Source organism: Micromonospora sp. DT63 (assembly GCF_049841615.1).
In the GTDB taxonomy this organism is placed as follows: Bacteria; Actinomycetota; Actinomycetes; order Mycobacteriales; family Micromonosporaceae; genus Micromonospora.
In genome coordinates this window covers 1015550-1073220 of record NZ_JBNCKQ010000001.1, presented here as the reverse complement: position 1 = coordinate 1073220, position 57671 = coordinate 1015550, and the positions used below count along the sequence as shown (strand labels likewise).

The 57671-nt window shown below is 69.7% G+C and carries 41 protein-coding genes and 1 tRNA gene (2 of these 42 running past the window's edge); 19 read left to right on the top strand and 23 right to left on the bottom strand.

Going from position 1 to position 57671, the window contains the following annotated elements; genetic code table 11:
* Positions 1–132, top strand: partial view of a hypothetical protein gene (locus tag ACLQ27_RS04950; RefSeq protein WP_357492483.1) — the final stretch only. Its footprint begins 345 nt before the window's first position; only the last 132 of its 477 coding nucleotides appear in the window; the start codon falls outside the window, past its left edge; its stop codon occupies positions 130–132.
* Positions 129–563, top strand: a complete 435-nt coding sequence (locus tag ACLQ27_RS04945) for a hypothetical protein (RefSeq protein WP_425865768.1) — start codon at positions 129–131, stop codon at positions 561–563. The genes ACLQ27_RS04950 and ACLQ27_RS04945 overlap by 4 nt, the downstream gene beginning before the upstream one ends.
* On the opposite strand, the gene ACLQ27_RS04940 is transcribed toward ACLQ27_RS04945, so the two are convergent.
* Complete coding sequence (locus ACLQ27_RS04940; protein ID WP_357492479.1) at positions 544–3555, bottom strand: N-6 DNA methylase; 3012 nt, start codon at positions 3553–3555, stop codon at positions 544–546. The two genes, ACLQ27_RS04945 and ACLQ27_RS04940, sit on opposite strands and share 20 nt — an antisense overlap.
* A gap of 310 nt (positions 3556–3865) precedes the next feature.
* On the opposite strand from ACLQ27_RS04940, the gene ACLQ27_RS04935 reads away from it, so the two are divergent.
* On the top strand, positions 3866–6007 hold the full coding sequence (locus tag ACLQ27_RS04935; RefSeq protein ID WP_357492477.1) for a UvrD-helicase domain-containing protein: 2142 nt from the start codon (positions 3866–3868) through the stop codon (positions 6005–6007).
* Between the two features lie 128 nt (positions 6008–6135).
* Here the strand turns inward: ACLQ27_RS04935 and ACLQ27_RS04930 are convergent, their stop codons facing one another.
* On the bottom strand, positions 6136–6930 hold the full coding sequence (locus ACLQ27_RS04930) for a winged helix-turn-helix domain-containing protein (RefSeq protein ID WP_357492475.1): 795 nt from the start codon (positions 6928–6930) through the stop codon (positions 6136–6138).
* Positions 6931–7128: 198 nt separating this feature from the next.
* Here ACLQ27_RS04930 and ACLQ27_RS04925 point away from each other — a divergent pair, with 198 nt between their 5' ends.
* Positions 7129–7977: a hypothetical protein gene (locus tag ACLQ27_RS04925; protein WP_357492473.1), complete on the top strand. Its 849-nt coding sequence runs from the start codon at positions 7129–7131 to the stop codon at positions 7975–7977.
* Positions 7978–8366: 389 nt separating this feature from the next.
* Here the strand turns inward: ACLQ27_RS04925 and ACLQ27_RS04920 are convergent, their stop codons facing one another.
* Positions 8367–8882: a DUF429 domain-containing protein gene (locus ACLQ27_RS04920; RefSeq protein WP_425865767.1), complete on the bottom strand. Its 516-nt coding sequence runs from the start codon at positions 8880–8882 to the stop codon at positions 8367–8369.
* 161 nt (positions 8883–9043) lie between these two features.
* Here ACLQ27_RS04920 and ACLQ27_RS04915 point away from each other — a divergent pair, with 161 nt between their 5' ends.
* Genes ACLQ27_RS04915 through ACLQ27_RS04900 form a run of 4 tightly spaced genes read left to right on the top strand, consistent with a single transcriptional unit; the run spans position 9044 to position 16140 of the window.
* Positions 9044–10330, top strand: a complete 1287-nt coding sequence (locus tag ACLQ27_RS04915) for a hypothetical protein (RefSeq protein WP_357492469.1) — start codon at positions 9044–9046, stop codon at positions 10328–10330.
* Positions 10327–12318 carry a hypothetical protein gene (locus ACLQ27_RS04910; RefSeq protein WP_357492467.1) on the top strand — a complete coding sequence of 664 codons (1992 nt, stop codon included), beginning with the start codon at positions 10327–10329 and terminating at the stop codon, positions 12316–12318. The genes ACLQ27_RS04915 and ACLQ27_RS04910 overlap by 4 nt, the downstream gene beginning before the upstream one ends.
* The gene (locus ACLQ27_RS04905; RefSeq protein ID WP_425865766.1) at positions 12315–15776 is read left to right on the top strand and encodes a DEAD/DEAH box helicase family protein; all 3462 of its coding nucleotides are present in this window, start codon (positions 12315–12317) and stop codon (positions 15774–15776) included. Before ACLQ27_RS04910 ends, ACLQ27_RS04905 begins: the two co-directional genes overlap by 4 nt.
* Positions 15766–16140, top strand: a complete 375-nt coding sequence (locus ACLQ27_RS04900; RefSeq protein ID WP_425865765.1) for a hypothetical protein — start codon at positions 15766–15768, stop codon at positions 16138–16140. Before ACLQ27_RS04905 ends, ACLQ27_RS04900 begins: the two co-directional genes overlap by 11 nt.
* Before the next feature lie 149 nt (positions 16141–16289).
* Here ACLQ27_RS04900 and ACLQ27_RS04895 read toward each other — a convergent pair whose 3' ends face one another.
* The 5 genes from ACLQ27_RS04895 to ACLQ27_RS04875 form a co-directional block, all read right to left on the bottom strand.
* A complete protein-coding gene (locus ACLQ27_RS04895; protein WP_357492461.1) occupies positions 16290–16637 on the bottom strand; it encodes a hypothetical protein in 348 nt (115 codons plus the stop codon).
* A 134-nt stretch (positions 16638–16771) separates the two neighbouring features.
* Positions 16772–17164: a hypothetical protein gene (locus ACLQ27_RS04890; protein WP_425865764.1), complete on the bottom strand. Its 393-nt coding sequence runs from the start codon at positions 17162–17164 to the stop codon at positions 16772–16774.
* The gene (locus ACLQ27_RS04885; protein WP_425865763.1) at positions 17161–18474 is read right to left on the bottom strand and encodes a WXG100 family type VII secretion target; all 1314 of its coding nucleotides are present in this window, start codon (positions 18472–18474) and stop codon (positions 17161–17163) included. Before ACLQ27_RS04885 ends, ACLQ27_RS04890 begins: the two co-directional genes overlap by 4 nt.
* Positions 18471–18791, bottom strand: coding sequence for a type VII secretion target (locus ACLQ27_RS04880; RefSeq protein WP_425865762.1), 321 nt, complete (start codon positions 18789–18791; stop codon positions 18471–18473). Before ACLQ27_RS04880 ends, ACLQ27_RS04885 begins: the two co-directional genes overlap by 4 nt.
* Positions 18778–19176 carry a YbaB/EbfC family DNA-binding protein gene (locus ACLQ27_RS04875; protein ID WP_425865761.1) on the bottom strand — a complete coding sequence of 133 codons (399 nt, stop codon included), beginning with the start codon at positions 19174–19176 and terminating at the stop codon, positions 18778–18780. Before ACLQ27_RS04875 ends, ACLQ27_RS04880 begins: the two co-directional genes overlap by 14 nt.
* Before the next feature lie 169 nt (positions 19177–19345).
* Here ACLQ27_RS04875 and nhaA point away from each other — a divergent pair, with 169 nt between their 5' ends.
* The 3 genes from nhaA to ACLQ27_RS04860 all read left to right on the top strand — a co-directional run bounded on the left by nhaA (position 19346) and on the right by ACLQ27_RS04860 (position 27283).
* Positions 19346–21271 (top strand): Na+/H+ antiporter NhaA, encoded by a 1926-nt coding sequence (nhaA, locus tag ACLQ27_RS04870; RefSeq protein WP_425865760.1) that lies wholly within the window; start codon positions 19346–19348, stop codon positions 21269–21271.
* A 119-nt stretch (positions 21272–21390) separates the two neighbouring features.
* Entirely contained in the window at positions 21391–25422 is a 4032-nt protein-coding gene (locus tag ACLQ27_RS04865) for a discoidin domain-containing protein (protein WP_425865759.1), read from the top strand.
* Between the two features lie 70 nt (positions 25423–25492).
* The gene (locus ACLQ27_RS04860) at positions 25493–27283 is read left to right on the top strand and encodes a gamma-glutamyltransferase family protein (protein ID WP_425865758.1); all 1791 of its coding nucleotides are present in this window, start codon (positions 25493–25495) and stop codon (positions 27281–27283) included.
* Between the two features lie 3 nt (positions 27284–27286).
* On the opposite strand, the gene ACLQ27_RS04855 is transcribed toward ACLQ27_RS04860, so the two are convergent.
* From ACLQ27_RS04855 to ACLQ27_RS04840, 4 genes are read right to left on the bottom strand one after another with little or no spacing between them, the layout of a single operon-like run.
* The gene (locus ACLQ27_RS04855; protein ID WP_234582806.1) at positions 27287–27913 is read right to left on the bottom strand and encodes a response regulator transcription factor; all 627 of its coding nucleotides are present in this window, start codon (positions 27911–27913) and stop codon (positions 27287–27289) included.
* Complete coding sequence (locus tag ACLQ27_RS04850; protein WP_425865757.1) at positions 27910–29163, bottom strand: sensor histidine kinase; 1254 nt, start codon at positions 29161–29163, stop codon at positions 27910–27912. Before ACLQ27_RS04850 ends, ACLQ27_RS04855 begins: the two co-directional genes overlap by 4 nt.
* A 5-nt stretch (positions 29164–29168) precedes the next feature.
* On the bottom strand, positions 29169–29621 hold the full coding sequence (locus ACLQ27_RS04845; RefSeq protein ID WP_234582807.1) for an ABA4-like family protein: 453 nt from the start codon (positions 29619–29621) through the stop codon (positions 29169–29171).
* A complete protein-coding gene (locus ACLQ27_RS04840; RefSeq protein WP_357492441.1) occupies positions 29618–30544 on the bottom strand; it encodes a hypothetical protein in 927 nt (308 codons plus the stop codon). Before ACLQ27_RS04840 ends, ACLQ27_RS04845 begins: the two co-directional genes overlap by 4 nt.
* A 164-nt stretch (positions 30545–30708) precedes the next feature.
* Between ACLQ27_RS04840 and ACLQ27_RS04835 the strand changes: the two genes are divergently transcribed.
* On the top strand, positions 30709–31461 hold the full coding sequence (locus ACLQ27_RS04835) for a glyoxalase (protein ID WP_425865756.1): 753 nt from the start codon (positions 30709–30711) through the stop codon (positions 31459–31461).
* Positions 31462–31490: 29 nt separating this feature from the next.
* Positions 31491–31910, top strand: coding sequence for an ASCH domain-containing protein (locus ACLQ27_RS04830; protein ID WP_425865755.1), 420 nt, complete (start codon positions 31491–31493; stop codon positions 31908–31910).
* A 36-nt stretch (positions 31911–31946) separates the two neighbouring features.
* Here ACLQ27_RS04830 and ACLQ27_RS04825 read toward each other — a convergent pair whose 3' ends face one another.
* From ACLQ27_RS04825 to ACLQ27_RS04810, 4 genes are all read right to left on the bottom strand, one after another.
* The gene (locus tag ACLQ27_RS04825) at positions 31947–36338 is read right to left on the bottom strand and encodes a beta strand repeat-containing protein (RefSeq protein WP_425865754.1); all 4392 of its coding nucleotides are present in this window, start codon (positions 36336–36338) and stop codon (positions 31947–31949) included.
* A 343-nt stretch (positions 36339–36681) separates the two neighbouring features.
* Positions 36682–38211: a TROVE domain-containing protein gene (locus ACLQ27_RS04820; protein ID WP_425865753.1), complete on the bottom strand. Its 1530-nt coding sequence runs from the start codon at positions 38209–38211 to the stop codon at positions 36682–36684.
* A 551-nt stretch (positions 38212–38762) separates the two neighbouring features.
* Positions 38763–38855, bottom strand: a tRNA-OTHER gene (locus ACLQ27_RS04815).
* A 75-nt stretch (positions 38856–38930) separates the two neighbouring features.
* Positions 38931–39329, bottom strand: coding sequence for an NUDIX hydrolase (locus tag ACLQ27_RS04810; protein WP_357492431.1), 399 nt, complete (start codon positions 39327–39329; stop codon positions 38931–38933).
* 116 nt (positions 39330–39445) lie between these two features.
* On the opposite strand from ACLQ27_RS04810, the gene ACLQ27_RS04805 reads away from it, so the two are divergent.
* From ACLQ27_RS04805 to nrfD, 4 genes are all read left to right on the top strand, one after another.
* A complete protein-coding gene (locus ACLQ27_RS04805; RefSeq protein ID WP_357492429.1) occupies positions 39446–40243 on the top strand; it encodes a PrsW family intramembrane metalloprotease in 798 nt (265 codons plus the stop codon).
* A gap of 147 nt (positions 40244–40390) precedes the next feature.
* Positions 40391–43666: a formate dehydrogenase gene (gene fdh / locus ACLQ27_RS04800; protein WP_357492427.1), complete on the top strand. Its 3276-nt coding sequence runs from the start codon at positions 40391–40393 to the stop codon at positions 43664–43666.
* Positions 43667–43669: 3 nt separating this feature from the next.
* Positions 43670–44713 carry a 4Fe-4S dicluster domain-containing protein gene (locus ACLQ27_RS04795; protein WP_357492426.1) on the top strand — a complete coding sequence of 348 codons (1044 nt, stop codon included), beginning with the start codon at positions 43670–43672 and terminating at the stop codon, positions 44711–44713.
* Complete coding sequence (nrfD, locus tag ACLQ27_RS04790) at positions 44710–45720, top strand: NrfD/PsrC family molybdoenzyme membrane anchor subunit (RefSeq protein WP_425865752.1); 1011 nt, start codon at positions 44710–44712, stop codon at positions 45718–45720. Before ACLQ27_RS04795 ends, nrfD begins: the two co-directional genes overlap by 4 nt.
* 14 nt (positions 45721–45734) lie before the next feature.
* Here the strand turns inward: nrfD and ACLQ27_RS04785 are convergent, their stop codons facing one another.
* The 6 genes from ACLQ27_RS04785 to ACLQ27_RS04760 form a co-directional block, all read right to left on the bottom strand.
* The gene (locus tag ACLQ27_RS04785; protein ID WP_425865751.1) at positions 45735–47291 is read right to left on the bottom strand and encodes an OFA family MFS transporter; all 1557 of its coding nucleotides are present in this window, start codon (positions 47289–47291) and stop codon (positions 45735–45737) included.
* A 230-nt stretch (positions 47292–47521) separates the two neighbouring features.
* A complete protein-coding gene (locus ACLQ27_RS04780) occupies positions 47522–48349 on the bottom strand; it encodes an alpha/beta fold hydrolase (RefSeq protein ID WP_357492420.1) in 828 nt (275 codons plus the stop codon).
* On the bottom strand, positions 48346–49218 hold the full coding sequence (locus tag ACLQ27_RS04775) for an SDR family oxidoreductase (RefSeq protein WP_357574063.1): 873 nt from the start codon (positions 49216–49218) through the stop codon (positions 48346–48348). Before ACLQ27_RS04775 ends, ACLQ27_RS04780 begins: the two co-directional genes overlap by 4 nt.
* Positions 49208–50701 (bottom strand): flavin-containing monooxygenase, encoded by a 1494-nt coding sequence (locus ACLQ27_RS04770; RefSeq protein ID WP_425865750.1) that lies wholly within the window; start codon positions 50699–50701, stop codon positions 49208–49210. The genes ACLQ27_RS04775 and ACLQ27_RS04770 overlap by 11 nt, the downstream gene beginning before the upstream one ends.
* Positions 50701–51000 carry a DUF4873 domain-containing protein gene (locus ACLQ27_RS04765; protein WP_357574061.1) on the bottom strand — a complete coding sequence of 100 codons (300 nt, stop codon included), beginning with the start codon at positions 50998–51000 and terminating at the stop codon, positions 50701–50703. Before ACLQ27_RS04765 ends, ACLQ27_RS04770 begins: the two co-directional genes overlap by 1 nt.
* Positions 50997–51725, bottom strand: coding sequence for a TetR/AcrR family transcriptional regulator (locus tag ACLQ27_RS04760; protein ID WP_357492412.1), 729 nt, complete (start codon positions 51723–51725; stop codon positions 50997–50999). The genes ACLQ27_RS04765 and ACLQ27_RS04760 overlap by 4 nt, the downstream gene beginning before the upstream one ends.
* Before the next feature lie 48 nt (positions 51726–51773).
* Between ACLQ27_RS04760 and ACLQ27_RS04755 the strand changes: the two genes are divergently transcribed.
* On the top strand, positions 51774–52664 hold the full coding sequence (locus ACLQ27_RS04755; protein ID WP_234588841.1) for an AurF N-oxygenase family protein: 891 nt from the start codon (positions 51774–51776) through the stop codon (positions 52662–52664).
* 84 nt (positions 52665–52748) lie between these two features.
* Here the strand turns inward: ACLQ27_RS04755 and ACLQ27_RS04750 are convergent, their stop codons facing one another.
* The gene (locus ACLQ27_RS04750; RefSeq protein WP_357574060.1) at positions 52749–53348 is read right to left on the bottom strand and encodes a winged helix-turn-helix domain-containing protein; all 600 of its coding nucleotides are present in this window, start codon (positions 53346–53348) and stop codon (positions 52749–52751) included.
* Between the two features lie 243 nt (positions 53349–53591).
* Between ACLQ27_RS04750 and ACLQ27_RS04745 the strand changes: the two genes are divergently transcribed.
* A protein-coding gene (locus ACLQ27_RS04745) for a S8 family serine peptidase (protein ID WP_425865749.1) crosses the window boundary here: on the top strand, positions 53592–57671 show its 5' portion. The gene runs 333 nt beyond the window's last position; the window shows 4080 of its 4413 coding nt (coding positions 1–4080); its start codon is at positions 53592–53594; the stop codon falls past the right edge of the window.

Genomic DNA, 57671 nt, shown 5'->3' with positions numbered 1-57671 from the left:
CAGCACTGGCGGCGCCCAACGGAAAATCCGCGCAACCCCAAGTGCCAGGACTGCCGGGCCGACGGCACCTGTCCCCGGGCGGCCTGGGCCGACTCGATCATCACGCGCTGCCCGCGGACGTACTGGAAATGAACGCCTTTGACCTGTCGCCCGCGCAGATCCGCAACCGGCTGATCCTGCGGGCGCGGCGGGCGGCGCTGTACGCCGGGCCCCGACCACAGCCGCGCGTGCGCCCGCACGGTCAGGTCGAGGTGGTGCCCGCGGCGGCGGTGACTCGCGTACCGGTCATCCCGTGCGTGTCCGTCGCCCCCGGGAACGTGGTCCGGCTCGCCGAGTCCGACTACCAGTACCCAGCCGGTCCACTCCGGCTCCGGATCGTCCGGGTCCGGCTCGACATCAGCGAGTGGTACAACGGCCAGTGGGTCCGGCTCGAAGGCGTCGAAAGCGGGCCGGACAACCAGGACGGTGCGTTTCGACAGGTGCTGGCCAGGGTCGCCGCGCTGCCGGGGTCGAAGGAATGCCAGCAGGAGGCGCCCGGGTCCGTCACCCGAGCATCTCCCTGACGATGGCCTCGATCTCGGCGGCGGCCGGGTGCCGGGCGAGTTCAGCGCGGATTCGGCGGCGCATCGTCACGAAGCTCATGCCCTCGTCGAAGCGCCCCTCGGCAACGGTCGTGTGCTGGTCCCGGCCGAGTTCGACCAAACGTTGATGCATCGCGTTGCCCGCGTCGTACAGGGGGATGGGTAGGTTCCACAGGTGCTTGTCGACGTCGCGCTCGTCCTTGGCGTAGGACAGCATCGGCCGGACGAGTTCGGTCAGCGTGGAGCTGTTAAGGATCGCGCACAGGAAAAGGCCCTCGTTCTGGGACGCGATCGGTCCCCAGTAGAGCTTATGTTCAATGATTGCGGCGGAATCGTCGACGATGGCGGCGGCGACGTGCATGCCGGACGCGCCGTAGGCCAACCGGAGTAGCGGCGCGGGGAACTGGGCGGTGAGCCCGTGGTGGAAGTCGAGTCGCTCGGCCAGGGTGAGGCGGTCGCTGCTGCGGTTGGCCTCCCAGACGGCTTCCGCCTGCCGCCACCAACTGGCGAGGCCGGGGTGGTAGTCGAGCCGGTGGTTGGTGCCGGTCATCAGGTAGGACCCATCGAGCGGCAGCACAGCCTGTCGGGCGGTCAGGATCCGGTACGGAACGATGCACTCGCCGAGTAGGACCGGGCGGATAAACTCCGTTTCCACGACGCCTGCGAGAGCGGGAAGGCCCTTCCACGGCGTCTTTTCGAGGCTGCTGCGCGCCGAGCGAACCGCTCGACGGCCGGCGCTGAGGCCGAGTGGCCCTCCCGCCTCCGCTTCGACGAAGAACAGCATGCGCGGCACGATCGTGGCGCCTTGCGAGAACCGCGGCCCGTACGGTGACTCGGCGAGGGCTGGTTCGCCATGGACCAGGTGGGCTGGCTCTCGGGTGATGAGGGGTTCGATTAACTTCCATGCTTTGGCACTCGCCAGCAGACGTCCGGTCCACCGCTCGGTCACCGACGGCAGCCGTCGGTAGGTGCTCAGGGTGGCCCGGTCACCGAAGACGACGCTGGCACCCCGCGGAAAGGGATGGGGACGAAGGCGCCGCAGGTCCCAGGAGCCGGTGAAGGCGACGCCGGTCATTTCGCCGGGATCCTCATACCACCCGCTGCGAAAGCCCTCGAAGTATTCGCGGTCGAGCACCGAGTTGGGCAGGACGAAGGCGAACGCACCGCCGTCTCGAAGGTACTGCTGGACCGCTCTCGCGACGAAGAGAGTCGAGAGGTCCTGGTGCGTTGCGAACTTGCTGCCGTGCCACAGCCCGCGGTCGTGGGAGAACTTCTTAAAACTTGCCTGCATCTCCCGCGGCATGTGGCGGTAGGACAGCCACGGCGGGTTGCCGATGAGGATGTCCACCCGACTCTTCTTCCTGGCCAGCCAGACCGGTCGGGCCAGGTTGCGCAGGTAGTAGCTCCAGATGTGATCGCGTCCCTCGTCGTGCAGCCGGCACATCGCGTCGAAGGTGTCGAGGATCATCGGCTGGTCGTCAGCCGCGATGTCCATCCGATGGAAGAACCCCTCCAGGGAGGGAGGGTTGTCCGGATCTCGCGGCTTCGCCGCCATGCTGGCGAGGGTGGCGACGATCCGGTCGAAATGGCCGGGATCGTCGAGCAGGTGCTGAGGGAAGCGTAACCAGTCTTCGACCTGGCTCGCGTTGTGGCCGGCGCTGATCCGCACGTGGTCATCCGTGAAGAGGTCCAGTCGCTCCCGCCACTGCATGCTGTCGCCGAGGTACACAGGGATGGTGATGGGCCCTCGCCGGTCATCGGTGAGGCGGTCATGCCCGATCGCGAGCAGGTAGGTCACCCGCGCAAGCGCCACGGCGACAGGATGCAGGTCGACGCCGACTACGTGGTGGGAGAGCTGCGTCAGGGCGGCGTCCATCGGTACGTCCGCCGCCTCGGCCGCTGCGAGATAGCGGCGTACGGCGTGGAAGAGGAACGTGCCGGAGCCACAGGCCGGATCCAGCACCCGTTGCCGCAGCGGATCGGTGACGACCGTCTCGACGAGATGTTCGGCGAGCCAGTCCGGGGTGTAGTACTCGCCCATCCGCTTGCGCGTCTCGGCGCCGATCATGGATTCGTACAGCACCTTCAGGATGTCGTGGTCAGCCCTTGTCCACTCGAACCGCGCGAGTCCGCGGGCGAGGCCGTGGATGAACTCCCGACCGCCGGGCACCTCCGTGGTCCAGCCGAAGAAGTCGTGCTCGACCACGCCGAGGATGCCGGCCTGCTCAAACCGCTGCCCGGTGATCAGGCCCTCCGGCTGCAACTCCATGACGTCGATGCCGACGACCAGGTGCGCGATGATGTGCGCGCTGTTCATGAGCAGCGTGTGCTCCACGAAGAGGCCCGGATCGTTTACGAACTGCGTGCCCAGCGCGCTTCCTAGTAGCTCCGCCCACAGCTGTCGCTTCAACTCCACGGTCGGCAGCTGCGCGTGCTCTTCGTGGAGAGCGGCCAGTGCCGCAAGGTCGAGCTTGTGGGAAGTGCTCTCTGCGCCGAGGCGGCGAGCCACCTCGCCCGGAGTCGGTGGGACGCGCTGGCTCGTCGCCAGGACGCCTTCCAGCCAGTAGAACAGGGCCAGCCCGTCGGGGCGGGCGGCAGCAACGGTGTGGCTGTCGACCAGGGTCAGCGAGCCGCTTCTCATCTGATACGCACGCCAGGTGGCGCCGTCGGTGAGGATGCCGACGTACCGCTGCCCGGTCTCCTGGCTTCGCGATCTGACGTACCCCGCGAGTTGGCGTTCGGCCTCATGGAGTGTCCGCCCGGCGCGCAGTTGCTTTTTCACCTCGATGACGGTGAAGCCGATGTCGATGTCGATGCGCTGACCACCGCCGGCCGGAGCCTCCAGCTCGACGTCGAGATGGCTGTCGACGAGGCCGAAGTCACCGGCCAGCAGGAGCTGTCGAATGTCGGCCTGGAGGGTTGCCTCGCTACGCGCAGCACGGCGATCTGCGATGCGCGCCAGCAGCGGCTGCAACGAGGCGGGGAAGCCTTCGGATGCACCCACCCCTGGCGCGACTGGCTTGTGGCGGCTTCGGCTTCCGTTGGGCGTACCGTCCGAGCTGGCCATACATCAGTCTGGATATTGTCGGACGCGAGATCCAGAGAAGGCGAACTACTGTCGGGTTATCGACAATCACCAAACGTGACGAATTGGTGGTAACCATGAACGGATACCGTCGGTCGCGTCATCCCGCCGACCTGACATGGTGCTGCCTGGCACGAGAATCGCCGTCCGCCGGTAGGGTCACGTCCACCCTTCCGACCAACCATGGAGGAGAGCGCCCGTGCCGCAGCTCGCCTTCGCCAACAGCTTCTGGCAGAGCTACGACGTCCTGGAAAAGCCGATCAAGGCCGGCGTGCGCAAGGCGATGGACAAGTTCCAGCAGCTCAGTATCGCCGAGCTGCGCGCCGACAAGGGCCTGCACCTGGAGTCGGTGACAAACGCCCGCGACCCGCGGATGCGGACTATCCGGATCAACGACTTCTGGCGTGGCGTGGTGCTGGCGCCCGACGACGGCAGCGACACCTTCCTGCTGCTCAACGTCGTGTCACACGACGACGCGTACGACTGGGCGGCCAAGCGCCTTTACACCGTCAACACCGCCACCCGAGCCCTGGAAGTCCGCAACGTCGCCGCCATCGAGCAACTGACTCCGGCGCTGGAGAAGGCCGCCGCCCAAGCTCCCACGCTGCTGTTCGCCCGGCACTCCGACACAGTGCTGCGCCACCTCGGCATCGACGACCAGGTGCTGCGCGCGGTACGCACCATCATCGACAAGCCCCAGCTGGATGCCTTCGGCACGCTGCTGCCCGAAGACCAGTTCGAGGTGCTGCAGTACCTCGCCGAGGGCTTTACGCCGGACGAGGTCTACCGCGACGTCGTGGCCGAGCGCCGGCCGGCGGACGCGACGCCGGAGCCGAGCGAGAGTCTGGCGGTGGCGATCGCCAACACCGTCAACCGGATCACCCTGGTTACCCGGCCGGACGAACTCGCCGAGATCCTCGACAAGCCGTTCGCCGCCTGGCGGGTGTTCCTCCACCCGTCGCAGCGGCGGGTCGCGTACCGGGTCTCATACAACGGGCCGGCCCAGGTAACCGGTGGCCCGGGTACGGGGAAGACGGTGGTGGCGCTGCACCGGGTCAAGCACCTGCTCTCCCGTTCGCCCGACAGCCGGGTGCTGCTGACCACGTACACCAATGCCCTGGCCTCGACTCTGCGGGAGCACCTGACGCTGCTTCTCGACGACGAGGAGCAGTTGGCGCGGGTGGAGGTGACCACGGTGAACGCCGTCGCCCACCGCACCGTGCGGGCCCTCGCCGGGCGGGTGCCAACCCCGATCGGTGATCTGGACGAGCGGCAGGTCTGGCGGCGGGTGAGCGGGAGGCTGAAGCTGCCCTGGACCGAGCAGTTCCTCGCCCAGGAGTTCCGCCACGTGGTCCTGGCGCACAACGTGCAGACCAGGGAGGAATACCGCGCGGCGAACCGGCGGGGGAGAGGCTCGGCGCTGGGGTCGCGGCAGCGCGATCGGGTGTGGGACGCCGTCGAGATGTTCCAGAAGGAGTTGTCGGCGGCCGGCAGCAACACCCACCTGCAAATCTGCGCGCGTGCGGCGCAGCTGCACGGTGCCGCAGACCTCACCGTCCACGGGTACGACCATGTTGTCGTGGATGAGGCGCAGGACCTGCATCCTGCTCAGTGGCGGGTGCTGCGGGCCGTGGTAGCGCCCGGTCCGGACGACCTCTTCATCACCGGCGATCCTCACCAGCGGATCTACGACTCTCGAGTTTCGCTCAACGTTCTCGGCATCTCCGTCACCGGCCGCAGCAGCCGCCTGCGGGTCAACTACCGCAGCACCGAGGAGATCCTCTCCTGGGCAACCGGGGTGCTCTCCGGGTCGCGGGTCGAGGACCTCGGCGGCGATGGTGACGACAGCCTCGCCGGCTACCGGTCGCTGCTGCACGGCAGGCGGCCCCACGCTGCGGGGTATCCGACGAACCAGGCCGAGACTGCGGCGCTCGTGGAGCGGGTGGGGGAGTGGCTGAAGCAGGGCGTCCAGGCGAATGAGATCGCCGTGTGCGCTCGGTTTAGCACAACGTTGGGCGACGTGCAGGAGGAGTTGACTGCCGCCGGGATTCCGGCGGTCCGGGTGCGGGATCAGCCCGGGGCGGACGTCGACGGGGTACGGCTCGCCACCATGCATGCGATGAAGGGGTTGGAGTTTCGGTGCGTGGCGGTGGTCGGCGTTACCGCGCGGGCGGTGCCGTTCGCAAAGGAGGTCACGCCGGCCGAGGCGGATCCGTTGCAGCACGAGAGTGACCTGCTTCGGGAGCGGTGCTTGCTGTTCGTGGCGAGCACGCGGGCGCGGGAGGCGCTGCATGTGTCGTGGAGCGGAGCGCCCAGCATGTTCTTGTCGTTCGCCGGTTGAAGCTAGCCCAGGTGACCCTGAGCTCCGCCGCAAGTTTGCGCCGGAGCTGACGGGGATCCCGGTCGACGTCGAGGTGGACGGCTAACGTGTTGATGCTTGGTCGCGCTGCCGACGTGTTCCTCGACGCGTCACGTCGGCGCGTTCATTCCTTTCGATGTCAGCTCCCACACGCCACGATTCTCGGATCGCTTGATCAATCCATCGTTGACCATGTCTTTGCGCTCCCAGCGAGCGGCGTTTCGCCACCGCACTTCGGGCCCATCGACGATCCGGTAGTCGCCCTCGAGGAAGGTGTGCTCGATGCGGCGTTCGAGCTCCGCGAGCAACTTGTCGGCCTCCTGCCGACCGCCGGCCTCCTGAAGAATCGCCAGGATGTACCTTCGGAAGGCCTTCTGCGGCGTCTGACCGCGCATTCGTCCGGCAGGACGCTGAGGCGGCACCTTCAATGACGGCCCGTTAGTTTCCGTGCCGGTCGTTGCTGTATCCGGCTGGCCATGTTCCGCCCAGATGTCGCTGAGAGACTTCCCGTCGCGCTGACGTTGCCAGGCCCTCCAACCGTTGACCTCATAACCAGCGAGATGACGCGCAGCGCTCGAAGGAGTGTCGTGAAGGGAACCGTCCCGCAGGCGTAGCCGACCGTCGTTCGTGAGAAATGCCTCGTGTTGCTTCCCCTGATTTCGCCGATCCCACACGAGGCGCTCGTCGACAACGAGGATGCCGTCGGCAAGCAGCCGAGCGAGTTTGGTGGACGATGCCGGCTTCACATCCGCTCTCCTTGCTGGGCCTTCTGCGGGATCAGCGACGACACTTCCGGTCAGGTTCAAGAGCCGCCGCAGCACTGTGTTGGGCGTGTCGACGAACGCTTCGGCCTTGGACTGCAGTAGGGCGTACACCTCGTCGTCCACTCGGATGGTTGGTGCCATCGGCTGCCTCTCTGCGCCTAGGGTTGCTGAGGTGACAGTGTTGCAGACAGAAGAAATCTTGGGAAGTCGTCGGTCGGCTGAGTACCGGCGACGTGGATTGTGGACCGTCGGAAGGTGGTCGCAGTCCTGCCTGATAGGTGGTTCGCCCTCGCCTGTCTGTTCCTACGTCTGGATCCAGGCCGGTGAGAGCATGTCTTCATGTCGTACGACTGCGTCCCTGTTCCGAACCGCTTGCGGGAACTCCTTAGTCGATGGGACGCCAAGGGGCGACGGCCCCAGGGCGGGATCCGTTGGAACCGGTCAACGTGGCTCGCCAGCTTGATGGAGCATCAGAACCTCCTCGGGGAACTTCCGGACCGGCTCGACCGCGACCATGTGGCAGAACGCGGCCGCCGCGCTGGTGACGGCGAGGACAAGGCTGTCCAGGCGTTCGTCACAGCGATGGTGTGGGGGTACGGGCGGGTTGGGTACGGCGCGTTCCGAACCGCCCGGGTGCTGCGCGAGAACGACGAGGCGCCCCGGATTCTCCGCGAGGTGGCGTTGAAAACGCGCCGCGATGGCGGGGCTGAGGCGTTCGAATGGCTGAAGCGGCACCGCCTTCGCTACCTTGGCGTTTCCTTCGCCACCAAGTACCTGTTTTTCTGCAGCGATGCGGAGGCAGCACCAGCGCTAGTGCTCGATCGGCGCGTACAGCGGTGGCTCTGGCAGCACGCCGACTGCGACGTCAGTCTGGACTGGAACGTCGAAGACTACCGCCGGTACCTGTGTCTGGTATCCACGTGGGCGCGGGAGCTCAAGCTGAGGCCGGACGAGGTGGAATACTTGATGTTCGCCGACGACGGCTCGCAGCAGGTGACCGCCCAAGAGGTCTCCGAGGAGTCCGACGAATTCGCCGTGCTGGACGCTCTTGACGAGGCTGCTGCCACGTTCGCGGCCCTACCCCGCGATATTCACCCAAACGATGTTGACGACTTCGAGCTTGGCGTAAGGCAGTTGCGTCGTATCGTGCTGGCCCGCGGCTTCGCTCGGTGGACGCCACTGGAGTGACCTTGTCCTGGCCGAGTGGTGCGAGCTGTTGCCATACAGGACGTCCGTGGCCAGCGGCGCTCACCGGGGCACGCCGGGTCAGGACGAACCTGCGGTGGCCCCGCTAGCCTGGACTTCGCCCCCGCGGTCTTCGCCAGGCCTGCCGTCAGCCCTTCGCGCTGAGGTGGTGAGGCTGGTCAGTGGTGTGGTCGGTAGTGCGATCCAACCCTCGGTGGCGGCAGCGCCCTGGTCATCTGGACTGGGGCGGGTGGCTCGGCCGACGGCAGCCGCACGAGCAGTCAGGGCTGCCACGACAGCGTCGGTGGCGTGGTCGCTGTCCCGGCACACCGGTTCGAAGTCGCCGAGTTGCAGCCATGGCGCGGCGGCGGTCAGTCGATCGACCAGATCGTTCAGAGCACCGCTGTTCTGCCGCCCCTTGTATCCCTGATGTGGTAGCCCCACTGCTTCAGCGATGCCGCAGGGTAGACCTCGACGACCGTTCCGCCGCCGCATCGGTCCACCGGTTGCCCTTCCTCGGCGAGCCGCGCCAGCAGGGCGGCACACCGCATGGCCGTGTGTGCGATCCGATCCGCGGCCACGCTAAGCAAGGGGCGACGAATCAGCGCGTGGGTCACCACGTCGGTGCGACGCCAGGCCAGCGTCCTGCGCCAATCGCGGCCGATCAGGTCGGTCGGGGCGGCCAGCTCGCCACGGTGGTGGGCGAGGATGAATTCCACGAACGGCTCTGGCCAACCCAGCGGACAGTCGATCCCGGCTTTGTCCGCGCTCGACGCGGCTCGCAGAAGCTCGTCATCGCCAGCGCCGATGACCAACTCTTCCAGCACCGCCCCGGTTGGCGTCCACCGGATCCAGGCCACTGCGGTGTTGGTGTCCTCCGCCGCAAGATCGATCCCCGCCGTCAGCATTTGACCAACCTAGTGGGGTTGAGCGAACATCCATATCGTCCGCTGCTCCGGGTCGCGACCGGTCAATTCACCGACGGCAGCCGAGCCGTGCATGCCGCCACCCCAAGCGGACCGCCCGAGATCTGTGTCGGTACGGAGGATTGGCAGCCGAATTCCAGTTGATGATGATTGCGCCTGTGGCGCTCTTCCTGACCGACCTGGATCCTCGTGCTCGCGTAAAGGGATCACGGGACGGCCTCGGCGCGCAGGCTGTCTGGTCGGCAACGGGACGACCGCTCATCGGCAATCTGACCACCGTCACGGACTCGCTAGAGGGCTTCACCACCCTGCTCGTCGGGTTGCGACTGGCCGAGCTCGCCAGTGCGGACGAGTTGGACAACCCGACGAACGCCTTCCTGGTCTGGGAACAGATGGCGGCTTACGTGCGGCACGTCGCATGCGGTCATCGGGGCTTCTTCGGGCTGCAGCGGATCGCTGCCCGCGCAGCGAAGGCGGGCGGAAACGGCGGGAAGGTGCACCTGTCGGCGCAGCCGGAGCACCAAATTCTCAGCAATCAGCGAACGGACGGGCTGCTCGGTAACTACACGGCCCCTGCACGGGCATCCGGGCTCGTCGCGTCGGGAAGCCCCGCGCGGCTCACCCCGGAGGCAGCCGCCTTCGTGGACGCCGTCTACATTCCGCGACTCGAATCCGGGTGGGGGCCGGATGCCCACTACCTCGTCCGAGAGCTGCGGCGGGACCGGGTGGTGTTCGACCTCGGCGCGAACGAGAAGCGTAAGTCGGTGGCGAGCATCTTCAGCCCGGCGATGTCGCAGCAGGAGGTCGACTTCTACCGGCACCACCTGGTCGAGGGCGGCCAGGGCGACCCGACCGAGGGGCGGCAGCCCAGGTTCGCCACTCTCCTCGAAGCCAGGCCATCCGAGTCCGTCTGGCCCTCACGGCCGTACCTGATGGCGATCGCCGACGACGCCGAGTCGCGCGGTTGGAGCGATATCGCCGACCTGGTGCGCCGGGTCATCGCCTGCGAATCCGTGCTCGCGCCGGCGTCCCTGCTCTTCAGCTACCTGCTCGGGCGGAACGGCGTCCACCTCGACAAGGTCGTGGCTGACCTTCGATCGTCCTGGGGTGACCGCCTCGACTCAGTCGACCCGCTTGCGGTCTCCGCGCTGCCCGGTCAGGAATGGCCACACATCGCCGAGGCTCTCGCCGACGGCGACTATCCGCAGCTCATCAGGGCGTTGGCGGAGCGCAACGCCGCGGTGATGCGGGAGCGCGGTGGGGCGCTCGCCTGGCTTGAGGTGACCGACCAGGACCAGGTGCGGGTGCGGTTCCGCGACGAGCCGGCCGATCTGCCCACCGGTGACAAAATTCGGAAGCTGTGGTGGTACCCGTACTTCATCCCGTCACTTGTGTCCATGCTGGCGGCGATCGGGGAGGGTGAGGCGTGAGCGAGGGCATTCCCCGGGCGGTACTCACCGAGGCGCTGCGCGAGAAGATCAACGGCCGTGAGGTGCTGGCCGCGGTTTTCTGCACGTTCCGCTTCGATCCCGGCTTCTTTGAGCGCGAGATCCTCCCGGCTCTCTTTGACCTCCAACTGCACCAGGACCCGCAGATCCGGCGCGTCCAGCTCGAGGAGGCGCTACGCCCAACTGCTGGTCGCGTCGCCGTCTACTACGACCCTGGCGCGCTCGTGACGGGTGACGGATCGGCCTGCCTGGACGTACGTCGTATTCCGGTCCGGCCCCGCACCGGCTACTTCCATCCGAAGAACGCGTTCATTCTCGTGCGGGACACGTCGACGCAGGAACGGTCGCTGGTGGTGCTCACCGGATCGGCGAACCTGACCCAGGCGGGCTGGTGGGAGAACGTGGAGTGCGCCCACCTGGAGGAGATCGCCGAGTCCGGCCGGTCGCGGACCGCACCGGAGATTGGAGGGTTCCTCAGGCACCTGCGGACCATGGCGAAGAACTTCGACACCCACGCCGCTCTGGACGACATTCGCGGTGCGCTTCGTACCGTACAACCGATCGTGCACCGCACGGCGAGCGGCCTTATGCACCCGCACTTTCTCTTCAACGGGCGGCGCGGCGCCCAGTCGCTGGTCGACCAGCTCGACGCCGTCGCCGGCCAGTGGCTGCGTCACGCCGACCTCGAGGTGCTCTCCCCGTACCTCGACGATGCGGACGCGTCGGTGCCGCTCGAGACCTTGATCGACCGTTTCCAACCGAGGAAGTGGCGGGTGCTGCTGCCCGAGGAGGGCGGGCTAGCGCGGTGCCGCCCGGAGCTCTACGACTGGGTGCGCGAGCGAGGCGGCGAATGGGGTCGGCTGCCCAAGGCAATCCTCGCACGCGGCGGCAAGCAGGCGGCGTTAGCGGCGCACCGGACCGTACACGCGAAGGTGTACCGCTTCTTCACCAAGGACTGGGAGATCACGCTCGTCGGGTCGTTCAACCTGACCAGCCCGGCGCACTCGGGCAGCGGCAACGTCGAGAGCGGGGTGCTGTCGGAGGTGGCCATCGACCGGCGCCCGCGGTTCTGGCTGGAGGCGATCGAGGAACCACCGCCGTTCGCGCAACCGGTCGGCGAGGACGACGGCGTCGACCAGGGCTACGTGCCGCTGCTGGCGCGGTACGACTGGGCATCCGGGCAGGCAGAGGTCCTGTGGGACGGCGCGGGCGAGAGCCCGCCCATCCAGGTGTACGACCGCGGTGTTCACCTCTTCGACGTCGGTCAGCTGGAGCGAGCCGTCTGGACGGCGCTGCCCGTCGACGAGGCAGCGATCCTGTGCGAGCGGCTCCGCGAGACCAGCTTCCTCACCGCGGTCGCCGGTGATCAGCGCGGAATCGTCCTCGTCCACGAGACCGGCATGGCGCATCGCCCGTCGATTCTGCTCGATCTGACCCCGGCCGACATCCTCCGCTACTGGTCGATGCTCACCGCGGAGCAGCGAAACGCCTACCTGTCCGCGCACGGCGAGGCGCTGCGCGGACCTGGGGAAAGGCTGACGGTGGCGGCCCCTCCAGATACCATCTTCGATCGGTTTGCCGGAATATTCCACGGGTTCGCCTCGCTGGGTCGCGCCGTGCACGACGCCCTCGACCAAGAACGGGTCGAGGAGGCTCGGTTCCGGATGTTCGGCGCCAAGTACGATTCGGTGCCCGTCCTGGTCGAGCAAATGGCGAACGAGACGGCGGGGGATCCGCTGGATCGCTACCTCATGGTGCTCTGCGCGCAACAGCTCGCCGATCACGTACGCGGCAACTTCCCCGCGTTCTGGGCGTCGGATCCGGCCGGGGCTTCCCGGCTGGAGGAGGCTCTCAGCGTGCGGGCCGTCCTGCGGGAGCAGCTCATTGCGCGTAACGACGCCGAGATGGGGGAGTTCCTCGACTGGTACGAGCCCCGGTTCCTGGGCGAGACGGCGGTGGTGACGGCATGATGATCACTGTCGACACCGCAGCGCAGCTGCTGGACTTCGACCGGATGATCCACAATCCGCAGCGGGCGAGGGATCAGCTCCACGGGGCCGTCGCCCTGCACAACATCCTGCAGCGCCATCGTGTCGCCTACCTGGCCGACGAGGTCGGCATGGGCAAGACGTACGTGGCGCTCGGCGTCGTCGCATTGCTGCGTCACTTCGCGCCGGACCTAAGAGTGCTCGTCATCGCACCGCGGGAGAACATCCAGCAAAAGTGGCAGCGGGAGCAGGGCGTCTTCACCAAGAACAACGCTCGCGTGGACGACCTGCGGGTGCGGATGCCGGGTGGGCTGCCGGCGCGACCGCTCGTGCACTGCCGGAATCTGATCGAACTGTTGGAGGAGACCGCAGTCGGCCCCGACCGCGACTTCTTCGTCCGTCTCCCCAGCTTCAGCCTGCCCCTGCGCCGCGACGCCCAGCAGCGCCGCAACCTGCGTGACCGGCTGTGCGCGCAGGTCCCGTGGCTTCCCGACGACCTGGTCGACCTGCGGGCCAAGGCGGACGTCATCAAGGACCGGTTCGCGCAGGCGATAAACGCCGCCTTGCCTCACTTCGATCTCGTGATCGTTGACGAGGCGCACAACCTCAAGCACGGCTGGGGACCGCAGTCGTCCTCCCGAAACCGGGTTCTCGCCACCGTGCTCGGCCGCGACAGTGCCGACGTCGACCGGAGACTGCGCGAGAAGTACGGCCGGCGGGCCGGCAAGGTGCTGCTGCTGTCCGCGACGCCGGTGGACGACGACTACCGGCAACTGTGGAATCAGCTCGATGTCTTCGGGCTGGCTGAGCCCTTCCGGCCGCTACGGGACCAGGACGCCACGGAGCAGCAGCGGCGGGAGGCGGCAGGGGAGTTCCTGATTCGTCGGGTGACATCGCTGGAGGTTTCCGGGCAGCAGTTGACCAAGAATCTCTACCGGCGGGAGTGGCGCGGCGGGGGCGTCGCCGAGCACGATGAGCCGATCCGGATCTCGGACGACCGCCAGCGACTGACCGTCGCGCTGGTGCAGAAGAAGGTGAGCGAACTGCTCGACGACGAGCGGTTCGGCACCCGATTCCAGGTCGGCATGCTGGCGTCGTTCGAGTCGTTCCTCGAAACCAGCGTCGCGAAGAAGCCGACCGCGACGGAGGACCCCGACGACATTCCAGACGAAGCCGTCGAGGGTAACTTCGACGACGCCGGGCAGGCCACCGACGTGGTCGAGCGGCAGGGCATCGACGTGCCGATGCTCAACGACCTGGCCCGTGACCACTTCCGGCGGTTCGGCCGCGAGCTGCCGCACCCGAAGATGGACGCTCTCATCGGTACCCTCGCCACGTCCTGGCGAGACGGCCGCAAGGGGCTGGTCTTCGTCCGCCGGGTCGCGTCCGTCACCGAACTCAAGCGCAAGCTCGACGATGAGTACAGTGACTGGCTCGTCGACCGTCTACGCAACCGGTTGAAGGAGCGGCATCGGCCGGCCTTCGAGAACGCCATCGACGAGTTCCGCCGACAGCGGTCTCTGCGTGACGCGGGCGCCCCCATGGTGGTGGAACAGGTCCGGGAGGACGATGACGCCGGCGGACAGGACACGTTCTTCGCATGGTTCTTCCGGGGTGCCGGACCCGGCGGCATCGTCAGCGGCGCGACCGTCCAGGGGCGGTTCCGAAACCAGGGCGGCGCCCTCGGCACCTTCTTTGACGACAACCACGTCATGACGCTTCTCGGCGCCGGTCCGGGACAGGTCGGGGAACTGCTGGCAGGCGCGCTCGGCCAGGAGCGGGACAAGGTCGACCGGCTCATCCGCGAGCACTCGCGGCACTACCTGACCGAGGCGAAGCAGGCGACCCGCGCGGCGCGGTTCGACGCTGTCCAGGCCGCCGCGCTCGAACTGCTCGCCCATCACGAGGGGCCACATCGGGAACGTGCCGAGGTGATCTGGCGCGAGATGTACCGTCCGGAGAAGCGCAGCGCCGTCTCGGCGGAGGCGGACCCGGATCTGCTGGAGACCAGGACCTTCTTCACGGAGCTTCGCGGGCGAGAGCAGCTGCGTGGCCTGATCTGGCCGGAGCCCACCGGCGGCGACCCGGGCGAGTCGTTTCGCGAGCAGTATCTCCGCGCGCAGTTCCTCTCTGCCGCTGCCCGCCTCGGGCACGCCTTCCTCGACCTGTACGCCGTGGTCACCGACCACCTGCCAACGCTGGAGCCTTCCGCCGCGATCGATCGGCCGGACGTGGCGATCACCGCCTACCTCGATGAACTCGAAAGCCAGGCAGCCGCCTCGCCCGGCACCCGACAGTGGGCAGGGTTGGATGAGCTTGCCGCCCTGGCCGAGCACTACGAGCTCATCCTCGACACCAACCTGCCCGATGCGAGGCAGGTCGATCTGCGAGAAGCACGCACTCTTGTCAGCCGACTCTTCACCGCGCAGGAGCCCGTCGCCGGGATGTCCGGCCGGGTCAACAGGCGCCACGTGCAGCAGTTCCGTCTCCCCGGTTATCCGCTCGTGCTGATCTGCACCGACCTCCTTCAGGAAGGGGAGGATCTGCACACCTTCTGCTCCCGCGTCTACCACTACGGTCTGGCCTGGACACCGTCGGCGATCGAGCAGCGGATCGGACGGATCGACAGGGTGCGGTCCGAGAGCGAGCGTCGGCTAACCGCCCTGGACCGTGCGGACGGCGACGATCGGCTGCAGGTGTACTACCCGCATCTCACCGACACTGTGGAACGCCTGCAGGTCCGTCGAGTACTGCGCAGGATTAACGATTTCCTCCGGCTGATGCACGAAGGCTTGATTCTGCCGACCACGGGCGACGGCCACCTCGACGTCAGCCGGGAGGCATTGGCCGACGAGGACGTCCCACCGCCGCCGGCCGAACCGCTCAGGACCTCCTTTCCGGTACGACCGGAGCACCTCGACGGGCAGGCCCGGCCGCTGGCGGTGGACGAGACGAGCGCCATGGAGCAGTTCGAGCGCTTCAAGGCGCTGGCGCGCGGGGTCCTGCCCGACCTCGCGGTCGAGTGGGAGCGGAACCAGCCCGGCGACAGCGGGCTCCTCGGCACGGTCGTCTTCGCCGGCGGGCGACAGCAGCCGTTCAGTCTGCAACTGGAACGGGAAGGCTCGTACCTCGTTGTCCGGTGTGTCAGCCCCATCGGACGGATCAGCACCGCGGACCAGTGGGATGACCTGGCGAGGCGGTCGGCCAGCATATCGGCCCGGCTCGGTACCGTCGAGGCCCGCGGCGGCAGCTACGACGTCACCGTGGAGGAAGATGTCCTGCTCACCACGCCGACGTACGACCTGCCTCGGGTCGCGGCGCTGATCCGGCGGGTCACGACGCTCGCTGATGGGATCGAGCGGGAGCATCTTCCCGAACGCGATCGACTGCTCAAGGAGTTTAGGGCGGAGTTGGAGCGGGATGTTCGGCATGCGCGATGACTGGCGTCGGCTCTGCGAGACCGATGACATGCGGCCAAAGGGAAAGCAGGTGAGAGTTTCCTTCGCCAATGGCCGATCACATTCCGTACACGTACACGACGGCGCGGAGGGGTATCTCCTCACTGCTGTGGTCGCCGGAGCTGACGTCGTCGGGCAGTGGGAGCGCCTCTACCGCGAGGCATGGGAGAAGAACCGCCACAGCAAGCTGGTGGGCTTCCGGGTCGACGCGGACGGTCGAATGATCGCCCACGGGTGGACGCCGAAGGACGGAATCACCGCGGGCACCTTCCGAACTCTTGTCCGCGCCGTTGCGCGCGAGGCCGACCGGTACGAGTTCCAGCTAACGGGCGCGGATCGACGCTAACCTGCTGGTGCACCGTGCCTGGCCGGGGTCGTCATCGCGTTAGCGAGCGCTCCTCGGGGCAGTTCCCATCCACGACCGCAGCCACTTCGATGAGGTCGAAGAGCTCGTACCCGGCCCAGATGCTCCTGCGGTGAGGGGACCGCACAGCGTCATCGACTACCAGGAGTGCTCGAGTCGGGGAACCCGGCTGAGTAGGTTGCGTCCACCAGTTCCTGAAGATGGTGGATGACGTCGACCTTGTGCTCGGTCTCCGGCAGTTGCAGTTCGCCAGTTGTCACCAGGTCGTTTCGCCAATGACTCACGATCTCCAGCTGTGCTGCAGCGGACAGGTCGCCGACCGGTAACGAGCCGAGGTTGTTGTCGACGATCTCCTGCAAGTGTTTAGCGGTCTGTCTGTCAGAGAGACGAGAGATCAGGAACTCCAGCGTCCAGTCGAACAACCCTCCCGACGAGATCCAGTCGACGCCGGGCTTTAGCACGATGAGGCCAGCCATCATCTCCCCACGATGAATACTCGCGGACCGACGGTCGGTCCTGATGAACCGTGCGCTCTCGGTCAACTACGCGGGTGAACTGCGAAACGTGTAGGCGTTTCTTGGTCAGGTTCTGGGGCCAAGCCCTGGTCGGTCTGTCAGTGGTATCCAAGGATTCGTGTCGCTTCCTCGCCGGCCAGCCGGAGCTGATCTTCCCGGAGATCGGGCACGCGGTAGTGATTGCCACGCACTGTTTGCAGAAATTCCGTGGGCAGCTGCACGCGGTATGTGGCCAGGTAGTAGCGGAGGTCGTCGCGCCACAACCACTCGCCGTCCGTCAGCACCGATGCGCCTCCGACAAGGTGTCGGCCACTGCCGAGGACGTCGATCTCCGCGCCCATGACGTCGATGAGGCCATGTCCATGACGTAGATAGTCTTCGACCTGTGCGGCGTCGGGCAGTGACTCCGCGTGGATGTGCGCGTGGATGCTCTCCGCGTACACCTCGGTCTGGTTTGGTCCTAGTTCTCGAAAGAACCCCACAGTCTTCATCGTTGACCTTTCGCTCGCGGTACGAAGACCTCCCAGGAGCCGCCGCTCTCGACGACTGGCGGTTGGGGCTCTGCGGCCCATCGCTGGGTTCCCACCCGGGCCGTTGGCGCGAGCACGCTGACCCCGAGTTCGTCGGCGACCTGTTGACCGAGTGGCACCGCGTCGGAACCGGGCTTGACCGTGCCGGCATAGCAGGAAACCAGACGGAGGGGGCCACCATCGTAGGCGGGATTGTCCCGAACTGCGGCGGCGATCTGAGCCGCGTTGGTGGCGTTGCCGTCCATGTGCGCTCCGTCTGCTGAGACCTTGCCCGGGACGAAGTATCCCTGGTCGGTGCCGTGTACGACGACGTCATGGTGCCCATCCAGCGGTCGCACCTTGTCAAAGTTCCGCATCGTCAATTCGTCGTAGCCAACTCCGGTCGAGCGATCGGAGTAGTAAACCGGATCGCCAGCGGAGAGGTAGGAATCGGGCGTCCTTTCGGGCGGTAGCGGCCGACCCCTCGGGTCGGCCCAGTCGCGGCGCTGTCCCATCCGGTCGGCCGGCCCGAGTCGAGTGAGTCGTCCGAGGGCTTGCTTGAGTTTCTCGATGAGGTCGCCGAGGCGGCGTACCGCCGGGATCAGTCGGCGCAGGCTGGCCAGCAGTCCCCGCAGCAGCCGCGCGATCCGCGCCGCCCACGACGCGACCAGCGTCGAAACCTGTTCCACGACCAGCGGTGCGGCAAGTCCGCCGGTGACGACGAGTTCGCCTGCGTACGTGATGAGGCGGGACACGCAGGTGGCGATGGCGTCGCGGACCAGGAGCCGGACGGCGGCCACCAGGCCGGCGGCGCCTTCGGTGATCGCGGCCATGGTGTCGGCGCCCTGGGCGAGGCCGGTGATGGCCTGTTGTTGTTCGGCGGCCCAGGCGCGGTAGGCGGGGCCGGCGCTGCCGCCCCAGCCGGCGACGTCGTCGCGGACGGAGCGGGTCAGTTCGGCTGCCTCCTCGTGGAGCGAGGCGGCGACGTTGCGCCAGGTCTGGGCGTGTGCGGTGATCGCGGCGGGGTCGCCGGCGAGCCAGTCGAGCGCCTCGCTGAGCGGCCTGACGTGCTCGATGAGCCAGGCGATCCCGTACTGGAGCAGGGCGCCGACCGGGTCGGAGACGAAGGCGAGGGCGTCGAGGCCCGCGCTCACCACGCCGAGGCTGCCGTCGATCCAACTGCCGGTGCGGACGCCCTGCGCGATGAGTTCGATGTCCTCGCAGATCCACACACCCGCCCAGGCGCTGGGCGGGGTGTCCGCTGCGGCGGCGACGAGCGGGTTGGACGTCACGGGCGCTGCCGCACCTCGTCGAGCAGGTGCTTGGCGTAGGCGTCGGAGCTTCGGTAGTGGTCTGCCCCGACCCGCAGCTTGCCGGCGGTGTCCCGCACCGACGCGGCGGCGGCGCCGATGCCGTCGACCAGGGTCCGCTGGAGGCCGTCGAGCAGCGTCGGCATCAGCGCGCAGAGCTGACCGTACGCGTCGGTGCCCAACCGGACGTGCTGGCCGGCCTGTTGGGCGGTGTCGAGGCTGCCGGCGCAGCGGTCGAGGCGGGCCGCGTGGGCAGTCAGGTCGTCCGGGTCGACCTGGATGCCGTCACCGCCGGGCATCGCTGGACCCCTGATCGTGGCTCAGCCGGCTGCGGTAGGAGTCGATGATGGCCCGGGTGCTCGCGTCGTCGCCGAGGGACTTCGCGGTCACGTCGGCGACCTGCCGCAGCAGGTCGGCGCGCGCGGCTCTCGTGGTGTCCAGGATCTGCTGGGCGGTGCGCGCCGCGGGTTGCTGCCGGGTGCGCTCGTCGAGCTGCAGGTCGATCAGCAGGCCAGCCGAGTCGACGGTGACCTGGACCGACCGATCGGGGGTGTGGGCGGTGCCGGTCAGCTCCCGCATCCGCGTCGACAACGTCTTCGCCCGTTCCGCCCGTTCGGCGAGCGACGACTCCCACTCGTCGAGCCGGCGCCCCGCCGCGTCGAGCGCAGCGTCGTCCGCCCACATGCTGACCCTCCCCAGGGGACCACCGCCGGCCACCGCCAGCGAGATCACCGGTACGCTACCAACCGGTGGCGTTCCGTGTATGCCCCGGTTGCCGGACCAGCCAGGAGAGACGTTCGCCTCGTACCCGAATCCGGGCCAGGAGACGGTCACGTCCAGGAAGATTGCCTCCGTGACGAGCAACAATCCGCTGCGGGGGTGGTCCGCCCGAACTGCCTGGCAGGGGCGGTTCAACGCTCCGCTGCGCGCGTTCCTGCGCACCGAGACCGGCGGCGCACGGGTGGTGCTCGTCGCGGTGGTGGTGGCCCTGGTGTGGGCCAACCTGGACGTGTCGTCGTACGAGTCGCTCTGGAGCACCTCCCTCTCGGTCCAACTCGGCGACTGGCCGCTGTCCCACGACCTGCGCACCTGGGTCAACAGCGGTCTCATGACGTTCTTCTTCCTGGTCGCGGGGCTGGAGTTGCGACGCGAGTTCGACATCGGCGAGCTGCGCGAACGGCGGCGACTGGCGTTGCCGATGCTGGCCGGGTTCGGCGGCATGCTCCTGCCGATCGGGATCTATCTGGCGATCAACGCCGGGCGTCCCACCGCGGCGGGTTGGGGCGCGGTGATGGCAACGGACACCGCGCTCGCGCTCGGCGCGCTGGCCGTCTTCGGGCCGCGCTTCTCGGATCGGCTGCGGGGTTTCCTGCTGACCGTCGCTGTCGTCGACGACGTGGTGGCGATCGCGGTGCTGGCGATCGCGTACCCGGAACACCCCTCGCCGAGGGCGCTGCTCGTCGCGGCGGCGATCTTCGGTGTCGTTCTGCTCGTCCGGGGCGTCGGCGTGCGGTTCGGGCCGGTCTACGCGCTGCTGGGGGTGGCGGCCTGGGTCGCCGTCTCGGAGTCCGGTGTCGACCCGGTCGCGGTGGGCCTGGTGATGGGGTTGCTGAGCTACGCCTACGCTCCCGGTCGCGGCGACCTGCAGCGGGCCAGTGACCAGTTCCGCCTCTTCCGGGAACAGCCCACCCCGCAGCTCGCCCGCATGGCCCAGGCCGGGCTCACCTCGGCGCTGTCGCCGAACGAGCGGTTGCAGACGCTCTACCACCCGTGGGCGAGCTACGTGATCGTGCCGCTCTTCGCCCTGGCGAACGCCGGGATCGTGATCGACGGGGAGCTGCTGACCAGGGCGGTCACCTCCCCGGTCACGCTCGGCGTCGTGGTCGCGTACGTCGTGGGGAAGCCGGCCGGGATCGTGGCCACCTCGTGGTTGGTGGCCCGGTTGAGCGGCAACCGGTTCCGGCCTCCGGTCGGCTGGCTCGCCGTCGCGGGGGTCGGCACGGTGTCCGGCATCGGGTTCACCGTCGCGCTCCTGATCGCCACCCACGCCCTGAGCGGCCCCGCCCTGGATGAGGCGAAGCTGGGCATCCTCGTGGCGACCGTCGGTGCGTCAGTTGTCACCTGGCTGGTGTTCCGCTGGATCGCCCGGCTCTCGCCGGCACGGCGTGCGCGCGGGCTGCTGGGCGTCGCCGAGGCCATCGTCGACCTGAAGCTGCCTGTCCATCCGGAGCGCGACCACATGCGCGGATCGCTCGACGCGCCGGTGACTGTCGTCGAGTACGGCGACTTCGAGTGCCCCTACTGTGGGCAGGCCGAGCCGGTGGTCCGGGAACTGCTCGCCGACTTCGCCAACATCAGGTACGTCTGGCGGCACCTGCCGCTCACCGATGTGCACCCGCACGCGCAGCTCGCCGCCGAGGCCGCCGAGGCGGCGGGGGAACAGGGCGCGTTCTGGGGGATGCACGATCTGCTTCTCGCCCATCAGGACGCGCTCGGTCCCGCCGAGCTGCTCGGTTATGCCGAGCAGCTCGACCTGGACCTCGACGGGTTCCGGGAGCACATGGCGAAGCGGATGGGCGTCGACCGGATCGCCGAGGACGTCGACTCCGCCGACCTCAGCGGCGTCACCGGCACCCCGACGTTCTTCATCAACGGCCGGCGCCACCACGGCGCGTACGACATCGCCGCGCTCTCGGCGGCGGTGAAGTCGGCGTTCGCGAGCGTGCGCCTGCAACCCGAGTACCACCGTCGCGAGCGTGGCCAGCGTCAGGACAGCTAGCCCGCTCCCGAGTGGACAGGACGCGGGCTCTTGACTCCCGGGGAACATCAGGCCACCATCTGACAACGTTGTCACCGACTTCCCCGCCATCTGACAACGTTGCCATCCCTGGAGGCGCAATGTCCGAGCCATCGCCCGTTTCGCGGCGTACCTTCCTCTCCGCCGGAGCGACGCTGCTGGCGTCGGTCGGGGTGGGCGCCGTCCTGCCGGACGTGGCCGCCAGCGCCGCCGCGCCGCGGGCCGGCGGCCCGTCGCCCACCGATCTCGCCAGATACCGCCCGGTGTCGGTCTCCTCGACCGACTACGCGCCGACGCCCGCCGCGTTCGCCGTGGACGGTCTGCCCCAGGTCGGCGTACGGGGCAGCGGATGGCGCGCGGCGAACGGCGATCCGCAGTGGATCTCGGTGGACCTTCAGGCGCAGTGCCGCGTCGAGGCCGTCACCCTGGTCTTCGAAGCGACCCTCGCCGACGGACCGTTCGACGGTAACTACACCGACACCGACGGCGACGAGATCCTCTCCAGCGCCGCGAAGGCGTACCGCATCGACGTCTCCACCGACGGCCACGACTGGCGGTCGGTGTACGAGACCAGCGACGGTCCGGGTGGTGTGCAGGCGATCAAGCTCGCGCAGCCCGTCACCGCGCGCTGGGTCCGGATGACCGTCACCGGGCGGTCGAACAGCAACCCGGTCGGCCTGAACGGCTTGCAGGTCTACGGCGCCGCCCTGTCCCCTCGCCCGAGGGCCGCGGGCTGGACGAGCTGGGAGGGAGGCAACACCGGCCGGACCCCCGAGCTCACGGTGGCCCCGGACGGCACTGTCGCGCTGGAATCGGGCTGGTCGCTGACGATGGACGACTTCGCGGGCACCACCGACGGCGCCGAGCTGTCCCGCGCGGGCGTCGACGTCAGCTCCTGGCTGCCGGCGACAGTGCCCGGCACCGTGCTGGGCACCCTGGTCGAGCAGGGACACCTGCCCGACCCGGTCGCCGGCTTCAACAACCTGCGCATCCCGGAGGCGCTGTCGCGGCACACCTGGTGGTACCGGCGGGCTCTGCGGCTGCCACGCGGCCTGGACACCTCCGCCGGCCGCCGGATCTGGCTGGAGTTCGACGGCATCAACCACGAGGCCACCGTCTGGGTCAACGGCGTGCGGGTCGGCAGCGTCAAGCACCCGTTCGCGCGGGCCGCCTTCGACATCACTGACGCTCTCGCGGGCCACCGCGACCACGTGCTGGCCGTGCGGGTCACCCCGATGCCCCACCCCGGCACCCCCGGCGACAAGGGCGCCGACGGCCGTACCTTCCTGCAGTCGGCCCACCACTACCTCGACGCGCCCACCTACCTGGCGGTGTCCGGTTGGGACTGGATGCCCGCCGTCCGTGACCGGGTCACCGGCCTGTGGGACCACGTGCGGCTGCGCAGCACCGGCGCGGTGGTCGTCGGCGACCCGCACGTCGAGACCACGCTGCCGAAGCTGCCGGACACCGGCACGGCCGAGGTCACCATCCGGGTGCCCGTACGCAACGCCACGGCCACCGCGACCACAGTCACCGTGCGCGCGGAGTTCGACAAGGTACGCGTCGAGTCCACAGTGACCCTCGCCGGGCACGGATCCGCGACGGTCACCTTCACCCCGGAGCGTTTCGGGGCCCTGCGCCTCGCCAAGCCCCGCCTCTGGTGGCCCAACGGCTACGGCGAGCCCCACCTGTACGACCTGACGCTCACCGCCACCGTCAAGCGCGCGGTCAGCGACCGGCGCGAGCTGCGCTTCGGTGTCCGCGAGTTCGGCTACGACTGGCACCAGCCGATCGTGATCTCCCCGCCCGGCCAGCCCCCGCTCGACTTCGTCGACGGCGCCGCCACGCAGACCGTCACGTTCAATCGGCAGCACGCCCGACACGTGCGCATCCAGGCCGGCCAGCGCGCCACCGGGTGGGGCATCTCCATGTACGCGCTGTCGGTGGCCGACGGCGCCGGCCCGGACCTCGCCCGGGGGCGCGACGCGACCGCGTCGTCGTCGGAGAACGACACCAACGTGCCCGCCAGGGCCGTGGACGGTGACCCCGCGACCCGCTGGGCCTCGCGGGCCGAGGACGACCAGTGGATCCAGGTCGACCTCGGCGCGGCCGCCGACTTCGACCGGGTCACCATCGTCTGGGAGCAGGCGTACGCCCTGGACTACCGCGTCCAGGTCTCCGCCGACGGGAACGCCTGGACCGACGTGAAGGCCGTCAGCAACGACACCCCGCTGGGCAGCCGTGCCACCCAGGTCGAGACGTTCGCCAGCCGGACCGCCCGGCACCTGCGCATCCAGACCGGCGCGCGGGTGACGTCGTGGGGCGTGTCCATGTGGGCGCTCTCGGTGCAGCGCCAGGCCGAGCCGGGCGTCGACCTGGCCCTGCACGGGACGGCCACCGCGTCGTCGTCCGACGGCGACTCCAACGGTCCGGAGCGGGCCGTCGACGGCAACCCGCGTACCCGGTGGTCGTCGGCGTTCGAGGACAACCAGTGGATCGCTGTCGACCTCGGTGCTCTGGTCGCCTTCGACCAGGTGACGATCGTCTGGGAGCAGGCGTACGCCCGCGACTTCGTCATCCAGGTGTCCGACGACGGGCAGCGGTGGACCGACGTCAAGGCGGTCAGCAACAAGATCACCGAGTTGAAGATCAGCGTCAACGGGGTGCCGGTGTTCGCCCGGGGCGGCAACTGGGGCTGGGACGAGCTGCTGCGCCGGGTGCTGCCCGACCGGCTGGCCGACACGGTCGAGATGCACCGCGACATGAACTTCACGATGATCCGCAACTGGCTGGGCAGCAGCAACCGCGAGGAGCTGTACCGGGCCTGCGACGAGCAGGGCATCCTGGTGTGGAACGACTTCTGGCAGGCGGGTGCCTTCCTGCCCAACCCACCGGGCTACGTCGACATCGCTGCCGACACCATCCGGCGTTTCCGCCACCACCCCAGCATCGTCGTGTGGTGCGGCGCCAACGAGGGCGACCCGCCGCCGATCGTCGACGCCGGCCTCAAGCAGGCCGTCGCCACCGAACACCCGGAGATCCTCTACATCCCCAACTCCGCCAGCGGCATCGTGAGCGGGCGCGGGCCGTACGGCTGGGTCGACCCGACCACCTACACCGACGCGACGATCTACGAGGCCGACTCGTTCGGCTTCCATACCGAGATCGGCATGCCTGTGGTGTCGGTCGCGGAGAGCATGCGCAACCTGGTCGGCGACGCGCCGGAGTGGCCGATCGGCGAGGTGTGGAACTACCACGACTGGTCGACGATCGGTAACCAGCGCGTCGGCACGTACCAGGCGGCGATCGACGCCCGGCTCGGCGCGTCCGGCTCGCTCGACGAGTTCGCCGCCCGGGCGCAGTTCGTCAACTACGAGAGCCACCGCGCCATGTTCGAGGCGTGGAACGCCAACCTGTGGCAGGACGCGACCGGCCTGCTGCTGTGGATGTCGCACCCGGCGTGGCACAGCACGGTCTGGCAGACCTACGACTACGACCTCGACGTCAACGGCGCCTACTACGGCGCCCGCAAGGGGTGCGAGCCGGTGCACGTCCAGGCCGACCCGGGCACCTGGCAGGCACGGGTGGTCAACCACACCACTGCCGCCCTCACCGGCGTGACGGTCACCGCCCGCCGGTACGACCTCAACGGCCGCTCGCTGGGTGCCGCCCAGCGCCAGCGGGTGGACGTGGCCCGCTCGTCGACGACTCCCGTGTTCGCCGTCGCCGCGCCGGACGGCGGTGGACTGCACCTGGTCCGGTTGGAGCTGCGCGACGGCAGTGACCGGCTGCTCGCGGAGAACACCTACTGGCGCTACGACAAGGCCGAGCAGATGCGGGCGCTCAACACCCTGGCGAGCCCTCGCCTGGTGACGTCGACCAGCTCCGTACGCGTCGTGGACGGCCGCAACACCGTCACCACGACGGTCCGCAACCAGGGCCGTACGGTCGCCGCGATGATCCGGCTCGCCGTCCGCGACAAGCACGGCAAGCGGGTCCTCCCGGCCCGCTACGACGACAACTACTTCTGGCTGTTGCCGGGAGAGACACGTCAGGTGGGGATCTCCTGGCCGGCGCGGCCGGGCCTCGCCCGCCAGGCCACCGTCACCGCCCAGGCGTACGGCACGCCATAGCATTGCGCGCTGGGGAGCGGCTGCCCGGAGCCGCTTCCCAGCGCCACCGGACCCCCAGTGAGGTGTTGTCATGACGTTCACCACCAGACCGACCCTGCAGGGAACCTTCGGCATGGTGTCGTCGACGCACTGGCTCGCCAGCCAGTCCGCGATGGGGGTCCTGGAACGCGGCGGGAACGCCTTCGACGCCGCGGTGACCGCCGGGTTCGTCCTGCACGTCGTCGAGCCCCACCTCAACGGCCCGGGCGGCGAGGTGCCGGCCATCGTGGCGACCGCTGCGGATCCTCGCCCGAAGGTGCTGTGCGGGCAGGGCCCGGCGCCGGCCGCCGCGACCATCGCCCACTTCCGGTCCCTCGGCATGGATCTCATCCCGGGGGCCGGCCCGCTCGCGGCAGCCGTGCCCGGCGCGGTGGACGCGTGGCTCCTGCTGCTGCGCGAGCACGGCACGCTCACCCTCGCCGACGTGCTGGAGCCGGCGATCGGCTACGCCGCCGCAGGCCACCCCCTGGTGGGCAGGGTTGGTGACACCGTGGCGGCCGTGCGGTCGCTGTTCGAGGAGCACTGGCCGACGTCCGCCCAGCTCTGGCTGCGCGACGGCCGGCCACCGGCGGCGGGGGAGAGGTTCACCAACCCGGCGTACGCGCGCACGCTGCGCCGAATCGTCGAGGCCGGGCAGGCGGCCGGCGGCGACCGGGAGGCCCAGATCGAGGCCGCGCGCCGAGCCTGGGGTACGGGCTTCGTGGCCGAGGCGATCGACGAGTTCAGCCGGCGGCCGTTCCGTGACTCCAGCGGCCGCGCACATGCGGGGCTGGTCACGGGGGACGACCTGGCCGCGTACTCGGCGACCTGGGAGGCCCCGACCACCCTCGACTGGCAGGGCTACTCGGTGGCGAAGACCGGGTTCTGGGGCCAGGGCCCGGTGCTGCTCCAGACGCTGGCCGTCCTCGACGCGCTCGACGACGACGGCGCGTACGACACGGCCACCGCCGCCGGCGTCCACGCCCAGGTCGAGGCGCTCAAGCTCGCCATCGCCGACCGCGAGGCCTGGTACGGCGACAGCGCCGACGTGCCCGCCACCGCGCTGCTCTCCCCGACGTACGCGCGGGAGCGCGCGGGGTTGATCGGTGACCGCGCGCCGACCGAGCTGCGACCCGGCCGTCCCGCCGGGGCGCAACCGCGCCTGCCGGCCCACGTCCGACGCGGCGCCGGCAGCCGCGTCGACGCGTCGGACCCGACCACGGGGGAGCCGACGGTGCGCTCCGACGGGGTGACCCGGGGCGACACCTGCCACGTGGACGTCGTCGACCGCTGGGGCAACATGATCTCGGCGACGCCCAGTGGTGGCTGGTTGCAGAGTTCGCCCACAATCCCGGAACTCGGCTTTCCGCTGGGCAGTCGGCTGCAGATGTTCTGGCTGGAGGAGGGGCTGCCGACGTCGCTCGTACCGGGCCGCCGACCGCGTACCACATTGAGCCCGACGATGGTGCACCGTGACGGCGAGCCGGTCCTGGCGTGCGGCACGCCCGGCGGTGACCAGCAGGACCAGTGGCAGGTGCCCTTCCTGCTGCGCCACCTCGTCGGCGGTCAACACCTCCAGGAGGCCATCGACGCGCCCGCGTGGCACACCGTCAGCCTGCCGGCGTCGTTCTATCCCCGCGACTCGGAGCCCGGCGTCCTGCTCATGGAGGACCGGTTCGACGCCGACGTGGTGACGGCCCTGCGGGCGTACGGGCACGAGGTGCGGCTCGTCGACGCGTGGAGTCTGGGCCGGCTCTGCGCCGTCAGCCGGGACCCGGGCACGGGCGTGCTGGCCGCAGGCGCGAACCCGAGAGGTATGCAGGGCTACGCCTGCGGCCGGTAGCGGTCAGGCGCCGCGCGCGAACAGCGCCAGGCGTACGCGGTTGGGGCTGTCGGTCTTGGTCATGAGGCTCGTGATGTGGGTCTTGACGGTGGTGACGCCGATGTGGAGGCGTTCGGCGATCTCGCTGTTGGACAGACCCTCGGCGACCAGGGTCAGCACGTCCTGCTCGCGGGCGGTAAGCCCCTGCACGGGTCGGGGCGGCTCGGCGCGGGCGTGCACCGCGCGTTGGACGAGGCGGTGCAGCACCTCCGGGGTGAACGGGCTGTCGCCCGCGGCGGCCCGGCGGATGCCGTCCAGCAGCTCGGTCGGGGGCGCGTCCTTGAGTAGGAAGCCGCAGGCCCCGGCGCTCAGCGCGGGATAGAGGTGGTCGTCGTCGCCGAACGTGGTCAGCACCAGCACCCGGGTGGCGGGACGCTCGGCGAGGATCCGCGACGTCGCGGTGATTCCGTCGACGCCGGGCATGCGCAGGTCCATGACGACGACGTCGGGGAGGAGCCGCGCGGCGAGGACCACCGCCTCGCGGCCGTTGTCGGCCTCGCCGACGACCTCGATGTCGGGCTGCGCGTCGCACAGCATGCGCAGACCCGCGCGGATGAGGTGCTGGTCGTCGACCAGCAGGACGCGGATCACGCCGGCCGCCGGGTGGGTGTTCCGGCCGGGGCCGCGCGGGCCCGGGGCGCCGCATCGGCGGCGGTCTCGGGGAGCGTGTTCGGCAGGACGGTCCGCACCCGCCAGCCCGTGCCGGTCGGGCCCGCCTCCAGCCGGCCGCCGAGCACCTCGACGCGTTCGGACATGCCGGTGATGCCGTGGCCGCCGCCGGCTGGCACGGGCGTCGGCGCGCTGTCGCCGTCGACGCCGCAGCCGTCGTCGGTGACCTCCCAGTGCACCGCCCCGTCGCGCAGGGCCACCACCAGGTGCGCCCGCGCGGCCGGCCCGGCGTGGCGTGCCACGTTGGTCAGCGCCTCCTGGGTCAACCGCAGCACCGCCAGGCCACGTACCGCGTCGAGGGAACCGATCGCCGCGTCGATGTCGGCCTCGACGGTGATGCCGGCCTGGCGGGCCCGGTCGACGGCGGCGCCGAGCGCCGAGGGGAGCGCCGAGGGCTCGATCGCGGTCAGCGCGGCGTCACCGCGTACCCCGTCGGGGTTGCGCAGCACCGCGACCAGCCGGCGCAGCTCCGCCAGGGCCGCGGTGCCCGTGCCGTGCACGTCGTCGAACACCTCGTCCACCCGGGGGTCCAGGTCGGTGAGGACGTGCCGGGCCACACCGACCCGCAGCACCATCGACGCCACGTGGTGGGCGACGACGTCGTGCAGCTCGCGGGCGATGGCGCTGCGTTCGTCGGCGCGCGCCGCGCGGCTCTCCGACTCGCGCCGCCGCTGCTCGGCAAGCGCCCGCTCGACGGCCTGCCGGCCCAGCTCCCGGTTGGTCCGGATGACCAGGCCGAGCAGCACCGGCACGCCGACCTCCAGGGCCAGTCCGACGACGCCGGAAGCGACCTGGCGCAGCGGGTCGCCTATCGAGTCGGTCAGGTCGACCACGGCCAGCAGCCCGGCGCTCAACCAGATGGTGCGGGCGCGACCTGCTCGCATGGTGACCTCGAGCAGGGCCCAGCTCGCCCCGACCTGGTTGATCGTGATGTCGTCGATCAGGCAGATCGCAGCCACCAGCAGCGCGGCCTGCGCCACGAGGTTGACCACCGGCCGGCGGTACGCCAGGAGCGCCACGGCGAACGCGGCCAGCGCGAGGGTCCACTGCGTCGGCGTCGGCCCGGGGCCGGAGTGGGGCACCAGAAGCAGATAGCTCAACCCGCTCAGGTCGAGCAGCACCATCCGCACGCGTGCGTCCCACGTGTCGAACAGTCGTCCCCGCCACCCCACGGTCGTCAGCCTAGGTGCTCACGGTCGGCGGCTGCGACCGCCGGCTGCCGCCACCGCGTCCGTACGCCCAGGTAGGCGGCCAGGCCGAGCGGCCCGAGCAGGATGGTCAGCACCAGCACCGGAGCCATGACCAGCGCCGGCACCCCCCGTTCCCGGCTGTCCAACCACGCCCAGCGGCCCACGAACAGATCGAACGCGATCAGGTGCGCCCAGCCCGCCGCCGCGCCGTCGGGCGTCCCGAGCAGTTCGCGTACCCCGGCCAGGGTCGGCGACGCGACGGCCGGCAGCACCTCGCCGAACGCCGGGACCACCAGCAGCGCGTAGATCACCACGACGGGCAGCACGATCAGCGGTGAGCCGATGATCCGGGCGGTCCAGGACCACCGCGGCGCCAGGATCATCAGCGCCCAGAACGGCGCGGCCACCGCGAACGTCAGGGAGAACAGCGTCGCGGTCATGCCGCGAGCGCCAGTTCCGGGCGGCGCCGACGGGCCAGGACCAGGCCGCCGGCGGTCGCCGTCGCGACCACCAGGGCCGCGACGGCGACCAGCGTGCGGGCGTCCGGGCGCAGCAGCGGCTGCCCGCGCAGGGCCTGCCAGGTCAACAGCATCGTGAGTACGCCGTACGCGCCGCCCGCGATGACCAGCAGCCGGACGCGGGTGCGCGCGTCGAGCCGGGTAGCGAACCGGGTCAGCAGGATCGCCAGGATCGGCAGGGCCTGCAGGGCGTGCAGGCCCACGAAGTGCCCGATCCGCAGGTCGCCGCCCGTGGTGCTCCAGCCGACCACGGGCAGCCCCGGCCCACCGTCGGCCACGCCCACGCTGTGCGCCCCGGAGATGCCCTCGATGCCCGGGTCCTGCATCGGCAGCGCCATCGGCACCGCCGCGAGCATCCCCAGCAGGGACAGGCCGAGCCCCCACCCGACGGCGGTCGCGGCGACCCGGTCGGGGATCCGCCGGATCAGTACGACGATGCCGAGGACGAGGTGCGCGAGGAAGAGCACCATGATCGCCGCACCCATCGCCGCGAACAGGGCGGCGTTCAGCGGGGTGCTGTCGTTGAAGTGGCTGGTCTGCCCGCGCAGCACCTGGCCGACGATCAAGACATTCTCCAGGACCGCGACCGCGACGATGACCGTGACCGCTCCTTCGGCGATCCGGCTGCGCCGGGGCAGCAGGGTGAGCATCCAGGCGAGCGTAGCGCCGTACAGCACGAACGACACCGCGAACTTGAACGGCTTGAGCCAGATCGGCGCCCCGGTGAGGACGCGTGGGTCGACGAGGATGCCGACCATGGCGACGACGGCGAGCACCGCCATCGCGCAGACGAGAATCATGAGGGGGCGGTTCCAGTGTGTCGCCCGACGCAGAACGGTTGTCATGCCTGTAGATGCTCGTGACCGATCCCGCCTGTCGCGTCCGACCGCGGGCCCCGGTTGCGGCCCCGGGTCGGAGCGCGCCTCCTCCCCGGGTAGGAGGCGGGATCCGCCCGCAGCGCCGCCGGTGCTGGCACAATGGCCGGCCTGCCGAGCGGACCGGAGTGACGATGACGACCAATGAGGACCGTGTCCAGCCGAACGAGACCACAGTGCCGTTGCTGCCCTGCCCGGCGCCGGAGGAGACCCTGGCCTTCTGGCGTGCGCTCGGCTTCGAGGTGACCTACGAGCAGATGCGGCCGTACGTCTATCTCGTCGTCCAGTGGAGCGGATTCGCCCTGCACTACGGGCCCGCACCGAAGGGCCTCGACCCGGCGAAGGAACAGACCGGCGGCTGCCTGGTGATGGTCGACGCGGTAGCGCCGTACCACGCGGCGTTCGTCGACGCGATGCGCGGCGCGTACGGCAAGGTGCTGGCCAAGGGGGTGCCCCGGATCACCCGCTACCGTGCCGGGGCGTCGCGGTTCAGCGTCGTCGACCCGTCGGGCAACACCGTCGTCTTCATCCAGCGCGACGAGCCGCAGGATATGGAGTACGGCGGGTCGTCCGAGCTTGAGGGGCTGGCCCGGGTGCTCGACAACGCGCGGATCCTGCGCGAGTTCAAGATGGACGACCGGGCCGCCTACCGGGCGCTGGACTCAGGGATGCGCCGCCGTGCCGAGGACGCTCCGACGGTCGAGCAGGCGACGGCGCTCGCCGGGCTGATCGAACTGTCGGTGGCGCTGGGCAAGACCGACCGGGTGCCCGAATGGGGTGCCCAGCTGCGCGCGCTCACGTTGACCGAGCCGGAGCGCGCGCAGGTCAGGAGCTTCGTCGCCGACCCGGCTCTGCTCGAACCGTGGTGGCGACCTCAGGAGGCCTGATGTTCAGTGTCCGTGGGTATGCTCCGCTCATGAAACTCGACGATCTTCCACCTGTCGAGTTCGCGTTTCCGGGTCCCCTGCGGGACCGGCTCGTGGCGGCGATCCTCACCGGAGCGAAAACCTCCACGTCCGCCCTTCTGGTCGGCTATGAGCGAGCGAACGAGCCACTGCCCGAGGTCGGCCAGCAGTCGGCAGTGGTGAACTCCGCGGGCCAGCGGGTCGCCGTGATCGAACTGACCGACGTGCGGGTCGTCCGACTCGGCGACGTCGATCTGCGGCACGCCCTCGACGAGGGCGAGGGGGACGAGTCGGTGGCGCAGTGGAGGGCCGGGCACGAGGCGTTCTGGCACAGCGCCGAGGTCCGCGCCGAGCTGGGCGACCCCGACTTCACCGTCGACGACGACACTCTGGTGGTGGCCCAGCGCTTCCGGCTGGTGCACGCCGTCTGAGCGGGCGATCTCCGTCCTGCGCGTCCGTCGGCAGTGTCAAGACTCGCGGCGGGTGCGTCGGCGTACCAGGGCCAGCCCGGCAACCAGCAGGACACCGAGAGCAGCGGCGCTTGCCCCGAGTGTCGCGAGGGCTGTCAGACGGCTGCCCGTGACCGGCATGGGCGGAACAGGCCCAGCGAGGACCACGGTCGTCGAGCAGCTCGGCGTGCAGCCGGGATCTGAGACGCCCGCCGGTGGGGTCAGGGTGGCCGTGTTGGTCAGATCGCCGGTCGTTCCCGATGGCACAGTTCCGCTGATGGTGTAGGTGAGTGTTCCGCCGGCCAGGACGGTGACGGTGTCGGTGATGCTGCCGGTGCCGGAGGCGGTGCACGTGCTGCCCGTTGATGCCTCACAGGCCCAGGTGAATGCGGCCAGGGGCCCGGGCAGTGAATCTGTCAGGGTCGCGCCGACGGCATCGGACGGGCCGCCGTTGGTGACGGTCACCGTGAAGGTCACCTGTGCGCCCGGCGCGTAGTGGTCCGGTGTCGCCGTTTTCACGACAGCAAGGTCCACGACCGGTCCGGCGGGGGTGACGACCGTGGATTGGCAGCTGGGGGTGCAGTCCGGGTCGGTGACGCCGTCCGGTGGGGTGAGGGTGGCGGTGTTGGTGAGGTCGCCGGTGGTTCCGGAGGGGACGGTTCCGGTGATCGTGTAGGTGAGGGTTCCGCCGGCCAGGATGGTGACGGTGTCGGTGATGTTGCCGGTGCCGGAGGCGGCGCAGGTGCTGCCGGTGGATGCCTCGCAGGTCCAGGTGAAGCCGGCCAGCGGTCCGGGAAGTGGGTCGGAAACTGTCGCGCCGACGGCGTCGGACGGGCCGCCGATGGTGACGGCAACCGTGTAGGTGAAGGATGCACCCGGCACATAGGGGTTGGGGGTCGCGGTCTTGACGATCGCGAGGTCGACCGTGGGTGTGCCGGGGGTGACGACTGTGGATTGGCAGCTGGGGGTGCAGTCCGGGTCGGTGACGCCGGCTGGTGGGGTGAGGATGGCGGTGTTGGTGAGGTCGCCGGTGGTTCCGGAGGGCACGGTTCCGGTGATGGTGTAGGTGAGTGTTCCGCCGGCCAGGATGGTGACGGTGTCGGTGATGGTCCCGGTGCCGGAGGCGGCGCAGGTGCTGCCGGCGGACGCCTCGCAGGTCCAGGTGAACGCTGACAGCGGTCCGGGCAGCGGGTCCGAAAGTGTCGCACCGACCGCGTCGGAGGGGCCGCCGTTGGTGACGCGCACGGTGTACGAGAAGGGCGTCCCTGGCACGTAGGGGTTGGGTGTCGCGGTCTTGACGACGGCGAGATCCACAGTGGGTGCGGCAGGGGTGACGATCGTGGACTGGCAGCTCGGTGTGCAGTCGGGATCGAGGACGCCGGCGGGTGGGGTGAGGGTGGCGGTGTTGCTCAGGTCGCCGGTGGTTCCCGACGGGACAGTTCCGGTGATCGTGTAGGTGAGTGTTCCGCCGGCCAGGACCGTGACGGTGTCGGTGATGGTCCCGGTGCCCGAGGCGGCGCAGGTGCTGCCGGCGGACGCCTCGCAGGTCCAGGTGAGCGCTGACAGCGGCGCGGGCAGCGGGTCGGAAACTGTCGCGCCGACGGCGTCGGACGGGCCGCCGTTGGTGACCGTCACCGTGTAGGTCAGGGTTGTACCGGGCACGTACGGGTTCGGGCTTGCCGTTTTCACGACGGCGAGATCCACAGTGGGTGCGGCGGGGGTGACGACCGTGGATTGGCAGCTGGGGGTGCAGTCCGGATCTGAGGCGCCCTCTGGCGGAGTCAGGGTGGCGGTGTTGGTCAGGTCGCCGGTGGTGCCGGAGGGCACGGTGCCGGTGATCGTGTAGGTGAGTGTTCCGCCGGCCAGGACGGTGACCGTGTCGGTGATGTTGCCGGTGCCCGAGGCGGTGCAGGTGCTGCCGGCGGACGCCTCGCAGGTCCAGGTGAATCCTGACAGCGGCGCGGGCAGCGGGTCGCTGACTGTCGCGCCGACGGCGTCGGACGGGCCGCCGTTGGTGACCGTCACGGTGTACGAGAAGGGCGCCCCTGGCACGTACGGGTTCGGGGTCGCCGTTTTCACGATGGCGAGATCAACTGTCAGCGCGGCGGGGGTGACGACTGTGGATTGGCAGCTGGGGGTGCAGTCCGGGTCGGTGACGCCGGCAGGTGGGGTGAGGGTGGCGGTGTTGCTCAGGTCACCGGTGGTCCCCGATGGGACGGTGCCGGTGATCGTGTAGGTGAGGGTTCCGCCGGCCAGGATGGTGACGGTGTCGGTGATGTTCCCGGTGCCCGAGGCGGTGCAGGTGCTGCCGGCGGATGCTTCGCAGGTCCAGGTGAACGCTGAAAGGGGCGCGGGCAGTGGATCGGCCACTGTCGCGCCGACGGCATCGGAGGGGCCGCCGTTGGTGACGGTGACCGTGTAGGTCAGAGGTGCACCCGGCACGTACGGGTTGGGAGTCGGTGTTTTCACGACGGCGAGGTCAACTGTCGGCGCGGCGGGGGTGACGACTGTGGATTGGCAGCTCGGCGTGCAGTCCGGGTCGGTGGCACCGGCGGGTGGGGTGAGGGTGGCGGTGTTCGTCAGGTCACCCGTGGTTCCCGAGGGCACGGTTCCGCTGATCGTGTAGGTGAGCGTCCCCCCGGCGAGGACCGTGACGGTGTCGGTGATGGTTCCGGTGCCCGAGGCGGTGCAGGTGCTACCCGCGGACGCCTCGCAGGTCCAGGCGAACCCGCCCAGTGGTGCGGGCAGCGGGTCGGAAACTGTCGCGCCGACGGCGTCGGAGGGGCCGCCGTTGGTGACCGTCACGGTGTACGAGAAGGGCGCCCCTGGCACGTACGGGTTGGGGGTCGCGGTCTTCACGATCGCCAGATCAACTGTCAGCGTCGCGGGGATGACGACCGTGGACTGGCAGCTCGGCGTGCAGCCCGGGTCCGAGACGCCTGCCGGTGGAGTCAGGGTGGCGGTGTTGGTCAGGTCGCCGGTCGTGCCCGACGGCACAGTCCCGGTGATCGTGTAGGTCAGCGTCCCCCCGGTCGCCACGGTCACGGTGTCGTCGATGCTGCCGGTGCCGGACGCGGCGCAGGTGCTGCCGGCGGACGCCTCGCAGGTCCAGGTGAACCCGGCCAGCGGCGCGGGCAGTGGATCCGTCACTGTCGCCCCGACAGCATCGGACGGGCCGGCGTTGGTAACGGCAACGGTGTAGGTCAGGGGTGCACCCGGCACGTACGGATTCGGAGTTCCGGTCTTGGTCACCGCCAGATCCACCGTGGGGATGACGGTGAGGGTGGTGGCGCCGGGCGGGTTGATTCCGACGATGGTGGGGAAGTTGCTCTCACAGCCAGGGATCGTCGAGCCGTCCGGGGCGACGCATCCGGTGTCGGTGTACGAGCCGACCACGTTGCTGGTCACCTGGACGGAGATCGTGCACGAGGCGACACCGAGTCCGATATCGCCGGTGAAGTCGACGGACGTGGCGCCGGCGGGCGCGGTCACGGCGGCTCCCGAGCACGTCGTGCTGTTGACGCCGGTGGCGGTCACATTGCCGGGAAGGTTGTCGGTGAAACTCATCCCGTTCTTGGCTTGCAGATCGTCGGTGTTGGTGACGGTGAACGTCAGCGTGGAAGTCTGGCCCTGCCCTATCGTGGCCGGGCTGAAGGCCTTGTCCAGCTGCGGGGTCACGTCGACGATCTGTGGAAGGTCGAACGCGACGTCGTTGCCGATGCCCGTCGCGGTCGCGTTGTAGAGGCGTACGCCAAGCGTCGGTGTATCGGCGACTGACAATTGCAGAGCCGTCGATTGCAGCTTGGCTACCCAGGTGTTGTTGATGATCTGAGCGGTGGGATCGGTGCACGGGCTCAGATTCTGGGCGAGTACGGTCGGTACCCCGTTGAGAAGCAGATCGAAGCGAAGGCGTGCCCGCTGCGCGGAGGGAACCGTGCAGTTCCTCTCGGCGAAGATCGCCGAGACCGCATAGAAGTGACCGCTGAGCGCCGGAATGGTGTTGCTGTCGGTCTCCAGTTGGAATCCGGCGGCCTGTGCGCCTGTCGGACTATTGCTGTACTCGGTCAGTACCTGGTTGGTGGCTGCCACCTCCGGGCTCTGCCCCTGAAACAGCCCCATGTCGCGTGCCATTTCCTGCAGCCGGCTCCATGCGGCCGAACGCCCGCACTGGTCGTTGTTGGTGACCGGCGGGTTGCCACCGTTGGGCGGCAGCGGCGAGTCCGACCGCATGATCCAGCCGTTGCACGCGCCCGCGCCGGGACTCCACGCGGGGTCCGCCGTGTAGGTCTCGCTGTCCGCGCCGCTGCCACCGGGCCCAGGTACGTAGACCGAACCTGGCGAGCCGGTGTAGGAGCCAATGCGGATCGGCGCTGCGGCCGCACTCTCGTTGGAGAAATCCTCAGTGAACACGGGTGTGCCGGGCTGGGGGTCTCCGGGCAGACCCGGAACCGTCGCCGATGCGGGCTGTCCCGATGCCACAACGACAAGCGTCGACGACGCCAGCAATGCGCCAACCGCCGCTAGCGCCGATGTGAACCATCGGCGTCGCTCGAAAAGCATTCTCGTTTCCCCCGTTGTGCAGCTTGCAGCGGTTGCGCTGCGTACGCCGAGCCGGGATCGACGATCTCAGACCTATGAAATGCAGACTCAATCCTCATAAGTGGTCACCCGAACGAGTGTGTGAGTGCGCCACTGAATTCACATTCGCCCCTGACCCGGGCTGCGGGGCAGGCGCAGCCCCGCAGCCCTCGGTTCAGAAGGGCCACCGGTCGTCGGACCCGGCCTCGATCAGCGGGATCATCGCGAACGCGGCGTCGGACAGTCCGCCGAAGGTGTGCCGGTTCGTGCCGGTCGGCGTGTGCCCGATCCGGTATCCGGCCAGGTTCCAGGTGTAGACGGGCACCTCCGCCGGCACCGCCGCTAGGACATTCGTCGAACCGTGCCACTGGGCCTGCTCGTCGGTGAGGATGATCAGACGGTCGTGCCGGTCGTAGTGCTCGCGGACCGCCTTCTCGGTGTCGGTTCCCCTGCCGAGGAAGTAACCGCCCTCTCTGAACCGCCGCACCGCCGCGAGGACCGACTCGCCCGCCACCTCGGGAAACACCAGGCGGTCGTGGGAGAACGACACCACAGTGGGCGACTGCGCGCGGGCGGCCAGCGCGAGACCGAACACCGCTGCGGCGTCCCAGCAGAGCAGCGTGCCGTCCTTGCTGAACGGGCTCTGCATCGAGCCGGACGTGTCGATGAGGATCAGCGTCCGCCCGTCCAGGGCGGGCACGTTCGCCAGGGCGTGCTGCAACGCCCTCTCCAGCGGGTACGACCAGCGCAGGCTCGGCGCGGCGTTGTACGCCGACAGGAAGCGCATCGGCAGCACTCGCGACCTCGCCACCTGCGCGGGGTCGGCGAGCTTGGCGGCCACGGTCTCCGCGACGGTGTCACTGACCCCGGCCCGGTCGAAGTTGCGCAGGTTACGCAGCAGCGCCAGGTAGCCCATCGTCGGGATGACCGACTCCCATGCCACCGCGTCCATCGCGCTCTGTCGCCAGCCGGCCAGCGCCTCCCACGTCATGGCGGCAGCGTCAAGCATCGCCGGATCGGTGAATTCCCGGCGCTGCTCGACAGGCATCGCCATCAGCGCGTCCCGCGCCCTGAGTATCTGCAGGGACGCGGGGACCGGATTGTCCCGCCGGTGCCGCCGATCCAGCGCGTGCCGGAACAGGTCGCCCTGCCGCTCGTCCCGGGCGGTGGGGTGGGTCAGCTCGATGACGTCACCGAAGCGCACCTGGCTGGCGACGGAGTCGTACTTGAGCAGACTCCGCTCGGTGTAGAGGCGGACCGCCGCGTCGGCGATGCCCCGCTTCACCGGCTTGGGCAGCGCCCGGCCACGACGAGCCAGCCAGTACGCGAGCGCCTCGCCCGGCTCGTCCGCACGCTGCAACGCCGCATCCACGACCGCGCGCGAACCCGGAATTCCTGCCGCCACCTGCGCGCGGGCACCCTCAAGGGCGGCCACCACGGACGCCGAGCGCATCATCGCGCCGGTGCGGAGCCACGGTACGAAGCGCGCGAACCAGTCGGGATCAGCGACGGCGACGGTGGCGACCAGTTTCCGGAAGCGGCCGTCGCGGTCGGTGGCGCGCTCGTAGAAGCTGGCCTCGCCCACCATGTTCGAGACAGCGAGCAGGAACAGTTCGAGGCGCGGCTCACGGACGAAACCGGGTGCGCCCTCGCCGGTCACCGGCCGATGCCGGCCCGTGCGCAGCTTGAGGTTGAACTTGGCCATGACGTCCCCCACGTCAGTCGGCCGAGAAGACGCCACCACAGCGCACACCCGAGATCAGAGTCGGCCACGGACTAGTCCGCCGTTCTGTCCGTTGAACCACCCACCCGAAGGCGTCGGGGGGATTCGAACCCCCATCTGCGGAGCCGGGAAGTAACCGTTGCCTGCGCACCGGGTGTGCGTGTGGTCGCGCTTTCCCGAGATCGAGGTCGGCGACGGATGTCCTTCACCGGGGTCGGAACCCCTCCAGATGTAACCGTCGCCTACGCACCGGGAAGTGCGGTCACGACCGTAGCGGCAGCTGTCGCGGACGGGCAACAGCTTTTGCGATCTTGTGATCGGAGGCGGTGTGGTCGCGCCGCACGCCCGAGATCAAAAGTGGACACGGCGTTCGCGGGCTCGAACCGCAGGCCCTTGCCGGACCTTTACCAGAAGTAGCCGTATCGGTCGCACCGGGCGTGCGGCGAGAGCGCACCTCCCGAGATCGAAGCGGCGACGGCGACCGGCCCTCGCGGGCCAAGGTGACCTGGGCCGCTGGTCGACGCCACCCGAAGTGGCGGTGGGATTCGAACCCACGTCTCCCCGATTGGATGCGGAAGTAGCCGTTGCCTGCGCACCGGGAGGTGCCCCACGACAGTAGGGCCGCCCTGCCACGCGGACAACCCCATTACGTGTCCGCCGTCGGGGACTCCGGTCGGCCGAACCGCCGAGGAGCCGGGACCTCAGATCATGGACAGGACCAGCGCGGACGAGGCCGCCAGTTCCCGGTCGAACACCTCCTCGCGCGGGACGAACACCATGGCCTGGCCCTCGCCGAGCACGACGTCCTCCTGTCGCGCGGTGGTGGTGCCACGGAAGACATGCACCGTCACCGTGTGCTCGAAGCCCGCCTCGTACGGGCGCGGGCCGCTCCACAGCAGGTGCAGCTCACCGGCTGTCAGGCCGGTCTCCTCCAGCAGCTCGCGGCGGGCCGCCTGCTCGGGCGACTCGCCGGGCTCAATGTGGCCGCCGGGAAGGCTCCACTGGTTCGGCGAGACGGGCGCGTGATCGTCGCGATGCTGCATCAGCACCGCCCCAAAAGGGTCGACGAGAAGTACGAGGGCGACGTCGTAGGTGGCCATGCGGGAGACCCTGCCACGCTGAGCGGTCCCCGGCACCGATCGTCGGGCGTACCCTCCGGGGCCTCTTCTGCGCAGCGTGGCTGGTCTTTGTAACCTGGATCCGCGAGACTCCCCGTATGGGTGATCGTTCTCGTCGGTGGGCGTGGGCCGGAGTGCTCGTCGTCGGGCTGATCCTGTACCTCGCGGTGCTGCGGACCCTCGTTCGCACCCAGAACCCGAACTTCGTGCCGGCACTGATCCTGCTCGGCGCGACAGTGGCGCCGCTGACGTTCCTCACGTTCGCCCAGGCCCGTACCGGGCGCTGGCAGGTGCCGGCGTCGGTGCTGGTGACGTCGGCGTTCTTCGGCGGGGTGATCGGCACGGTGGTCGCCGGCACCCTGGAGTACGACACCCTGCGCGGCCTCGGTGCCCTGCCCATGCTGTTCGTGGCGCTGATCGAGGAGTCGGCGAAGCTGATCGTCCCCGTGGTGCTGCTGTTCACGGCGCTGGCGCAGCACCGTCGTCGCCTGCCGTCCGACGGTCTGGTCATCGGTGTGGCCGCCGGCATGGGTTTCGCCGCGCTGGAGACGATGGGGTACGCCTTCACCGCGCTGCTGAGTTCGCAGGGCAACATCGGTGCGGTGGAGCAGACCCTGTTCATCCGTGGTCTGACCGCGCCCGCCGGGCACACCGCGTGGACCGGGCTCACCGCCGGAGCGCTGTGGGCGCTGCTGGCCAGCCCGAGCGTCGGCCGGCTGTTCGGGTTCCTCGGCACCTTCGGAGGTGTCGTCGTCCTGCACACCCTCTGGGACACGTTCTCCGGTTGGCTGGTCTTCGTCGTGCTGGCGATCGTCAGCATCGGCTGGCTGTTCTGGGAGCTGCACCGCTACCGCACCTTCGGTGACCGCCTGGTGGTCCAGCGTCCGTCGAGCTGATCGCGACCCTTCTACACCATGCCTCCTGCGGCCAGTGCGAATTGGCCGGGGGAGGCATCGCTCTGCTGATCCCGCTGCGGCCGGGTCGGCACCTCAACTACTGTCGGACTGTTCACATTTAGTAGCTTTCGTCGGGAAGGTGCAGCGATGGGGGTGCGCCGCTGGGTCGAGAGCTGGCCCCTCTACCGCCAGCTCACCGGCACCGACCCGCTCGGGCGGGGCGCGGCGGCCAAGTCCGCCCAGTCACTGTCGCTGACCGCCCGCACCGACACCGCCGACAGCGTGGCCCGTTCGGTGTGCCCGTACTGTGCGGTGGGTTGTGGCCAGCGGGTGTTCGTCAAGGACGGGCAGGTCACGCAGATCGAGGGCGATCCGGACAGCCCGATCTCGCGGGGCCGGCTCTGTCCGAAGGGTTCGGCGAGCAAGAGCCTGGTGACCAGTCCGCTGCGGCAGACGACGGTCCGCTACCGGCGGCCGTACGGCACCGAGTGGGAGGACCTCGACCTCGACACGGCGATGAACATGATCGCCGACCGGGTCCTGGCTGCCCGGGACGAGACCTGGGAAGACCGTGACGACGAGGGCCGGCCGCTCAACCGGACGTTGGGGATCTCCAGTCTGGGCGGGGCGACGCTGGACAACGAGGAGAACTACCTCATCAAGAAGTTGTTCACCGCGATGGGGGCGCTCCAGATCGAGAACCAGGCCCGTATTTGACACTCCGCCACCGTCCCCGGTCTGGGGACCAGCTTCGGTCGCGGCGGCGCCACCCAGTTCCAGCAGGACCTGTCGAACTCCGACATGATCGTCATTCAGGGTTCGAACATGGCCGAGGCGCACCCGGTGGGTTTCCAGTGGGTGATGGAGGCCAAGCGTCGCGGGGCGAAGGTCTTCCACGTCGACCCGCGGTTCACCCGGACCAGCGCGGTGGCGGACGCGTACCTGCCGATCCGGGCCGGCACGGACATCGCACTGCTCGGCGGCGTGATCCACTACATCCTCGACAACGAGCTGGACTTCCGCGAGTACGTCGTGGCGTACACCAACGCCGCCACCATCGTGACCGAGGAGTTCCGGGACACCGAGGACATGCACGGGCTCTTCTCGGGCTTCGCCGAGGAGAACGCCAGCTACGACCAGAGCAGCTGGCAGTACGAGGGCGCCGAGGAGAACATCTCCCCCCAGGACACCGAGACGCAGCGGGAGACGGCGGCCGGGCTGGAGCACGAGTCGCACGGCGCCCCGGTGAGCGGCGACACCCAGCGGGACGAGACGTTGCAACACCCCCGCTGCGTCTACCAGATCCTCAAGCGGCACTTCTCCCGCTACACGCCGGAGATGGTGGAGCGGGTGTGCGGTATTCCGCAGGAGAAGTTCCTCGAACTGGCCCAGGCGTGGACCGCCAACTCCGGCCGGGACCGGACCAGCATGCTCGTCTACTCGGTGGGGTGGACGCAGCACAGCGTGGGCGTGCAGTACATCCGCGCCGGGGCGATCATCCAGCTGCTGCTGGGCAACATGGGCCGGCCCGGTGGCGGCGTCATGGCCCTGCGGGGCCACGCCAGCATCCAGGGCTCCACCGACGTTCCGACGCTGTTCAACCTGCTGCCCGGCTACCTGCCGATGCCGCACCACGCCGACCACCCGACCTTCGACGAGTGGGTGGACAGCATCCGGCACCCCGGCCAGAAGGGCTTCTGGGGCAACGCGCGCGCCTACGCCGTGAACCTGCTCAAGGCGTACTGGGGGGACGCCGCGACCGCGGACAACGACTACTGCTACGACCACATGCCCCGGATGACCGGTGACCACGGCACCTACCAGCAGGTGTTGAACATGATCGACGGGAAGATCAAGGGGTACTTCCTGCTCGGGCAGAACCCGGCGGTCGGCTCGGCCCACGGCCGGGCGCAGCGCCTGGGCATGGCCAACCTGGACTGGCTTGTCGTCCGGGACCTGTTCATGATCGAGAGCGCCACGTTTTGGCAGCGTGCCCCGGAGATCGAGACGGGTGAGATCGTTCCGGAGCAGTGTCGTACCGAGGTGTTCTTCCTGCCCGCCGCCTCGCACGTGGAGAAGGAGGGCTCGTTCACCCAGACGCAGCGGTTGTTGCAGTGGCGCGAGAAGGCCGTCGAGCCGCCGGGCGACGCCCGCTCCGAGCTGTGGTTCTTCTACCACCTCGGCCGCATCATCAGGGAACGGCTGGCCGGCTCGACCCGGGCCCGCGACCGCGCGCTGCTTCACCTCACCTGGGACTACCCCACGCACGGTCCGCACGCCGAGCCGAGCGCGGAGTCGGTGCTCTACGAGATCAACGGGTACGAGGTGGCCAGCGGTCGACCGCTGTCGAGCTACACGGAGATGACTGACGACGGTTCCACCGCCGGCGGCTGCTGGATCTACACCGGCGTGTACGCCGACGGCGTCAACCAGGCCGCGCGCCGCAAGCCCGGCTCGGAGCAGTCCCTGGTGGCGCTCGAGTGGGGCTGGGCGTGGCCGTCCAACCGCCGCATCCTCTACAACCGTGCCTCGGCCGACCCGGACGGTAGGCCGTGGAGCGAGCGCAAGAAGTACGTGTGGTGGGACGCGGAGAAGGCCGAGTGGACCGGCTACGACGTGCCGGACTTCGAGAAGACCAAGGCGCCCTCGTACCGGCCCGAGCCGAACTCGTCAGGCGTGGCGGGCATCGCGGGGGACGACCCGTTCATCCTTCAGGGCGACGGCAAGGGCTGGCTCTACGCGCCCAGCGGCGTGCTTGACGGGCCGCTGCCGACGCACTACGAGCCGGTGGAGTCGCCGGTACGCAACCCCCTCTACCGCCAGCAGGCCAACCCGGCCCGCAAGGTCTACACCCATCCGATCAACTACCTCAACCCGAGCCCGCCGGAGCAGCACAGCGACGTCTTCCCGTACGTCTTCACGGTCAGCCGGCTCACCGAGCACCACACGGCCGGTGGCATGAGCCGGACCGTCGCGCACCTCGCCGAGCTGCAACCGGAGATGTTCGTCGAGGTGTCACCGGAACTGGCCGCCCACCGCGGCCTGACGCACCTGGGATGGGCGCACCTGGTCAGCACCCGCGCGGCCATCGAGGCGAAGGTCCTGGTCACCGACCGGGTCACTCCGCTGCGGGTGGACGGTCGGATCATCCACCAGGTGTGGCTGCCGTACCACTTCGGTTACGAGGGCCTGGTCACCGGCGACTCGGCCAACGACCTGTTCGGCATCACCCTCGACCCCAACGTCCTCATCCAGGAGAGCAAGGTCGGCACCTGCGACGTGCGGCCCGGTCGGCGTCCGAGGGGCCAGCGGCTGCTGGAACTCGTCGTCGACTACCGGCGACGGTCGGGAGACCTGAGCCACCGCTACCCGCCGCTGATCACGACCGACGTCGCCGACAGCAGCAGTGACCGGGAGGACTGACCGATGCCGCACGCCAACGCCCTGTACGGGCCGCTCGATCCGGCGCCGGATGCCGGTTACGTGGATGCGCCGCCGCGGATGGGGTTCTTCACCGACACGAGTGTGTGTATCGGGTGCAAGGCGTGCGAGGTGGCCTGCAAGGAGTGGAACGGTGTTCCGGAGAGTGGCCTGGATCTGTTGGGCATGTCGTACGACAACACGGGGGCGTTGACCGCGAACTCGTGGCGGCACGTCGCGTTCGTCGAGCAGCCGCGTTCGGTCGGGCCGGAGATACCGGCGTTCGAGGGTTACCCGGACGGGCCGACGGTCAGCCCGGCGACGGCGGCTGTGGGCGCGCGGACCAGCGCCGACACCGGCACGGATCCGGGCCTGCCACCCGGTTCGCCGGTCGCGGCGGCCCGCATGTCAGGTGGGCCCGAGTTTCTGGGGATGCCGGGTGGGCAGCCGCCGGGGCGGGGTACCGGTGTGGAGCAGCGGTCGGATTTTCGGTGGTTGATGATGTCGGATGTGTGTAAGCACTGCACGCATGCGGCTTGTCTGGATGTGTGTCCGACGGGTTCGTTGTTCCGGACGGAGTTCGGGACGGTGGTGGTGCAGGAGGACATCTGTAATGGGTGTGGGTACTGCATTTCGGCGTGCCCGTACGGGGTGATCGATCAGCGTCAGGGTGATGGTCGGGCGTGGAAGTGCACGTTGTGTTATGACCGGTTGGGTGCGGGGATGACGCCGGCGTGTGCGCAGGCGTGTCCGACGGAGTCGATTCAGTACGGGCCTCTGGACGAGTTGCGGGAGCGGGCGGCGGCGCGGGTGGCGACGTTGCATGAGCGGGGTGTGCCTGAGGCGCGGTTGTACGGGGAGGATCCGAACGACGGTGTCGGTGGTGATGGTGCGTTCTTTCTGTTGTTGGATGAGCCGGAGGTGTACGGGTTGCCGCCGGATCCGGTGGTGACGACGCGGGATCTGCCGGCGATGTGGAAACGCGCAGGCCTCGCCGCGCTCACGATGGCTGCCGTCACGGCGCTCGCGTTCCTGGGGCGGCGGCCATGACCGACACGACACCTCTGGACGGGCACCGGCGGCGGAGACGCGGCGGGGACGGCGAACAGCTCACCGTGCCGCCTGCCGACTTCAGCTCCTACTACGGCCGGCCGGTGCTCAAACCACCGGTCTGGAAGCACGACATAGCGGGCTACCTGTTCACCGGCGGCCTCGCCGCCGGCGGCTCGCTGATCGCCGCGGGCGCCCAGGTGACCGGTCGTCCCGAGTTGCGCACGATCGGCCGGTGGACGGCCCTCGGCGGTGTCACCGCCAGCACGTACCTGCTCATTCACGACCTCGGGCGGCCGAGCCGGTTCCACCACATGCTCCGGGTCGCCAAGGTGACCTCACCCATGTCCGTCGGCACCTGGATCCTCGCCGCGTTCGGGCCACTGGCCGGCGTGGCGGCGGTCGCCGAACTCGCGCCGCTGATCCCACAGCACGGCGTGCTCGGCCTCGCCCGCCGGCTGGCGCCCCCGGTCGGCAACGCCGCCGGTCTGGCCGCCGCCGCTGTCGCGCCGGCGCTGGCCACGTACACCGGGGTGCTCCTCGCCGACACGGCCGTGCCGTCCTGGCACGACGCCTACCCGTCGCTGCCCTTCGTCTTCGCCGGGAGCGCGCTCGCCGCCGCGTCCGGGGTCGGCCTGATCGCGGCGCCGGCCACGCAGACCGCCCCGCTGCGGCGACTCGCCCTCGCCGCCGCAACGGTCGAGCTGGTCGGCGGACGGCGGCTGGAGCGGCTGGGTCTGACCGGTGAGCCGTACCGGCACGGCCGCAGCGGGCGACTGGTCACCGCGGGGCGGGCGCTGCTCGCCGTGGGCACCGCCGCGGCACTGGTCAGCCGCCGCAGCCGGCTTCTGGCGGCGATCTCCGGCGCGGCCCTCGTGGCCTCGTCGGTCGCCACCCGGTTCGGTGTCTTCGAGGCGGGCCGGGTCTCCGCGCGCGATCCGAAGTACACGGTCGTGCCCCAGCGGGAGAGACTCGACGAGAAGAACGCCCCCGCGCTCCGGCCCTGAACTGGCGCGACACCTCAGCCGGTGAACAGTTTCGCCGCGGTGATGGCGGTCTGGACGATGCCGTATCCGAGCAGCGCCGCGACCAGCAGCCAGGACACCCAGAGTCGACCGGTCTGGGTGCCGACGTGCTCGGGCACCGCAGGGGTGCTCTGCGGGCCGAGGGCGACCGGCTCGGTGACCGTGGCCTTGGCCACCGGCGACGTCGGTCCCCGGTCCGGCTCGTGGAACCGGTCCGGCACGGGACGTACCAGCAGGTTGGCGATGAAACCGATGGCCAGGATGCCGACCATGGTGAACAGCGCGGGACGGTACGCCGAGGCGGTGAGGGTGCCGGGCTTGCCCTGCGTGTCGAGGATCCCGTTGACGATCAGCGGTCCGGCGACACCCGCGGCTGACCACGCGGTCAGGATCCGGCCGTGGATGGCGCCGACCTGGAAGGTGCCGAACAGGTCGCGCAGGTACGCGGGCATGGTGGCGAAGCCGCCGCCGTAGAAGGAGATGATCGCGGCGGCGACCAGCACGAAGACCGCCGTCGCGGCGTGGCCGGCGACGGCGAGCAGCACGTACAGCACCATGCCGACGCCGAGGTAGACCATGTAGATGGGCTTGCGGCCGATGAGGTCGGACGTCGTCGACCAGACGAACCGGCCGGCCATGTTGAACAGCGACAGGACACCCACGAAGCCGGCCGCCGCCGACACCGACACCGCGGTGGAGCCGTTGTCCCGGAAGAAGTCCTGGATCATCGGGCTGGCCTGCTCCAGGATGCCGATGCCCGCCGTGACGTTGCAGAACAGCACGATCCACAGCAGCCAGAACGATCGGGTACGTACCGCGTTCGTCGCGGACACGCTCGCCCGTGTCACCAGGGGGCGGCTGGCGACGCTGGCGGGATCGAACCCGGCGGGCCGCCAGTCCGGTGCCGGAACCCGGACGTTGAACGGGCCGAACATCATGATCACGAAGTAGCCGAGGCCGAACGTGACGAAGAGCGCCATGAGGGCGTGGCCCGACGCGACGGCTCCCGGATTGTCCGGGTTGTAGTTGGAGTCGTACAGCGAGAGCAGCTGGCGTGCGAGCGGGCCGGCGACCAGGGCGCCGCCGCCGAACCCCATGATGGCGAGGCCGGTGGCGAGACCCGGCCGGTCCGGGAACCACTTGATCAGCGTGGAGACGGGCGAGATGTAGCCGATGCCCAGCCCGATGCCGCCGATGACGCCGTAGCCGAGGTAGAGCAGCCAGAGTTGCTGGGTCGCGATGCCGATCGCGCCGACCAGGAATCCGGTGGCCCAGAAACAGGCGGAGACGAACATGGCCCGGCGGGGGCCGTTTCGCTCCACCCACCGGCCGCCCACCGCCGCCGACGAACCCAGCATGACGATGGCGATGCTGAAGATCGCCCCGATCGCCGTCTGGCTGGTGTCGAAGTGCGCGATGAGGGAGTTCTTGTAGACGCTCGTCGCGTAGACCTGGCCGATGCAGACGTGCACGGCCAGAGCCGCGGTCGGGATGAGCCAGCGGCTGTATCCCGGGGGAGCGACGGTGTGCCGAGGGTTGAATACCGACAGCATGGGGTCCGCACCTCCTGCGACTGAACGGGCAGACGGCGGGGCAGAGCTGCCCGTGCCGGTAGCCGACAGAGCGGTGCCGCCCCCGGTGGCGGCCCGGTGCACGCCTGCGTCAGCCGCTGACCGGCTGCATTCTCACGTTACGTGGCGGCAGGTTCGCACTTCGTCATAACTCCGAAACGCGGAAGTGCTGGTGGCGGGCTCGCGCTCCTGCTCCGTGCCAACCGGCCTCGCTAGGCGGCCACCGACGGGTCGGGTCCCGGTGTGCGGGGAACGGCGCCGGTGGTCTCCAGGATGAGCGTGGCGACCAGATCCGGGTCGTCGCTCATCGGCACGTGCCCGCAACCGGCAAGCGTCACCACGCGGGCCGCCGGCAGCCCGGCCCGGGCGCGCTCGGCCTGGTGGACGGCGAAGATGCGGTCATGGTCGCCCCAGCCGATGGTCACCGGCACCGCCGCGTCGGCCAGCCGGAGGCAGTCGAAGCGGTAGTCGCGGGAGGCTCGGGCCACGGCGTTGAAGCCCACCGCTCGCCGCAGGGCGAGCGCGTCGCCCACCGCGCGGTCGACGTCCAACAGCGTCGGGCGGGCCATCAGCGGCGCGAAGCACAACGCCCGCAGGTACGCCGAGCGCAACGCGACCCGCATGATCGGGGTGGGCAGGCGCGAGTTGGCCCGCAGCATCCTGAGGATGGCCAGTGCCCGGCGCCGCTCGGCCGGTGTGAAGAAGCCGGCGGGGGAGAAGGCGGTGGCCGACGCGACCGCCCCGGTCGCGGCCAGCTCCAGACCGATCGCCCCACCGAGGCTGTAACCGGCCACATGTGGACGCTCCAGCCCCCACTCGGTCAGGACGGGCAGCATCGCGGCGACGGTGGCGGCCATGTCGGCGGGCATCCCGGTGTCGGGCACCGGTGAGTTCCCGAAGCCGGGCAGGTCGAGGGCGATCACCTCGTGGTGGGCGGTGAGCCTGTCGAACACGGGCTCCCACGCCTGGTGGCGGTGACCGATGCCGTGGATGAGCACGAGCGGCTCACCGCTGCCCGCGCGACGGAAGTGGATGCTCATCTGCGCCCCTCCACCGACGACCTGCCGAAGGACCGGCCGAGCTGGCGTACCTCGTCCTCCATCTGACCGACCATCGTGCGGCCGCCCAACCTGGTGATCAGCGCGTCCGAGAGGCCGCTGAGCACCACCGGCCGCAGCGCCTGCACCAAGGCCAGCGACCGTGGCACGTACACCTTGCGTCTGCGGCGTTCGATGCCGCTCAGCAGTGCGTCGGCGCACTGCTCGACAGGGACGACTGTGGACAGCGGCCACGGCAGCCGGCGCAGCGTGGCGTTGAACGACGCCAGGTCGGCACGGATGTCGCGGACCAGGTCGGTGTCGATCCAGATCGGATGCGCGGTGCCGACAGTGACGCCAGCCGAGCGCGTCTCCAGGCGTAGCACGTTGGCGAACTGCTCCACGCCCGCCTTGGACGCGCAGTAGGCAGCCATGCCGGGCATCGCCGTGAAGGCCGCGGCCGACGAGACGATCAGGACGTGACCCCGCGCGGCGGTGACGTGCGGCAGCGCCGCGCTGACGGTGCGGATCGCGCCGCAGAGGTTCACCTCGACGGTACGCACCAACGCGTCGACCGGCCCTACGGCAACGGTGCCGAGGTTGGCGATGCCGGCGTTCGCCACCACCACGTCGACACCACCGAATCGGTCCACTGTGGAAGCCACCGCGGCGTCCAGCGCCGCCTGGTCGGTGACGTCGCACTCGTACCAGTGCGCGCCGAGCTCGTCGCCGAGCTGCCGGAGCCGCTCGCCCTCCAGACCCGCCAGCGCGACCCGGGCGCCCCGGGCGACGGCCGCGCGGGCCAGCTCGGCGCCGATGCCGCGCGCCGCGCCGGTGATGAAGATGGTCCGGCCCGCCAGGTCATACCGCATCGGCGTGCTCCCGTTCCGGTTCGTTGGGGCTGTGGCCGGCCGTGATCAGCCGGTGGTCGGCGGGGTGGAACCGGCGCAGACGCATCCGGAAGCTGGTGGCGAAGCCCGGCCAGATGGTGGTGTTGCGGCCGGTGGCGTCGAGATACCAGCTCGAACAGCCGGTCTGCCAGACGGTCCCGGCCATCTTCCTGTCGATCTGTTCGGTCCAGCGTCGTTGGGCCTCCGTGGTCGGCTCGATGGCCTGCGCGCCGGTGGCCCGCAGATGGCGCAGAGCCGCGAGCACCAGGCGCAACTGCGCCTCGATCATCAGCACCACCGAGGTGTGCCCGAGCCCGGTGTTCGGGCCGAGCAGGAAGAACAGGTTGGGGAAGCCGGCGATGGTCGTGCCCCGGTACGCGTGCATGCTGGGCGTCCAGGCCGTACCCAGGCTGCACCCGCCGCGGCCGTGGATGCGCCGCACGACGGGGGAGTCGGTGACGTGGAAGCCGGTGCCGAGGATGATCGTGTCCGCCGGGTGGTGCACGCCGTCGGCGGTGACCAGGCCGTCCGGCACGACCCGGGCGATGCCCTCGGTGACCACGTCGACGTTCGGCCGGGTGAGCGACGGCCAGTAGTCGTTCGAGATCAGGACCCGTTTGCAGCCCATGGCGTACCGGGGGGTGAGCTTGTCGCGCAGGGCCGGGTCGGTGACCTGACGCCGCAGCGTCCGCAGGGACAACCGGGAGGCGAGGCGGTTGACCGTCGGGTGCAGGAAGCCCAGACCCATGGTCTCGCGGAGCAGGTACAGCCCGGCCCTGGCGGCCCGCTGCGCGCCGGGCACGGTGCGGAACGCGGCCTGCTCGACCCGGCTGATGCGGCGCGAGCGCCTCGGCATGATCCAGGCGGGGGAGCGCTGGAACAGCGTCAGTCTGTCGACGGCCGGCTGGATCCGCGGCACGAACTGGACCGCCGACGCGCCGGTGCCGATGACCGCGACACGGCGGCCGGTCAGGTCGTGGTCGTGCCGCCAGCGGGCGGAGTGGAAGACCGTACCGGCGAACTTGTCGATGCCCGGCAGATCGGGCATGGCGGGCTCGCTCAGGGGGCCGGCCGCGCAGATCAGCACCCGGGCCGTGTGATCCCCGCCGGAGGTGCGCAGCAGCCAGCGTTGGCGCTTGTCGTCCCAGCGTGCCTCGTGCACCTCGTGGCGCAGCCGCAGCTTCGGGCCGATCCCGAAGCGGTCGACGCAGCCGCGTAGGTAGTCCCTGATCTCCGGCTGGCTGGAGAAGGTGGTGGACCAGCGGGGATTGGGGGCGAAGGAGAAGGAGTAGAGGTGCGACGGGACGTCGCAGGCGCAGCCGGGGTAGGTGTTGTCCCGCCAGGTGCCGCCGACGTCGTCGCCCCGGTCGAAGACGAGGTAGTCGTTGAAGCCGGCCCGTTGCAGGGCGATGGCCGCGCCCAGGCCGCCAAAACCGGCCCCGACGATGGCAACGTCCGTGTCCATCAGTCCTCCAGATGCTCGGACGCGACGTCCGGTCCGGCTTGCGAGGGCCAGGGCGGATCACCCACGCCGGTGATCCGTACGCCGCCCCACGGGTCGACCTCGGCCAGTCGGGCGGGCCGGGCCCGGTCGGCGATGCGCAGCTCGACGTCGCGGCGACCGGAGCGCAGCAGTCGTGCCACGGTCGGGTCCGGCTCGATGCGCCCACCCCAGTGGAAGCGGCCGTCGACGGGTTCCCACCGTCCGCTGAGGTGTGCCCGTACCGCGTTGCCCGCGATACTCGCCGGACCGTGATAGCTCACGGCACGATCCGTTCGTGGGCGCGGGTCAGCTCGGGTGGCAGGTCGGCGCTGGCCCGGACGCCCTCGATCCCGCTCCAGAGCAGGGTGGTCAGGTAGCCGGTGAGGGCGCTGCGGCTGAGCGGCTGTCCGTGTGTGGTCCACCAGTCGCCGACCGCCTGCACGAACCCCACCAGGCCGTACGCCCAGGGTTCGGCCGGGCCGGCGTCCAGGCCGAGCGCGCGCAGCCGGTCGCCGATCACCCGGGCCAGCCCGGCGGCCACCTGCCGGCTGGTCCCGGCGACGACCTGGTGGATGCCGGGTTGCCCGGACTGGCTCATGAGGAACCGGTAGAGCGCGGGCTGTGACTCGATCACGCCGAGGTACGCGTCGATAGTCGCCTCGACCAGGGCGCGTTCCTCTCGGACCTGCTCGATCGCGGGCGCGATGGCGTCCACGACCCGGGCCGCCACCACCTCGCTCACCGCGATCCAGAGCTGCGACTTGTCGGTGAAGTAGCGGTAGAGCACCGGCTTGCTGACGCCGGCGATGGCCGCGACCTGGTCCATGTCGACCTCGGGTCCGTGCCGCAGCAGGGCCTGTACGGCGGCGCCGACGAGCGCCTGTCTGCGCTGCTCGCGGTGGCCTGCCCAGCGGTCCCGGCGACCGTTGCCCTTCACTCTCGGGGCGTCGGCGTCGGATGCGCCCGGCGGGTCGGATCCATTGACATCCTTACGCGGCGATTGCATGCTACTACTCGTAACAGTTACCGGTCGTCACGTCAATATGGAGGAACCATGGAGACGGCGGAACCCCAGGGCGCTGCGGTCGCCGAACGGCTGCTCACGTCGTCGCTGCGGACCAGCTACGACCCGGTGGTCGAGATCGACTGGGACGCGCCGCACACCCCGGGCGCCTACTGGCTTCCGCCGCACCGCAGCAGCCTCTACGGCACCCCGCTCTGGTCCGGGTTGAGCGAGGAGCAGCGGATCGAACTCACCAAGCACGAGGTGGCCAGCGCGGCCAGCGCCGGTCTGTGGTTCGAGACGATCCTCATGCAGATGCTGATCCGGCACTACTACGACGCCGACCCGACCAGCCCGCGCGCCCAGTACGCGCTGACCGAGGTCGCCGACGAGTGCCGGCACTCGATCATGTTCGGTCGGCTGATCGAGGCGATGGGCTGTCCCGTCTACCGGGCGGACCCGCTCGACCACCTGCTCGGCCGGTTCCTCAAGGCGACCGCCAGCGGCCCCCGGATGTACGCCGCGATCCTCGTCGCCGAGGAGATCCTCGACGCGTTCCAGCGCGAGATCATGGTGGACGAGTCGCTGCAGCCGCTCATCCGGATGGTCTCGCGCATCCACGTCGTCGAGGAGGCGCGACACGTGCGGTTCGCCCGCGACGAGCTGGCCCGCCAGGTCGCGGCTGCCGGACCGGTGGGCATGGCGTACGCCCGCCTGCTGGTCGGTCGTGCCGCACACTCGATCGCCAACCGTCTCGTGCACCCCGACGCGTACGCGGCGGTGGGGATCCCGCCGGCGGTGGGCCGGGCCGCCGCCCGCGCCAACCCGCACTGGCAGGCCACGCTGCGGTGGTCGGCGGCCCGGGTGCACGACCACCTCGCGGGCGTCGGGCTGGTGGGCGGGCCGGGGCGGCGGTTGTGGGCCCGGGCCGGGCTGATCTGACGGCCGTCGTCCGGGCGGGCGCGGCGTCGACGGGTTCTGCCGGCGGCGGGACGGTGGCGATGAACTGCCCACATCAGGCAGCCGTCAGGCACGCCCGATCCGCGGCTCGTGCCGGCCGGTGAGGCGCAATCCGACACCGCGTACGGCCTCGATCGTGGCACCGGCGCCGAGGGCCCGCAACTTGGGGCGCAGCCGCTTCACCAGAGACTGCACGTCCGCTCTGCGCTCGCGTCCCTCGTCGTGCCAGACCGACCGGTGCAGCTCGGCGTAGCTCCAGATCCGGACCGGCTCGGTGATCAGGCAGGTCAGCAGGTCGTGCTCCAGCCGGGTCAGGTCGACCTCGCGACCCGCGTACCGGGCGGTGGACCGGGCCGAGTCGATGACCAGGGCGGGCTCGGGCTCGACGGTGGGCGTCGGGCTCGACTGTGGTTCGCCGAGAGGGCCGGCTCGTTGCTGCGGCACCGCGATCAGCCGGCGCAGCTCGTCGAGGTCGGCCACCAGCAGCAGCGGCGCGATCCCGTCGAGACGCTCCGCGAGCCGGATGCGCTCGGTAGGGGACGGCGTCACCGCGATCAGCAACGGAAACGGCTCGTCGGTCGGGTCGGACCCGTCCGCCGCCGTCTCGTCGTCCTCGGCCACCACACCGCCCGGGATCGATGGGCATCCCTGCCCAGCTGTCGTCATGGTCCTGACAATGATTGGCAAGCGCGCCGCCAGCAGGGCAACCGTTAGCGACAAGTTGCTCACAGCAAGTTCTTGATCGTCCTTTCCTCTCGATCATAGTGTCCACTCGGGCAACCGGCGTGACCCGCGCGGTGCATGGGGAGGCATGAGGGGGTCCGTTCGCTCGGCTCCACCGAGCTGGATCTCGCGCACTCTCACCATGGCCCACTACACCCCTGGGTCGTTCTGAGGGAGGCAGCACCGATGTTCAGACGTCCACAATGGAGACGCACGGCCAAATCGCTGGTCAGCGCCAGCGCGGCGACGATCCTCGCCGCCACATGCCTGGTCAGCGTCAGCTCCGGCGCGCAGGCCGCGCCCGGTTCGCTGGGAGCGGGCACCGCCGCCGGGGACAAGATCCGCCCGGAGCTCGCCCGGCAGCTTGAGGCCAAGACCGCAGGGGACTTCTGGATTCGGTTCAAGGACCGGGCCGACCTGAGCAAGGCCAGTGCCATCAAGGACTGGACGAAGCGCGGCGCGGCAGTCGCGCAGACGCTGCGGGAGACCGCCGCCGGGAGCCAGGGCAAGATCCGCGCCGAACTCGACAGCTCGGGTACGAAGTACCAGACCTTCTGGGCCACCAACGCCATCAAGGTGAACAGCGGCTCCCTGGCGATGGCGCAGAAGTTCGCCGCCCACGCCGAGGTCGAGGGCCTCTACGCCCCGGTCGCCTACAAGCTGCCCGAACTCACCAAGGGCACCGACGAGAAGACCGTCAACTCCGTCGAGTGGGGCGTTGCCAACATCAACGCCGACGACGTCTGGTCCCAGTACGGCGTCACCGGCGAGGGCGTCACCATCGCCAGCATCGACAGCGGCGTGCAGTACGACCACCCGGCGTTGGTGAACTCCTACCGCGGCAACAACGGCGACGGCACGTTCGACCACAACTACAACTGGTTCAACGCCGCCGGGACGTGCGCCGACGCGCCCTGCGACGACGACGGCCACGGTACGCACACCATGGGCACCATGGCCGGCTCCGCCGGCGCGAACCAGATCGGTGTCGCGCCCGGCGTCAAGTGGATCGCCGCGAACGGCTGCTGCCCGACCGACGCGGCGCTGATCGAATCCGGCCAGTGGATGCTCGAACCGACCGACCTGCGCGGTCAGAACCCGGACGCCAGCAAGCGGCCGAACATCATCAACAACTCCTGGGGCACCCGGAACCCGTCGAACGAGCCCTTCATGGAGGACGTGACGCTGGCCTGGGCCGCGTCCGGCATCTTCGGGGTCTTCTCCAACGGCAACAGCGGGCCGGCGTGCCAGACCAGCGGCTCACCGGGAAGCCTCGCCAGCAACTACTCAGCCGGCGCGTACGACGTCAACAACACCATCGCCAGCTTCTCGGCGCGCGGCGTCGGGCAGAACGGCGAGATCAAGCCCAACATCTCCGCGCCCGGCGTGAACGTCCGGTCGAGCGTTCCCGGCAACGGGTACGCCGCCGCCAGCGGCACGTCGATGGCCGCCCCGCACCTGGTGGGCGCGATCGCCCTCCTGTACTCGGCGGCGCCGTCGCTGATCGGTGACGTCGACGGAACCCGCGCGCTGCTCAACGGCACCGCTGTCGACAAGGCCGACGACCAGTGCGGCGGTACCGCCGCGGACAACAACGTCTGGGGTGAGGGCCGGCTGGACGCCCTCGCGCTGCTCAACGCCGCCCCGACCGGCGACGTCGGCACCCTGGCCGGCACGGTCACCGACGCGGCCACCGGCGCACCGATCGCCGGCGCGACAGTGACCCTCACCGGTCCGGCCTCGCGTGAGATCACCACCGGCGCCGACGGCACCTACTCGACCCAGATCCCGACCGGCGACTACCAGGTCGTCGTGTCGGCGTTCGGCTACGGCAGCACCACGAAGTCCGCGACTGTCGCCAACCGCGCGACCACGACGCTCGACGTCGCCCTGACGGCGGTGCCGCGCGTCAACGTCACCGGCTCGGTCACCGACGGCTCCGGCCACGGCTGGCCGTTGTACGCGAAGGTGACAGTGAGCGGCCCGTCCGGCGTGTACGACTACACGACGCCCTCGAACGGCCGATACAGCATCACGCTGCCGGCCGGGCAGACGTACACCCTGACGTACGAGGTGCAGTACCCGGGTTACCAGAGGGTCACCAAGGAGGTCGTGGTCGGGACGCGGAACGTGACCGCCAACGTCGCGGTGCCGGTGGACACCACCAGGTGCACGACGGCGCCCGGCTACACGTTCGGCTCCGACGGCGAGTACGAGACCTTCGACGCGACGACCACCCCGGCCGGTTGGACGGTGGTGGACAACGCGGGCAGCGGTCAGGTCTGGAAGTTCACCGACGACGGCGGTCGGGGCAACCTGACCGGTGGCACCGGCAACTTCGCGATGATCGACAGCGACGACTACGGCGCGGGCACCAGCCAGGACACCTCCCTGGTCAGCCCGGTGGTCGACCTGACCGGCGTCACGGCCCCGGTCATCCGGTTCAACCAGGACTTCAACCAGCTCAACGACGACACCGCAGACGTCGACCTGAGCATCGACAATGGCGCGACCTGGACGAACGTGCTCCGACAGGAGACCGACGTCCGGGGCCCGAAGCTCACCGAGATCCCGATTCCGCAGGCGGCCGGCAAGGCGCAGGTCCAGGTGCGGTTCCACTACTACGACGCCTCGTACGAGTGGTGGTGGGAGGTCGACAACGTCCTCATCGGCAGTCAGGTCACCTGCGTGCCGGTCGACGGCGGTCTGGTCGTGGGCAACGTCCGCGACAAGAACGACAACAGCTACGTCAACGGCGCCACCGTCACCAGCAACGACCGGCCCGCCGAGAAGGCGGTCACCGTGGCGACCCCGGACGACCCGGGACTGCCCGACGGGTTCTACTGGATCTACTCGACGCTGACCGGCACCCACAAGTTCACCGCGACGGCCGGCAACTACGTCAGCCAGAGCAAGCAGGTCGACGTCGAACCCGACTGGGCCACCGCCGCGAACTTCGTCCTCGCGGCCGGCCGGTTGTCGGTGACACCCACCCAGTTGAGCGCGACGGTCCAGATGCCCAGCGGCAAGGCCACCAGGACGTTCACCGTGACCAACACCGGCGGAGCACCGGTCGAGGTCGGCTTCGGCGAGCGGGACAACGGCTTCGAGCTGCTGCGGGCGGACGGTTCCCGGGTGACCCGGCAGCAGGTGCTCGGCGCGGCCGGCGCACCGGAGCAGCGGCTGAGCGTCCCGACGTCGTTCGCGGCCAGGGCGTCCGGCAAGGCGACGTCGGCGACCACCGCCGCGGCCGGCCCGCAGGCCGCCCCGTGGACGGACATCACCGACTTCCCGACCAACATCATGGACAACCGGGTCGTCACCCTGGACGGCAAGGTGTACTCGATCGGCGGTGGCGACGGAAGCGCCTCCACCGCGAAGACCTACGCCTACGACCCGGTCGCGCAGACCTGGACGGCGGCGGCCGACCTGCCGGGCGCCCGTAACGCGCTGACCGTTGGCGTGGTCGGCGGGAAGATCATCGCAACGGGTGGCTGGGGCGCCGAGGGCCCCGACGCCGCCACCTGGTCGTACGACCCGGAGGCCAACAGCTGGACCGAACTGGCCGACAACCCGGCGCCGCGTTCCGCGGCCGGGCAGGCCGTCGTCGGCGGCAAGCTCTACGCCGTCGGCGGCTGCACCACCGCGGAATGTGTGCCGATGTCGAACACCGTGGTCCGCTACGACCCGGGCACCGACGCCTGGGAGACGCTGGCGAACTACCCGAAGTCGGTGGCCTTCGCCTCCTGCGGCGGGATCGACGGTGTTCTCTACTGCACCGGTGGCAACGACGGCACCGCGGCGCAGAAGGCCAGCTACGCCTACGACCCGGGTGCCAACACGTGGACCGCCATCGCCGACGCGCCGACGGACAACTGGGCCAGCTCGTACGCGGTGGCCAGCGGCAAGCTCCTCGTCGTGGGTGGTTCGCAGGGCGGCGCCATCAGCAACGCCGGCTTCGCCTACGACCCGGCCACCAGCTCGTGGTCGAACCTGCCGAACGCCAACACCGCCCGGTACCGGGGTGGCGCGGCGTGTGGCTTCTACAAGATCGGTGGCTCGTCGGGCAGCTTCAACGCGGCACCGGACAGTGAGGTGCTGCCGGGCTTCGAGGGGTGTGTCGAGGCGGCGGCCGACGTGAGCTGGATGACGATCGACAAGTCGACTGTCACCCTCGCGCCGGGGGAGAAGGTCACTGTCACCGTCGGGATGACGGCGAACGTGGACCAGCCGGGCACCTACTCGGGTGCGGTCACGATCAAGGAG

Excerpts from the sequence above, each read along its gene's own strand:
- ACLQ27_RS04945 (WP_425865768.1), top strand. The coding sequence starts at position 129 with ATGAACGCCTTTGACCTGTCGCCCGCGCAGATCCGCAACCGGCTGATC.
- ACLQ27_RS04930 (WP_357492475.1), bottom strand. The coding sequence starts at position 6,930 with ATGGCACCAACCATCCGAGTGGACGACGAGGTGTACGCCCTACTGCAG.
- ACLQ27_RS04925 (WP_357492473.1), top strand. The coding sequence starts at position 7,129 with ATGTCGTACGACTGCGTCCCTGTTCCGAACCGCTTGCGGGAACTCCTT.
- ACLQ27_RS04920 (WP_425865767.1), bottom strand. The coding sequence starts at position 8,882 with ATGCTGACGGCGGGGATCGATCTTGCGGCGGAGGACACCAACACCGCA.
- ACLQ27_RS04915 (WP_357492469.1), top strand. The coding sequence starts at position 9,044 with ATGATGATTGCGCCTGTGGCGCTCTTCCTGACCGACCTGGATCCTCGT.
- ACLQ27_RS04905 (WP_425865766.1), top strand. The coding sequence starts at position 12,315 with ATGATGATCACTGTCGACACCGCAGCGCAGCTGCTGGACTTCGACCGG.
- ACLQ27_RS04900 (WP_425865765.1), top strand. The coding sequence starts at position 15,766 with ATGCGCGATGACTGGCGTCGGCTCTGCGAGACCGATGACATGCGGCCA.
- ACLQ27_RS04895 (WP_357492461.1), bottom strand. The coding sequence starts at position 16,637 with ATGATGGCTGGCCTCATCGTGCTAAAGCCCGGCGTCGACTGGATCTCG.
- ACLQ27_RS04890 (WP_425865764.1), bottom strand. The coding sequence starts at position 17,164 with ATGAAGACTGTGGGGTTCTTTCGAGAACTAGGACCAAACCAGACCGAG.
- ACLQ27_RS04880 (WP_425865762.1), bottom strand. The coding sequence starts at position 18,791 with ATGCCCGGCGGTGACGGCATCCAGGTCGACCCGGACGACCTGACTGCC.
- ACLQ27_RS04875 (WP_425865761.1), bottom strand. The coding sequence starts at position 19,176 with ATGTGGGCGGACGACGCTGCGCTCGACGCGGCGGGGCGCCGGCTCGAC.
- ACLQ27_RS04865 (WP_425865759.1), top strand. The coding sequence starts at position 21,391 with ATGTCCGAGCCATCGCCCGTTTCGCGGCGTACCTTCCTCTCCGCCGGA.
- ACLQ27_RS04860 (WP_425865758.1), top strand. The coding sequence starts at position 25,493 with ATGACGTTCACCACCAGACCGACCCTGCAGGGAACCTTCGGCATGGTG.
- ACLQ27_RS04845 (WP_234582807.1), bottom strand. The coding sequence starts at position 29,621 with ATGACCGCGACGCTGTTCTCCCTGACGTTCGCGGTGGCCGCGCCGTTC.
- ACLQ27_RS04840 (WP_357492441.1), bottom strand. The coding sequence starts at position 30,544 with ATGACAACCGTTCTGCGTCGGGCGACACACTGGAACCGCCCCCTCATG.
- ACLQ27_RS04835 (WP_425865756.1), top strand. The coding sequence starts at position 30,709 with ATGACGACCAATGAGGACCGTGTCCAGCCGAACGAGACCACAGTGCCG.
- ACLQ27_RS04830 (WP_425865755.1), top strand. The coding sequence starts at position 31,491 with ATGAAACTCGACGATCTTCCACCTGTCGAGTTCGCGTTTCCGGGTCCC.
- ACLQ27_RS04820 (WP_425865753.1), bottom strand. The coding sequence starts at position 38,211 with ATGGCCAAGTTCAACCTCAAGCTGCGCACGGGCCGGCATCGGCCGGTG.
- ACLQ27_RS04810 (WP_357492431.1), bottom strand. The coding sequence starts at position 39,329 with ATGGCCACCTACGACGTCGCCCTCGTACTTCTCGTCGACCCTTTTGGG.
- ACLQ27_RS04805 (WP_357492429.1), top strand. The coding sequence starts at position 39,446 with ATGGGTGATCGTTCTCGTCGGTGGGCGTGGGCCGGAGTGCTCGTCGTC.
- ACLQ27_RS04795 (WP_357492426.1), top strand. The coding sequence starts at position 43,670 with ATGCCGCACGCCAACGCCCTGTACGGGCCGCTCGATCCGGCGCCGGAT.
- nrfD (WP_425865752.1), top strand. The coding sequence starts at position 44,710 with ATGACCGACACGACACCTCTGGACGGGCACCGGCGGCGGAGACGCGGC.
- ACLQ27_RS04785 (WP_425865751.1), bottom strand. The coding sequence starts at position 47,291 with ATGCTGTCGGTATTCAACCCTCGGCACACCGTCGCTCCCCCGGGATAC.
- ACLQ27_RS04780 (WP_357492420.1), bottom strand. The coding sequence starts at position 48,349 with ATGAGCATCCACTTCCGTCGCGCGGGCAGCGGTGAGCCGCTCGTGCTC.
- ACLQ27_RS04775 (WP_357574063.1), bottom strand. The coding sequence starts at position 49,218 with ATGCGGTATGACCTGGCGGGCCGGACCATCTTCATCACCGGCGCGGCG.
- ACLQ27_RS04770 (WP_425865750.1), bottom strand. The coding sequence starts at position 50,701 with ATGGACACGGACGTTGCCATCGTCGGGGCCGGTTTTGGCGGCCTGGGC.
- ACLQ27_RS04760 (WP_357492412.1), bottom strand. The coding sequence starts at position 51,725 with ATGCAATCGCCGCGTAAGGATGTCAATGGATCCGACCCGCCGGGCGCA.
- ACLQ27_RS04755 (WP_234588841.1), top strand. The coding sequence starts at position 51,774 with ATGGAGACGGCGGAACCCCAGGGCGCTGCGGTCGCCGAACGGCTGCTC.
- ACLQ27_RS04750 (WP_357574060.1), bottom strand. The coding sequence starts at position 53,348 with ATGACGACAGCTGGGCAGGGATGCCCATCGATCCCGGGCGGTGTGGTG.